The organism is Anaerolineae bacterium, assembly GCA_011176535.1.
Lineage (GTDB): Bacteria > Chloroflexota > Anaerolineae > Anaerolineales > DRMV01 > DUEP01.
This window is the reverse complement of sequence record DUEP01000005.1, coordinates 1-44,894: the sequence shown is the minus strand read 5'-3', so window position 1 is coordinate 44,894 and position 44,894 is coordinate 1. Positions and strand designations below refer to the sequence as shown.

Here is a 44,894-nt window from a genome sequence, read left to right as displayed (position 1 = left end):
CACGAACATGAATTTTTTGACGCATATTGGGCGTCAACTCTTTGTAAGGGAGAAGAAATCCATGAGTGAACTGGTGATTCGCAATTTGCATGTCGCAGTCGATGGCAAGGAGATCCTCAAAGGTGTGGATCTGGTCGTCCCTCAGGGGGAAGTGCATGCCTTGATGGGCCCCAACGGCACGGGCAAATCGACGCTGGCCTACGCCCTGATGGGGCGGCCTGGGTATGAGGTCATCGAAGGAGAAGTGTGGTTCAAAGGGCAGAACATTCTGGAACTGGCACCGGAGGAGCGGGCTCAATTAGGGCTGTTCCTGGCCTTTCAGTATCCGGTGGCGGTTCCGGGGGTCACGGTGGCGAACTTTCTCCGGGCGGCATTGAATGCCAAGCGGAAAGTGGAAAACCCCGAGGATCCGGGGATTTCCATTCCCGAGTTCCGCAAATTGCTTATGGAGCGGATGGCGATGCTCAAAATGGCCCCCGACTTTGCGGGCCGGTATCTCAACGACGGGTTCAGCGGTGGCGAGAAGAAGCGCACAGAAGTGTTGCAAATGGCGGTGCTGGAGCCGGAAATCGCCATCCTGGATGAAACCGATTCCGGGCTGGATATCGATGCCCTGCGCACCGTATCCGAGGGTGTCAATCTCTTGCGCGAAAAACTTAACTTGGGCGTGTTGGTCATCACCCACTATCAGCGCATTTTGCGCTACATTCGACCCGATTATGTGCACATCATGATGGACGGGCGCATTGTGGAGTCCGGCGGGCCTGAACTGGCCGAGCATTTGGAGCAGCATGGGTATGAGTGGGTCAGGGAACGCGCGGCGTAGCCCAAGGAGGCGAGCATGAGCACCGACGAACGACTGCTGGAAGGTCTGGACGAATATCGCTACGACTTCAAAACCCCAGAGCGCTATGTGTTCAAGGCCCGCAAGGGGTTGGATGAAGAAATCGTGCGCCAGATTTCTTACATGAAGGGTGAGCCGGAGTGGATGTTGGAGTTCCGGCTGAAGGCGCTCAAACACTTTATGGAACGGCCCATGCCCAATTGGGGTGCGGACCTTTCGAAATTGAATTTCGACGACATTTACTACTACATCAAGCCCACGGACCGGGAAGGGCGTTCGTGGGATGAGGTGCCTGAGGAGATCAAGGAGACCTTTGAGCGTTTGGGCATTCCCGAGGCCGAGCGCAAGTTCTTGGCCGGTGTGGGTGCTCAGTTCGAGTCAGAGATGGTTTACCATCGGGTGCTTGAATCCCTGGAACAGCAGGGCGTCATTTTCAAGAGCATTGAGGATGGTCTGCGCGACCACCCTGACCTGTTTCGGGAGTATTTTGGCACCGTGGTGCCTTACACCGATAACAAGTTCGCCGCGTTGAACAGCGCCGTGTGGTCCGGTGGCTCTTTCGTCTATGTGCCGCCGGGGGTGAAGGTGGATTTGCCCTTGCAGGCTTACTTCCGCCTCAACGCGGCCAATATTGGGCAATTCGAGCGCACGCTGATCATCATCGATGAGGGCGCTCAGGCTCACTATGTGGAGGGTTGTACCGCGCCTATCTACTCCACCGATTCGTTGCACACGGGCGTCATCGAGGTCATCGTCAAACGTGGGGCGCGTTTCCGCTACACCACCATCCAGAACTGGTCGCATAATGTATACAACCTGGTCACCCAGCGGGCTTTAGTGTACGAGCACGCTACCATGGAGTGGGTGGACGCCAATGTGGGCTCGAAGGTGACGATGAAGTATCCCTCCTGTGTGCTGCTGGGCGAGGGGGCCCACGGTGAGGTGCTTTCCATGGCCTTTGCCTCCAAGGGGCAGCACCAGGACGCGGGTGCCAAGATGATCCATGTGGCCCCCAACACCACGAGCAAGATCGTCTCCAAGTCCATCTCCAAGGACGGCGGTCGGGCTTCGTACCGGGGATTGCTCAAAGTGTATCCTGGGGCCACAGGCGTCAAGTCCAGCGTGGTCTGCGATGCCTTGATTCTGGACCCGCAGTCCCAGTCGGACACTTATCCCTACATGGAAATCGAAGAGGACGATGTGACCATCGGCCATGAGGCTACGGTTTCCAAGGTGAACGACGAGCAGTTGTTCTACCTGATGAGCCGTGGTCTGAGCGAAGAGGAAGCCGCGACGATGATCGTGGCGGGCTTCATCGAGCCGCTGGTCAAAGAACTGCCCATGGAATACGCCATCGAGATGAACCGTCTTATCCAGTTGCAAATGGAAGGTTCGGTAGGCTAAGGAGAGAGCATGACCGCGAAAGCCAAAGTTGTCGTTCGCAAAGCCCGCTCCCGGCACAAGGGAGCCTTGACCATCCCCTGGCACGCCGAAGACATCCGTGCGGGTGCAGAGACGGTGGCCGCTTTCCGACGAGAGGCCTGGGCGCGCTTTCAGACGCTCCCCTGGCCCACCACCAAGGACGAGCCCTGGCGGCGCACGGATATCTCGGGGCTGGAATTAAATACTTTCCGTTTCCCCGCTGCCTCGGACCTCGAAGGGGTGCCCCCGGCCCCTAAGGAATTGACCCGCCCCCTGGTGGGTGACCGCCACGGGGGACACCTGGTGCTCTCCCCGCACGGGGTGGAGCGGCACATGGACCCCGATTTGGAAGCCCAGGGGGTGCTGTTTGTGGATCTGGCCACTGCCGAGCAGAAGCACACCGAGTTGCTTATGCAGGTGTTGGGGCGGGTAGTGCGCCCCGAAGAAGGCAAATTTGCCGCTCTGGCGGCTGCCTTGGCGCGCAACGGAGTTTTCGTCTATGTGCCCAAAGGGGTAGAGGTGACGGCACCCCTGCACACCCTGGTTTGGGGGCCCGGCGCGCGAATGGCCTATATCGACCATGTGGTCATCTGGGTTGATGAAGGCGCTTCGTTGACTTATGTGCACGAAAGCGCCTCGCCCACGGAGGATGAGCCGGCCTTCCACGCGGGCATCGTGGAGATTGTTGTGGCCGACGGCGCCAGCCTGCGCTTCGTGGAACTGCAATCCTGGGGCGAGCACATGTGGCACTTTACCCACGAGCGGGCCCGCGTGGGAAGGGATGCCTCCCTGGACTGGGTGTTTGGCGCTCTGGGTAGCCATCTGACCAAGAATTTCACCGATGTGGACCTGGTGGCGCCGGGCGCTACGGCGCGCGTATCGGGTTTTTACTTCACTGATGGCGTGCAGCACCTGGACCATGATACCCAGCAGAACCACCTGGCACCCTACACCACCAGCGACCTGCTCTACAAAGGCGCGCTCAAGGACCGCAGTCGCTCCGTCTGGCAAGGGATGATCTATGTGGCTCCTGGCGCCGTAGGCACCGATGGCTATCAGGCCAATCGCAACCTGATCCTCAGCCCTCACGCGCGGGCCGACTCGATCCCCGGCTTGGAGATCAAGGCCGACGATGTGCGCTGCACCCATGGCGCCACGGTGGGCAAGGTGGACCCCGAAGAGATGTTCTACCTGCGTTCGCGGGGCATCCCGGAAGAAGAGGCCTTGCGGCTCATCGTGGAGGGCTTCTTTGACCCCATCATGCAGCGTATTCCCTTTGAAGGCGTGCGGGAGCGTTTCCAACAGGCCATCACGACCAAGATGGGGTAGAATTGGGGCGACTGCGCGGCCCGGGATGGGCTGGGTAAGCCATCCTTTGCGCGGATCCTTTTTGAGGAGGTGGCGTTTATGCCTGGCAAGGTGGTCTTCTCATCGCCCCCCGAGGAAGAGCATCTCTTCCAGGTCGGCGACAAGGTGGAAGTGTACTGCGACCATGACGACGACCAGGGACAACGCACTCGGGGCTGGCTGGAGGGGGTTGTGGTGCAGGCGGATGAAAAGATGGTGGCCGTGCAGTTTCAGCGCAATGTCTATCTGACCGACGGCTGGATGGTCCCGGATCGAGTGCTTTGGTGCCCGCAGCACTCGAAGCAAATTCGTCCGGCGCGGCGGCGCCGACGACGGAAGTGATCGTTCCCCCGCGGCCCCTGGAAAGCGCCAGGGGTCGCGGTTTTTGCGTCACGAATCCGAAGTTGAAGTAAGAAAATCCGGGAGCATGCAGAGGATGGGATCCAAGCATGCGAGCGTGCCGTAGCCCAAATCCCTCGCCATGATCCGAAAGAGGCGAAAAAATTCGCGTTTTACGGTATCATATACAGCAAACGTTTCATGTCCGGGGCTCATCCTGCAATCGAGGAGGTGGAATGATGACGCATTCATCTTCCTGGCCTGGTGTGGATTTGTTCGCCAAAGTGGCCGAGTTTACCGAGGCCAAGGAGGCCATGGCCGCCGGGTATTATCCCTACTTCATCCCCCTGGACGAAAACGAAGGCACCGAAGTGACCTACAAAGGTCATCGGCTGATCATGTGTGGCTCCAACAATTACCTGGGGTTGACCACGCACCCCAAGGTGCGCGAAGCGGCCATCGAAGCCATCCGCAAGTACGGCACCTCGAACACCGGTTCCCGCTTCCTCAACGGCACGCTGCGGTTGCATAAGGAACTGGAAGAGGAATTGGCCGATTTCGTGGGCAAAGAGGCGGCTTTGGTGTTCAGCACAGGCTACCAGACGAATTTGGGCACCATTCAGGGGCTGGTCGGACGGCACGATACCGTGATCCTGGACCGGGACGACCACGCCAGCATCGTGGATGGCTCGGTGCTCTCTCAAGGGCGGATTCTGCGCTTCAGGCACAACGACATGGCCGATCTGGAGCGGGTGCTCCAGAAAGCTAATCCAGAGCATGGGCGTCTGGTGGTGGTGGATGGCGTGTACAGCATGGGCGGCGATATTGCCCCGCTACCGGAGTTGGTGCGTCTTTGCCGCAAGTACGGCGCCCGCCTGATGGTGGACGACGCGCACAGCATGGGCGTCCTGGGCCCTCAAGGGAACGGCACCGCGGCCCATTTTGGCCTGACCGATGAGATGGACCTTATCATGAGCACCTTCAGCAAGTCCTTCGCCTCGTTGGGCGGCTTCATCGCGGGGGATGCGGATGTGGTGCATTACATCCAGCATTTTGGTCGCTCGATGATTTTCAGTGCCAGCATCCCTCCGGCCAATGTGGCGGCAGCGCGGGCGGCGTTACAGATCATGAAAGAGGAGCCGGAGCGCCGGGAGCGCTTGTGGCAGATCGCCCGCCGGATGAAGCGCGAACTTTCCGCCATGGGGTGGGATACGGGCAACAGCGAAACGCCCATCGTCCCCATCATCGTGGGCGATGACATGAAAACCATCTTCCTCTGGAAACGGCTTTTCGAGGAAGGGGTGTTCGTCAATCCGGTGCTGCCCCCGGCCGTACCGCCCAACAGGAGCCTGTTGCGCACCTCATACATGGCTACCCACACCGACGCCCAGTTGGACCGGGTGCTGGAGGTTTTCCACAAGGTGGGCTGGGAGTTGGGCCTGATTGGCTGAGGGCGAGGCTGTGTGGGCGGCTTGCTCCACCAGGAGCAGGCCGCCTCGGGCTTTCCGGAGGTGGGGGCTCGGCGGGGAGGGCTTGCTTTGCATTGTTGTGGTGGGCTTGATGGGGTTTGAGGCCAGGCGCGGCTTGTGGCTCTCGGTTGGCGTGCTTTCCCCCGGTGGGAAGGGAGGGTGCCCCTGGCGGAAAAGAACTACTTGGCCCCGGTCGGCGACTGGTTGAACTCTTCGCTGGGCGGTGGTATATTTCGTGTGGGGGATTTGTTATGAACCGCGGCAGTGTTGAGGAAAGAGGAGGAAAAAGATGGCTACCCAGATCAGGGCCTCTTCAGCTGCAGAGCGCGCAAAAGTTTTTGGAGGCTCTGTTTGCCCCTTTGTACCCGCGTCCCTTGGCCGTGCGTTTTTGGGACGGAAGCGAATGGCCCGACGAGACCGAGAGCCCGGCCTTTACATTGGTGCTCAAACATGCGGCCGCCTTGCGGCGGATGTTCAGCGATGTGTCCAGCGATTTGAGACTGAGGGAAGCGTACATCTACGACGATTTTAACATCGAAGGAGATATCTTTGCCGTGTTCCCGGTCGCCGATCGCTTGGGAGAAAAGGCTCGCCTTTTGCGCATGTTGCATCGCCGGCTCAGGCCCGAAATCCGGCGTTGGCGGATGGCCCGCTTGCGCGGCAAGCGGCACAGCATCCAACGCGACCGGGAGGCTATCCGCATATCACTACGATGTGCCCAGTGAGTTCTATGCCTTGTGGTTGGACAGGAATATGGTCTATTCGTGCGCTTACTTTCGCACCGGTGAGGAAGACATTGATACCGCTCAGGAGTAGAAACTGGATTACATTTGCCGCAAGTGGTGTTTGCAACCTGGTGAGCGATTGTTGGACATCGGTTGCGGTTGGGGAGCGCTGGTCATCCATGCGGCCAAACATTACGGTGTAGAAGCGGTGAGGATCACCTTGAGCGAGAACCAATATCGTTGGGCGCAAGAATGGATCCGCCGTGAGGGCCTGAAAGGCAAGGCACGCGTGGAACTGCGCGATTACCGCGAAATGGATGAAGTGGAAGCTTTCGACAAACTGGTCAGCGTGGGCATGTTCGAGCATGTGGGCGAGGAGGTGCTTCCCGTGTACTTCCAGCAGGCGTATCGCCTTCTCAAGCCGGGCAGCGTGTTCCTCACCATGCTATCGCCCGTAACGCTAATCGCCCCTGGCAACGAGGCACTTTCAGCGATCGCTAGGTCTTCCCCGACGGGGAGTTGGTTCCCATCTGGCTGACCCTCCAGGCGGCGCAGGAAGTGGGTTTTGAGGTCCGTGATGTGGAAAGCCTGCGGGAGCACTACGCACTTACCCTGCGCCACTGGGTGCACCGCCTAGATGCTCACCACGAAGAAGCGGTGAGCATCGCTGACGAGACGACCTACCGCATATTGCGGTTGTTCATGTCGGGGTCGGCGCACAATTTTGCGAAAGGGCGCCACGAGGTATACCAGACGCTGCTGGTAAAATCTAAGGGCGCTCCCAGCGGCCTCTCCTGGACGCGGGAAGACCGGTATTATCGGGAGGAAGATTGAGCAGCCTCGAAATTCGGATTGTGCAGGCGGATAGCCGCGTGATGCCCGAACTGGCCGATAGCAGCATTGATCTGGTGGTCACTTCGCCGCCCTATTGGCATCTCAAGGATTATGGTGTACCGGGCCAGTTGGGCTATGGGCAAAGCCTGCATGAGTATTTGCGGGACCTTTATCGTGTGTGGGCCGAGACTTTCCGTGTGTTGCGTCCAGGTCGCCGGTTATGCATCAACATCGGCGATCAATTTGCTCGTTCCGTTGTTTATGGGCGTTACAAGGTCATCCCGTTGCATGCCGAGGTGATTGCTCAATGCGAGCAAATCGGTTTCGATTACCTGGGCGCTATTATCTGGCAAAAGCGCACCACCATGAACACTACGGGTGGGGCTACGGTCATGGGGTCGTATCCCTTCCCACCGAATGGCATTGTGGAAATTGACTACGAGTACATTCTCCTTTTCAAAAAGCCTGGGCGAAGCCTGCGTGTACCTGCAGAGGTCAAGGAGGCCTCCCAATTGAGCAAAGAGGAGTGGAAAACTTACTTTAGTGCTCATTGGGCCTTTGGTGGGGCCCGCCAGGTGGAGCACGAAGCCGTGTTCCCGCCTGAATTGCCCCGGCGGTTGATTCGCATGTTCTCGTTTGTGGGCGAAACGGTGTTGGATCCCTTCGCGGGTAGTGGCACTACTTTAGAGCAGGCGGTACGCTTGGGACGAAATACTGTGGGGTATGAAATCAATCCTCGTTTTGTGGAGGTCATTCGGCAGCGTCTGGCTGCCGTGGTTTCGCCCATGTTTGGGCCGCATATGCGTTTCGAAGTCCGTCACGAAAACCCCCCTTTGCCACCGGTGGATTATACGCCTCGCATCCAGGATGCCAGACCAAAGGTCTCGCCAGATAAATTACGCTTTGGCCCCAAGGCGCTTTATCGGGTGCGCCGTGCTGAGGCGGATGGGACCCTGGTCCTCGACACGGACCTGCGGGTAAGGCTGTTGGGAGTTGAGGTCACGGATAGCGAGGGGTTTGCGGCTTATGCGCAGCGTTATTTGTATGGCAAACAGGTGTTCCTCAAGTTCGACGCCCCCGAGCACGCTGTTGAGAAATCCGAACAGGTACGAGCCTATGTGTATTTGAAGAATCGGATTTTCGTCAATGCCTATTTGTTGAAAGCGGGGCTGGCCCGACCCAGCGGCGAAGCCCACCGGTTGTCTCGTCGTTTTGCCACGCTATGGCAGGAGCGGCAACAACGAGGGAATGGAAGACATGGCTAAAGAGTGGATTCTCAACATGGCTACCAACCGTTGGGGGTTGAACAAAAAGCGCAGTGTGGGCCCGGTTTCCGAGTGGATTCGTGAGGCGGCCCCACGCACCGAAGAAGAGTGGGAACAAGCCTATTACCAGCGGCTGGCTGAAATGCTTCAACACCGAGGTGTTCCGCTTTCGCCGCAGGCCTATTTGCACTCTCTGGGTGAGCGTTTGTTCGTCAAAGTAACCGAGGTGGTTCGAGCAGAAATCGAAGAGGTGACTTTGGAGGACTGTATTGCCTACATCCACAACCTGGCACTGTGTGATGCATTCTACGGTTTCTAAAGGAGGCCCTATGCCCAAACCTGATTTCTCCGCTATCCTTGATGTGCCCCGCATTCGGCAGGATTTCCCGGTGTTGCAGCGTGAGGTGCGCCCTGGGGTGCCCTTGGTTTACCTGGATTCCACGGCCACCAGCCAGAAGCCGCGCCAGGTGGTCGAGGCCGTCGCGGATTTCTACCTTCATCACAACGCCAATATCCATCGCGGCATCCATACGCTGGCCGAAGAGGCTACCGCGGCGTATGAAGAAGCCCGGGCGAAGGTGGCGCGCTTCATCAACGCGGCTTCTCCCCGCGAGATCGTCTTTGTGCGCAACGCCACCGAGGCCATCAACCTGGTGGCCTATGCCTGGGGCCGCGCCAACCTCCAACCGGGCGATGTGGTGCTGCTCACCGAAATGGAGCATCACGCCAACCTGGTGCCTTGGCAGATCCTCGCTGCCGAGCGCGACATTCGCCTGGAGTTTATGCCCGTCACCCCGGAAGGGCTGCTCGATCTGGACGCCTTGCCCCGCCTGTTGGCCATGGAGCCCAAGATGGTGGCTTTTTCCGGCATGTCCAATGTCACGGGAGTCATCACCCCAGCGGCGGAGATCACCCGTCAGGCCCATGAGGCTGGGGCGGTGGTGTTGCTGGATGGCGCCCAGTTGGTCCCCCATGTGCCGGTGGATGTGCAGGCCTTGGGTGTAGATTTTATGGCCTTTTCGGGGCACAAGATGCTGGGGCCTACGGGCGTGGGTGTGCTCTATGGCCGTCGCGATTTGCTCGAAACCATGCCGCCTTTCCTGGGGGGCGGCGACATGATCCGGCGGGTGGAACTGCGCTCCTTCGTGGCCAATGAAGTGCCGCATAAGTTTGAGGCGGGCACGCCTCCCATCGCTGAGGCGGTGGGTCTGGGCGCGGCCATCGACTACCTGAATGCGATTGGCATGGACAAAATCGCCGCCTATGAGCACGCCATTGGCGCTTATGCTCTGGAGCGACTGCGCGAGGTGCCCGGCCTGCGCATCTTTGGTCCGGATATCGAGCACAAAGGCGCCGTGTTCGCCTTTTGGCTTGAGGAGGCCCATCCTCATGATGTGGCCCAGGTGCTGGATTACTACGGTATTGCTGTGCGGGCCGGTCATCACTGTGCCCAGCCCTTGCACGCGCAGTTCCGTGTTCTGGCCACCGCGCGCGCCAGTTTCTATCTGTACAACACGCCGGAGGAAGTAGATAAACTGATGGATGCCCTTTACAAGGTCAAAGAGATGTTTGGCTAAATTTCCCCTCGGAGGCTTTTATGGAAGACTTGTACCGCGAAGTGATCATCGACCGCTACAAAAATCCCCGGTTTCGTGGGCGCCTCGATCCCCATGACATTGTGTTTGAAGACGACAACCCCACCTGTGGGGATCATATCCATATCGAACTGCAGGTAGATGAACAGGGGCGGGTCCGGGCTGCCCGCTTCGATGGTCACGGTTGCACTATCTCCCAGGCCTCGGCCGATTTGCTCATGGAGCACATTCAAGGTAAAACCCTGGATGAGCTCAAAGCCCTGACCAAAGAGGACATCCTCGCTTTGCTGGGCATTCAGTTGGGCCCGGTGCGCTTAAAGTGTGCTTTGCTGCCCCTGAAAGTGCTCAAGGCTGGGGTGTATGGGTTGAGCAAGGAGCAAGTCAGCGACGATTTGGTGGAGTGAGCCATGGCTGAGACACGGTATACTTTTTATGAGGTAGCTTCTCTGGATGAGATCCCCCCGGGAGAGCGGTTGCTGCTCGAAATCGAGGGGTTTCTCATCACGCTTTTCAATGTGAGCGGTGAATTGTTCGCCGTGGACGACACCTGCTCCCACGAGGATTGTTCCCTGGGCGAAGGGGATCTGGAGGGGTACGAGATCATCTGCCCCTGCCACTTTGCCCGTTTTGACATTCGCACGGGCAAGGTGCTCGCGCCGCCGGCCGTGGTGGACATTGCCACCTACCCGGTGCGCGTCGAGAACGGTAAAGTGTTCGTCGGCGTTCCTGAAGAGGCAACCTGATGCCGGGAGGGGAACGAGCAACAGCCCCTGGGAGGAGTCCCCTCCCAGGGGACGGTTCGTTTCCCACGGGTTCAGTTTGCCGGACTTGGGGGTTGGATCTGAACCCTGGGGCAGGGCGCTCCCCGGGGGATCATCCCATCCCCAGGAGCCACAACACAGCGCCCCCGGACAAAAGCCCCAACCCGCTCCCGGCCAGCACATCCAGGGGGTAGTGCGCTCCCAAGGCGATGCGTCCCAGCGAGACCAGTAAGGCCAGGAGAGCGAGCAGCGGGGGCAACCAGGTTTGGCCGGGAAACGTTGCGCTGAGGGTCAGCGTCAGGAACCACACCCGCAATGCATCGCCACTGGGGAAGGATGGGTCGTGGGGCACGCGCGGCTGCTGCAGGTGGGCCTCGGGCAAAGCGCGGAAGGGGCGTGGTCGGCGCAAAGTCAACTTGACGGCCCGCTCTCCGGCGGCGGCCAGCAGGTAGATCGCCGGCGCGGCCCACCAGGGCCTCAACCGCCACGCCAGCACCAGGAGAAAGGCCAGGGTGGGTGGGGAGGTGCCCCACAGCCAGAGCACACGGAAAAAGCGAGGCCAGCGCCCTCGGCTCAGGGGGCGATGGAGGAGAACGAAGAGGCGGGTGTCGGCCTGCGCCGCCACCGGCAGACGATGGGCCAGACCCAGCACGAACAGCGTCCCGCCGAGGAGCATCCAGCCTGTTCCGTTCATGTCAGCTCCTGCAGAGCATCGGGCCAAACTGGGTAGTACATCAGCCATTGCTCCGGGTGTTGGCAGATGTGTGCTTCGACCTCGGCCAGCACCTGCTGGGCGTTGGCCCGGATATCGCGTTTGCGATCGCCTGTTTGTTCCATTTCGATGGGCTCGGAGAGGCGGAGGTGGTATTGCCCGTCAGGCGTCATCGAGATGCTGATCACCTGAATGGGTACCTGGGCGTCCATGGCCATGCGCACGTGGCCCACAGGGAGGGCCGCCGGCCGTCCGAAGAAAGTGAGCGTCTCTTTTTTGCCCGGTACCGGACGGTCCACCCCGGTGGCGACCACGCCCCCCTGGCGTAGCCGACGCAGGGCGTCCCGCAACGTGTCTGGGCCAATGGGGGTCACCTCCAGGCCGCTGCGTTGGCGAATTTCGTTTTGCCATTGGTAGCCGCTGGTGGGGGAGGCAATGGCCAGGACCAGCGCCTGCAAGCCGCTGTAGCCCATGGCCAGCATGCCCAGGTCGAAGTTGCTCAAATGGGGCGCCACCACGACCACGCCTCGTTGGGCCTTTTGGGAGCGTTGGATCAGGTCGAGAGCCTTTTCGTCGAGGTGCACTTTGGCCCGAATGGCCTGGGGGTCGGCCAGGTAATGGTAGAAGTCGTACTGGCAACGAGCCCCGTGGTGGAGCACTTGGCGCACGCGCGCTTCCAGGGCGGCACCGCGTAGTTTGCCCCTGGAAACCACATACTGGTTCACCCGTACCGCCTGCACGATGGTCGAGTGGCGGAACCGATAGATCAAATTGGCCAGTCGGCGGCCTACCCAATAGCCCGCCCAGGGCGGCAAACTGCGCGCCAGAAAGAGTGCCAAAGCAACACCGTAGCGGCTGTTGGTGAAGGCTTGCAGATCCATATGGGGCAATCCTTTGAGGGAAGATGGTGCGATGATTCCCCATGGAGGCTCAGGGCGTGGCTGCGCCGGACGTCAATGTGCCGCCCCCTGGGGAGGTTCTTTGAGCAAACTGACCCCTTCGGCCAGGACCGGAATGCCCCGGGCCAGCGACCAGAGCACGGCGGCCCAGGTGAACGCCAGCGCCAACACATGGATGGGGTGTTGCCAGGAGGTCCAGGGTGCGTTGGGGGTGTGCAAGGCCAGGTCGGCCGTGAGCAGGGCGAAAGCCATGGCTTTGATGAAGCCGAAACTGCTGCGCATGAAGCGTGAGGCCACCAGAAAGCGACTGAGGGGCGAGCGTAACTGCTCGAAAGGCGGTTTGCCGCTGCTCATGCCCACGGCACGGATAGCGTCCACCGTGGTGCCGCGCACGATGAAAATCAGGGGAACGATGACGGGGATGAGCCGCAGGTGGGCAAAAACGACCCACAACATCACTTCCAGCGTGCGATCGGTGGCGATATCCAGGGCCGAACCCAGCAGGCTGGTTTCCCCCCGGGCGCGGGCGATGATGCCGTCCACCGAGTCCATAAGGATGATCAAGAGGATGAAAGGCACGCACCAGAGGCGGACGGTGAAGTTCCCGTAGTAAAGAAGGGCGACATAGAGGAACAGCAGGGGAAAGCGAAGCAGGGTGATGGTGTTGGCCATAGGTCTCTTGCCACTCCAAGAAAGGTTTGGGTGGTTAGTTTAACACATTTTCCGGGGTTGGCTCAATCGCGAGGGGGCGTCAGGGAGACCGGGATTGCGCGCTCGATTTCGATGTGGGTGAGACTCACCCGGCAGGTGTAGGCGTGCACCGCGACGCCACAATCCGCCGCCTGTTGGAGCACGGCGGGGAATTTGGGGTCGGCTTCCGGATGCGGGGCGAAGGATTCGGCGTCGGGCCGTTGCACAAGGAAGATGACCGCCGCCCGCTGACCACGCTGTGCCAGGGCACATAGATCGGCCAGGTGGCGGCGGCCCCGGGCGGTCGGTGCATCGGGAAACAAGGCCACGCCGCGATTGACCAGGGTGACTGATTTGGTTTCGATCCACCAGGCGCTGTTTTGAGGACCGCTCAGGTACAGGTCCAGGCGGCCCTCTCCATGGGCCGGTTCGGTTTGCACCTCCCATTGGTCTCCGGGGGCTCTCAACCAGCCGTCGAACAGACCGGTGGGGAGCGCTTCGGCAAACAATTTGGGGGGCAGGCGGGCGTCGATGGACACCAACACCTGATCGGTGTATTGCACCAGGAGCAAATCGTAAGCCGTCTTGCGCCCCGGTCTGGTGGCGGGGTGCACATACACCGGCACATAGGGCCGAAGCAGATCCGTCAAGCGCCCGGAGTTGGGCACATGGGCGGCGGCATAGGAGCCATCGATGAACACCTCGGCGCGAAAACGGTTGACGCGCCGCAGGAAAGCCGCCGAGCGAAGCAAAGGAAGTTTCACGATGACCTGTCCTTGGGGATGAGGATGGCGTTGACCAGGCGCTCCAGGCGTTGGTAATGAGAGCCTTGCCAGTAAATGCGCCCGCATTGGGGGCATCGGTGGAACTCGTCGAAGTATCGTTTGGTCAGGGGCTGGAGCAGGTGCACAATCTCCGCTTTGGGCACGGGCTCCAACAGGCCGTTGCAGGCCAGGCATCGCTGGAAGGGCCGGGCATGTTCGCGCAGGGCGAATCGTTCCACCACTTCGCGGAGTTGCGCTTCGGGCTTCAGATGGCGTATCCAGTAGCCATGGCGCACAATTTTCCGTTTGAGCAGGTCCCGATCGCGGGTGAGCAGGATGCGCTCCTCTGCCGCGGCCCGTTGCGCCAGTTCGGGGTCATCCACCTGGGGTTGATACCAGGTGTCGAAACCCAGAAGGCGCAGGTAAGCGGCCAGCCGTCCCAAATGGCCGTCCAGGGCGAAGCGAATGTCCTCGGTGCCGGGATGACCGTTGGGGGTGGGGTGGGCTTCGATGTAGTCCCCTGGGCGGACCAGGTAATCCAGGGAAACGGGCTGCCCATTGGCGTACACCTGGCCGATTTCGGGGTGGGGCACGTCGAGCCCTTCCAGCAGGTGCTTCACTGATTGGGGGCCGCTAAAGGTGACGGGGATGACCTTCCCGCGCTGCTGGGCGGGGAGGAAGTCTTCCAGGATGCCGTAGAGCCGAAAGAGGGCTTGGGTCATGTTAGCAAAGGGGCAGGTGAGGCCGGTGAACAACGCAGCGATAGCCCGGACAGACCAGGATGGGACGCAACTCGGCTAGACGGCGGGTCGAGCGGCAAGCTTGCTCTTGCTCCCAGGTGTTGATCCTGTGGGAGACCACCATCTGCCCGCGCCGATGGCGGGTGGCCTCCCCGGCAAAGAGAATGCCGTGGTGGGGAAGGTAGAAGGCCATCAGGGTGAGGTCGTCTTCATCCACCAACAGGTAGGCGTTGACCCCCAGCAGTTGGATTTGGTAAAGAAAAGGGCGCACCTGAAGGATACTCATCGGTCGGTTGTCCCGGCGTTTGGGATTATTATACCGATTTTGGCGCCAGAGGAGGAAAGAAAAAGCGGAGGGAATATCTCCCTCCGCGGGGTTGGTTTTCCCGGATAGATTCAGGCCACCACTTCATCGGCCTCAGGGGACAGTTCGTAGCCCTCGCGGCGCAGGGCTTTTTTCAGGTCCACCAGCGACTTGTGGCCAAACCCTTCGATCTCCAACAGGGCCTTGGGCCCCTCGGCTAGTTTTTCGAGCACCTGGCCGGCCTTGGTGATGCCTGCCTTGGCCAGGGCGTCCACCGCCCGCTTGCTCAGGCCGAAATCGGTCAAGGGCCGCTCGGGGGAGGTGCGGGCTGCCTTGCGCGCCTCTTGCTCGGCCACATACCTCTTGTGGGCCTCCAGGCGACGCAGGAAGCGATCCACATGGCCTTCTGTATCCACGATGCGCTGCTCGCCCGTGAAGAAAGGATGACATTTGGAGCACACATCGGTGTGAATCACCGGAACCGTGGCGCCCGTGGTCCAGGTGTTGCCGCAAGCGCAGATGACCTTCGCATCAGGGTACCACTTTGGATGAATTCCCTGTTTCATATCTCTTCCTTCCCGTTGAACATCGAGGAGTTAGTTTTCCGCCAGGGGGAGCACACTGACCTGTTTGCGTCTGCCACGGATGGTTTTGTAAACCACCACGCCGTCAATCTTGGCGAACAGGGTGTAATCGCTCCCCATGCCCACATTGGCGCCTGGGTAAATCTTGGTGCCCCGCTGGCGAACCAGGATGTTGCCCGCCCGAACGAACTCACCGCCGAATTTCTTCACACCCAGGCGTTTGGATTCGCTATCTCGACCGTTGCGGCTGGAACCGCCACCTTTTTTGTGAGCCATAACTCCACTCCTTACCCTTGGGATTACCCGACCACAATATCCTGGATGCGCAAGCGGGTGTATTGCTGGCGATGGCCTTTCTTCCGGCGGTAGCGCTTGCGCGGTTTGTACTTGAAGACGATGATCTTTGGCCCTTTGATGTGGGCATCGACCATGGCTTTGACCTTGGCTCCCGCCACGACGGGGTCGCCCACGAGGATTTGCTCCCCGTCGGCCACCAGCAGCACCTGATCGAGTTCGATGGCGCTCCCTTCCTCAAGGGGAAGGCGGTCGACCTCGATGGTGCTGCCGGGGACGGCTTTGTATTGTTTGCCGCCTTGTTCGATGATAGCATATTTCATACGGATTCCTCCAGACTTCACTTCGCCGTTGCCGTCGCCAAAATGGGCCACGCAACGGGGAAGTTGGAATACAACCCCCCTGAGGCACAGCATGCCTGCGCTCAGGGCCGCCCCATTATACTGGGGAGCGGCAGGTGTGTCAATGAAAATCTCTCCTTTGTGCTTGACATGGAGGCTGAGGGTGTGGTATGCTGCCCGCGTTGCTTCATTATAATAGAGGCTGGCTCGAGGGAGGGGCGGTGGAGGACGAGCGCCTGTGTTGGGTGGGGTTTCATCTGGTCAAAGGGATTGGCCCGGCGCGATTTCGTCGCTTGCAGGAGACCTTTGGCAGCCTGCGGGCCGCCTGGGAGGCGCCTCCTGCCCGCTGGCGGGAGGCCGGTCTTTCGGCTGAGTTGGTCGCCCGCCTGGTGCGTTTACGGGCCACGGTGGATTTGCCCGGTTTGGTGGCCCGTTGGGAGGCGCAGGGCATTCGGGTGCTCACCTGGGAAGATGAGGAGTATCCCCAGCGCCTGCGGCATATCCCTCAGTCGCCCCCTGTGTTGTATATCCGCGGCGCGTTGCGCCCCGAGGACGATTGGGCCGTGGCGGTGGTGGGCACCCGCAAAGTCACGCCCTATGGCCGCCAGGTGGCTTTGGAGGTGGCCGAGACGCTGGCCCGCCACGGCGTGACGGTGGTCAGTGGGTTGGCCCGCGGGGTGGATGGCCTGGCCCACAAGGCTGCGTTGGAGGTCGGCGGACGCACCATCGCTGTGTTGGGTTCGGGGGTGGATCGGATTTATCCCCCGGAGCACCGTCGCCTGGCTGAACGTATTTTGACGCACGGGGCCTTGGTTTCCGATTATCCGCCGGGAACCCCGCCGGAAGGTGCCAACTTCCCGCCCCGCAACCGGATCATCTCCGGGCTGGCGCTGGCGGTGGTGATCGTCGAGGCCGGGATGAAAAGTGGTGCGTTGGTCACCGCTTCCTTTGCCGCCGACCAGGGCCGCGAGGTGTTTGCCGTGCCCGGAAGCATTTACGCGCCTCAGAGCCAGGGAACCAACTGGCTGATCCAGCAAGGCGCCCGCCCGCTGCTGCGCCCCCAGGAGGTGCTGGAGGCGTTGGAGTTGTCCCTACTGCCCGTGCGGCGGGAGGCCCGGCGGGTGCTGAAAGTGTCGCCCAGCGAGCAGCAGGTGCTCAAGTTCCTGGGCGCCGAACCGGTGCATGTGGATGACCTCAGCGCCCAGGCGGGCCTGCCAGTGCAGGAAGTACTGGCCACGCTGGCCCTGTTGGAACTTAAAGGTCTGGTGCGCCAGGTGGGCAGCATGAGTTATGTGCGCCTGGGCGAAGCAGGAACCTCGTACCGTGTGGAGGAGGTATGAAGCCCCACTACTACGCTGTGATCATGGCAGGTGGCGGCGGCACGCGGCTGTGGCCGCTTTCCCGCCGCGCCCGGCCAAAACAGATGCTGGCCATTTTGGGAGGGGATACTCTGTTTCAGGCCACGGTAGCCCGATTGCAGGGGCTCTTCGCGCCGGAGCAGATTTTTGTGGTCACCGTGGAAGACCAGGCCGCCGCCCTCCAGCAGCAAGCTCCTCAGGTTCCCCCGGCGAATTATTTGCTGGAACCGGCCCCGCGCGGTACGGCCTCGGTGGTAGGTTTGGCGGCCGTGGCACTGAAACAGCGCGACCCCGAGGCCGTGATGGCGGTGTTGCCTTCGGACCACTTCGTGCGGAATGTCGGACGCTTTCAGCAGTTGCTCCGGGCCGCCTACGAAGTGGCTCAGGAGGGCTTKCTGGYCACCCTGGGCATCACGCCTACTTATCCCGCCACCGGATACGGCTACATCCAACGAGGGGAGTCTCTGGGYACYTACGAGGGYCTGGAGGCGTATMGGGTCCRGCGCTTCAAAGAGAAGCCGCCGCGCGAGCAGGCCGAGGCGATGCTGGCCCAGGGCGGCCACTCCTGGAATTCGGGGATGTTCGTCTGGCGGGYGGAGACCATTTTGGCTGAGATCCARCGCCAGATGCCCRGGTTGTACSARGGATTGCTCGARATCGAGSGGGCGTGGGCCACACCYCAGCGCGAGCAGGTCATTCAAARGGTGTGGCCCGGCCTGGAGATACAGACCGTGGACTACGGGGTGATGGAGGGGGCCCGCCAGGTGGCGGTGATCCCGGCCGGGGGTGTGGGCTGGAGTGATGTGGGTAGTTGGGAGTCTCTCTTTGAGATACTGACACCGGATGAGGCAGGAAATTTGAATTTTGGCGGCAAGCACATCAGCCTGGACAGCGAGGGTGTCTTGGTGTACACCAACGATCTGGTGGGCTCTGAAGTGGAACGCCTTATTGTGACCATTGGTGTCCGTGATCTCATTGTGGTGGATACGGGTGATGTCATGCTGATCTGCTCCCGGGAGCAGGCGCAACGCGTGCGTGAAGTGGTCAGGCAGTTGCGTGACCAGGGCGAAGATCGATATCTTTAGACAGGGAGGCAACCTTGGAAGCCTATTGTGTCAAGTGCAAAACCAAGCGCGAAATGCAGGACCCCACACCGACGTTTACGGCCTCGGGCACGCCGGCCACGAAAGGGACCTGCCCGGTGTGCGGCACGACGCTTTTTCGGATGGGCCGTACGCCGGCCCATGAGGGGCTGACCCCACCACCAAAGACAAAGAAGAAGCGTCGGGAGTCGCGAGGCAAAGGAAAGTTGGTCATTGTCGAGTCGCCGGCCAAGGCCCGCACCGTGGGCCGATATTTGGGAAAAGGCTACACGGTCAAGGCCTCGGTGGGGCATGTGCGTGACTTGCTGCGTTCGCAGTTGTCCGTGGATGTGGAGCACGGCTTCAAGCCCAAGTACCGCGTGCCCAATGAGAAACGGCCGGTGGTCAAGGAAATCAAGGAATTGGCCAAGAAAGCCGAGGAGATCTACCTGGCCACAGACCCCGACCGGGAAGGCGAGGCCATCGCCTGGCATCTCATGGAAGCAGCCGAAATGGACCCCCAGCGTGTCAAGCGGGTGGTTTTCCATGAGATCACCAAACCGGCCATCGAGGAGGCCTTTGCCCATCCGCGGGGCATTGACATGCACCTGGTCAACGCTCAACAAGCCCGCCGCATTCTGGATCGCCTGGTAGGCTACAGCCTCAGCCCCCTGTTGTGGCGCAAGGTGCGAGGGCGCCTTTCGGCCGGGCGGGTGCAGTCGGTGGCGCTGCGGCTTATCGTCGAGCGCGAGCGGGAAATCGAACAGTTCGTCCCCAAGGAGTACTGGACGATTGCCGCCGAGTTCCGCCCCGAGGGGAGGGACAAGACCTTCGTCGCCCGCCTGGTGCGCCTCGATGGGCAGGAGCCGGAGTTGGGCAGCGAGGCCGAGGTGCAGCCTGTGCTGCAGAGCATGGAAAAGGCTTCGTATGTGACAACCAAGGTGCAGCCGGGGCAGCGCCGCCGCCGTCCCAGTGCTCCTTTCACCACCAGCACCATGCAGCAAGAGGCTTCCCGCCGCCTGGGCTTCACGGCACAGCGCACCATGTCCATCGCCCAACAGTTGTACGAGGGTTTGGATGTGGGCGAGGGCGGCACCACGGGTCTGATCACCTACATGCGCACCGATTCGACCAATGTCTCCACGCTGGCGCAGAAAGAAGCGCGGCGCTTCATTCGTGAGCAGCACGGCGAAAAGTTCCTGCCGGATAAACCGCCCAGATACCGCACCCGGGCCCAACGGGCACAGGAGGCTCACGAAGCCATTCGTCCCACCTCGGTGTACCGCACGCCGGAGAAGATCAAGCCTTACCTCACCCGTGACCAGTACCGGCTGTACAAACTCATCTGGGCGCGTTTTGTGGCGTCGCAGATGGCCCCGGCGCTTTACGATACGCTCACGGTGGAAATCACCGGCAAGGAGGGCGAACATACCTATTTGCTGCGGGCGACCGGGTCGGTGCTGCGCTTCCCCGGTTTTCTGGTCGTGTATGAAGAAGCCAAAGACGAGGACAGCAAGGAAGCCAATGGGGATACCGGGGACATTCCGCCGGATTTGCAGAAAGGGCAGCCTCAAACCCTGGTGCGGCTTATTCCCGAGCAGCATTTCACTCAGCCGCCGCCGCGCTACACAGATGCGACCCTGGTGCGCACCCTGGAGGAGTACGGCATCGGACGGCCCTCGACCTATGCGCCCATCCTCTCCACCCTGCAGCAGCGGGGCTATGTGCGCCGCGAGGGCAAACGGCTCATCCCCACCGAGACGGGGCGGCTGGTCAACGACCTGCTGGTGGAATGGTTCCCCGATGTGTTGGATGTGGGCTTTACGGCGCGCATGGAAGAAGATTTGGATCGGATTGCCGCTGGTGAGCGCCCCTGGGTGGAGGTGGTGCGCGAGTTCTATGAGCCATTCAGCGCCAAAGTCAAGAAAGCCGAAGAGAAAATGCCCGAAAACAAACAGGGGCCGGAGCCCATCGGGCGTAAGTGCCCCAAATGCGGCGGCGAGTTGGTGGTGCGTTGGGGCCGCTACGGCAAGTTCATCAGTTGCAGCAACTTCCCCAAGTGTCGCTACACCGAGCCGTGGTTGGAGAAAATCGGGGTTAAGTGTCCCCAATGCGGCGGCGATTTGGTGCGTCGGCGGACGCGCCGTGGGCGGGTGTTCTACGGCTGCTCCAACTATCCCAAGTGCGACTTCACTTCGTGGAAGTTACCGCTGCCCACGCCGTGCCCTGAATGTGGCGGGCTTCTGGTGCAGGCCAACAAGCGCCAGGCCCGGTGCCTCTCTTGCGAGGCCACCTTTGCCCTGGACGAACTCCCAAGCGAAACCACGCCTCAAGAGACACCGGCAACCGATTGAGTTGGCATGGATTTTGCAATGCTGAGGACGGCGTCATTTGCGTTGCCCTCTAAATTGGTCTACAATAAAGGAAGCACAGGGAAGAGCCTCGCTGTAAGCAGTCTTTCACCACACAGGAGCGTGGAGCCATGGAAAAGTTGAAAGCCCTCTTGAACCGCCCCGCGGTCGTCGCTGGTCTGGCTTTTGTGGTCGGGTTGTTTATCGGATTGGTGGTCTTGGGGTGGTGGCTATGGCCGGTGAAATGGACCAATGCTGCCCCCGCTCATTTGCGCGCGGACTACCAGGTCGATTATCTGCGTATGGCGGTGGACTCATATGTGCTGAACCAGGATGCCGACCTGGCCCGACAGCGTTACCAGGCCCTGGGAGACAAGGCCCCCCAGGTGCTGGATATGCTGCGGCAGAACCCGGGGAAGCAAAACCCGGCCCAGATAGAAAGTTTCGCGGCCATTGTCGCCGCCGGAACCCAGGGTGAACAACCGGGCGACCAGGCCACGCCCGCCGCTGCGGCGAAGAAGGGCCGGCTGGGGATTTTGGGCATTTTCCTCATCCTGGTAGGACTTCTGGTGCTGCTGGCCGTGGTGGCGGCGATAATTTTCATGGTGCGGCAACGGATCGCCTCGCCACGGGAGCCGGCCACCCCGATGGAATGGGAAAAGCAAATTGCCAACGAGTTGGAATCCACGGACTTCGCTGCGGAAGGACGTGAGCCGCCGCTGGCCCAGTTCAACTCGACTTATGTGCAAGGGGACGATTTGTTTGACGAATCCTATAGCGTGGACTCGCCTACCGGGGAATTCTTGGGCGAGTGCGGCGTGGGCATCGCCGACACCATCGGCGTGGGCGAGCCGAAGAAGGTCAGCGCCTTTGAGGTCTGGCTGTTCGATAAGAACGACATCCAGACGGTGACCAAGGTGTTGATGAGCGAACATGCCTTCAACGACGAGGCAACCCGGCAACGGCTGGCCACCAAGGGCGAACTGGTGTTGGCCGAACCGGGGCAGACCCTGGTGTTGGAGACGGCCACCTTACAGTTGGTCGCCCGCGTGGTGGATATGGCCTATGGTGAGGGGGCCTTGCCGGAGCACAGTTATTTTGAGCGCCTCTCGCTGGACCTGGCGGTTTGGCGCAAGGAATCGGCGGAGGAAGAGGAGGAAAGTTAGCCCCACTGGAGCACGAATGGCGTGGCAAAACAAAAGCGCCCCAAGGTACGGGGCGCTTTTCGCCTTTGAGACGCTGGGAGAGGCTAAAATTCCACCTGGAGGATGGTGACCCTGGAGGTGCCGGAAGCGGTGGTGATCTCCACCACATCGCCGGCTTTGTGCCCCAGCAGGGCCTTCCCGATGGGGGATTCGTGGGAAATCCGGCCCTCCACGGGGTTGGCCTCGGTGGGACCTACGATGGTGTAACTCTCCGGCGGATAGCCTTCCTGTTGAATGGTCACCGTGGCGCCCAGGTCCACGGTGTCCTTCTGTCCGTTGTTTTCGATGATGATGGCCCGCCGCAGCAGGGTTTCCAGTTCTTGAATGCGCCCTTCCAGGAAGCCTTGCTCTTCTTTGGCGGCGATGTAGTCGGCGTTCTCCGAGAGATCGCCCATTTGGATGGCCTGGCGAAGACGCTCGGCCAGTTCCTGGCGCTTCACGGTTTTGAGGTATTCCAGTTCTTCTCTGAGCTGTTGAGCCCCTTCGGGAGTCAGGTAGGGGCGCTCGTTGTTCGCGCTCATTTTCGCTCCTTGCCCAGTGTGTTGATTGACGAGGGATCTCCTATTTTACTCAAAGGCCGGGGTTTTGGGTAGATTTGGCGATGGGTTGCTCGACTTGGCTGGGTTTCTGTTTGAAATCCATGTATAATCAGAGCAACCCCATGACGCAGGGCGTTGGAGGAGCCGGACATGGCTGGAGAGCCACACATCCCTTTAGGGAAGACAGAGGTGCGCATCCCTCCTCTGGGCCTGGGGACCTGGGCCTGGGGAGATCGCCTTTTTTGGGGGTACGGACGGGCGTACACCGCGGCGGACATCGCAGAAGCCTTTCGTGTAGCCATAGAGGAGGGGGTGTTGTTCTTCGACACCGCCGAGGTCTATGGCAACGGGCGATCGGAGCGTTTTTTGGGCCAGTTTCTGGCGGATCTTCCGGAAGACGGACCGCGCCCCGTCATCGCGACGAAGTTTTTCCCATATCCCTGGCGGTGGCGCCCCCAGGCTTTGAGGCGCGCGCTGGAAGGAAGTTTGCAACGCCTAGGCCTGTCTCAGGTGGATTTGTATCAAATTCACTGGCCCTTCCCGCCGCGCTCGATGGATGTGTGGGTGCGGGCTTTGGGCGAGGCGGTGCAGGCAGGGCTAGCGCGTGCGGCCGGTGTGTCCAACTACAACCTCTCGCAAACCAAGCGCGCCCAGGCCATTTTGGAAGAGATGGGTCTGCCGTTGGCCTCCAATCAGGTGGAGTTCAGCCTGTTGCATCGCAAACCGGAGCAAGAGGGCTTGTTGGCATATTGCCGGGAACAGGGCATTACCCTGATTGCATACAGCCCGCTGGGCAAAGGGTTGCTGACCGGGAAGTACACGCCCGACAATCCGCCGCCAGGGGCGAGGCGACGGCGCTCCCCCCGGGCCTTTTTGGAGCGTCTGCAGCCTTTGATCGGCCTGCTGCGCGAAATCGGTCAGGGACACGGGAACAAGACACCCGCCCAGGTTGCCCTCAATTGGGTGATGTGCAAGGGCGCGGTGCCCATCCCTGGGGCGAAAAACGCGGCCCAGGCGCAAAGCAACGCGGGCGCCCTGGGCTGGCGATTGACCGAAGACGAGGTGGCTGCCCTGGACCGGGCCAGCGAGGCCATCCAGCGGTGAGAGAGGCCAGGGTGGGACGATTGTTAGGGCGTGTAGCCGTCATCACCGGGGGAAGCCGGGGGTTTGGGCTGGCGGTGGCGCGGGCGTTCGTGCGCGAAGGGGCGCGGGTGGTGCTGGCTTCCCGTTCCGCGGAGACCCTCCAGCGGGTGGTGGAGCAATTGGGCGGCCCGGAGACCGCTCTGGGGGTCCGGTGTGATGTGGCCCAACGGGAGCAGGTGGAAGCCCTGCTCGAGGTCGCTTTATCCACTTTTGGACGCCTGGATCTCTGGGTCAACAACGCCGGGGTGAGTTCCCCCTACGGGGGCACGGCGCATGTCCCCGTGGCGGATGGGGAGCGGATGATCCACACCAACATTCTGGGCGTGTATTACGGTGCGGTGGCGGCGCTGCGGCACTTCCTGGGCCAGGGGCGCGGCAAGTTGCTCAATATAGCCGGACGGGGCACACGCGGGCCGGTCCCTATGCTCAATTTGTACGGTGCCAGCAAGGCGTGGGTGCGCTCGTTCACCCTGGCGCTGGCCCGGGAATATCGCCAGAGTGGTGTGGGCGTATTTCTGCTCAACCCCGGCATGATGTTGACCGAGATGCTTCTGGACACGCCGGTGGTGGCCGGGTTTGAAGGGCCGTTGCAGGGCTACGGGCGGATTTTGTGCCTTTGGGCGCAACCGCCGGAGATTCCCGCTGAGCGGGCCGTTTTTCTGGCATCATCGGCCACCGATGGACGAACGGGCCTGGAAGTGCGCGTCATGACGCCGGGGTTTATGTTGCGGCAGACCGTGCGAAATTTCTGGCGTTGTTTTGTGCGTCGGCACCTCCCCACGGTGCAGTTGCGGCGTGTCCTGCCGGAGTTCGAGGCGCCCCGGTAAAATGATTTTCAAATGGAGGAGTGAACGATGGCCGAGTTTTACACGCTGGATCTGGACTTTCTGGGCCAGCCGGGCACCATTGCCAGTTACCTCATCCCCCACAAGCATGGCGTGATTCTGGTGGAATCGGGCCCGGGCTCGACCCTGGAGGGCCTCAAACGCGCTCTGGCCGAGCACGGCTACGCCCTGGACGATGTGACCGATGTGCTGCTCACCCACATCCACCTGGACCACGCCGGCGCTGCCGGGGCGTTGACCCAGCGCCATGGGGCGGTGGTGCATGTGCATCCCGTGGGCGCGCCCCACATGATCAACCCGGAGAAATTGCTGGCCTCGGCCGGCCGCATTTACGGCGATCAGATGGACACCCTCTGGGGCGAGTTCCTCCCGGTGCCCGAAGAGAAAATCCATGTAGTTCAGGACGAGGAGGAGATCGTCATCAACGGACGCAAGTTCCTGGTCCTGGATACGCCGGGACACGCCTATCATCACTATGTGTATCTTTACGAGGATGTGTGCTTCAGCGGAGACATTGGCGGCGTGCGTCTGCAGGGGCAACGGCATCTGCGCCTGCCCATGCCGCCGCCGGAGTTTCATTTGGAGAAGTGGCGCGCGAGCCTGCAACGATTGCGAGAAGCCGATTTTCGGGTGATTATCCCCACCCATTTTGGTCCTCATGAAGACGTGGACTGGCATTTGAGCGCCATCGAACGCGAGTTGAACCGGGTGGAGGCCTTCCTGGAAGAAGTCATGCCCCAGGAGCCTACGGAGACCGAGTTTCACGAGATGTTGATGGAATGGGTGCGTCGTCAGGCCCAGGCCGATGGGGTCTCCGAGGAGGTGCATCGGCTTTACGAGACGGCCAACCCCTCGTGGATGTCGGTCGCCGGGCTGATGCGCTACTGGCGTAAGTTCCGTGCGCCCAAGCAGGAGTGAGCCATGGAAGTGCATGAAGCCATCCGCACCAAGCGGGCGGTGCGCAAGTTTCGCGACGAGCCGCTGCCCGAGGAGGTCATCCGGGCTATTCTCAACGCCGGACGGCGGGCGCAATCTTCCAAGAACACCCAGCCCTGGCATTTTATCGCCATCACCGACAAAGCGGTGCTCCAAGCCCTCTCGGAGTGTGGGCACTACGCCGGGCATCTTGCTGGCGCGGCCCTGGGTGTGGCCATTCTCACCCCCGACCCGGCGCAGCGCTTCACTATCATGTTCGACGCCGGGCAGGCGGCGGCCTACATGCAACTGGCGGCCTGGGAGTTGGGGGTAGGCTCCTGCCTGGCCAGCATTTACGAGCCGGAGAAGGCCCGCGAGATTCTGGGCTTTCCGCCTGAGTGGCATTTGCGGATCGCTCTTTCCTTTGGGTACCCTGCCGATCCCAATGTGCTGCGTCGCCCCCCACGCCCTGGCGGACGGCGGCCCTTTGATGAAATCGTCCACTGGAACCATTGGTGACATCCCATCTCCCTGGAGGTTATCTCATGCCCTCAGAACTTTTCTGGCACCCGGACCTGCTCCAGGTGCTGGTGATGAAGTTTTCCGGCGCGGTGAGTCTGGATGAAGCCCTGGACCGGACGGTGGAAGAGGGAGAATTCATCAAACAGGCGGATACCAAGGTGCATACCATCATCGACCTGCGCGAGGTGACAGGGGTGCCCAACGACTTTTTGAGCGTGGTGCCGCGCATTGGCACCATGCCCGCCGCCTCACACCCCAACGCCGGTTATAAAGTGGTGGTGGGGGCGCGCGGTTTGGCCAAGGTGTTTCTGGACATCTTTTCCAATGTGGTGCGTCGGCTCATCATGGTGGACACCATGGAGGAAGCGGAGGCGTTTTTGCGCGAGAAACTTGAGGAGGGAGGGGAGCAGGCATGAGCCGTTCCTTCACTCTCCGTAAACCACAAACCCCGGCCGATTGGGCCATGGCCGTGTTTGGCGTGATGGCGTTGCTCCTGGGCGCGGTAGGGCTGATCTCCCCCGAAGCCGTGTTGCGGTTGCTTTCCTTGCCGGCCCCCTCTCCCACGCAGCGAGCCAGCGTGGATTTGACACGCGCCTTCCTCACCGCTTCTTCGATGGCCTCCTTCAACATGGGCGTGTACTACCTGCTGGCTGTCGGAGCCCGTTTTGTCCCCTTTTACCGCTGGACTGTTCCCTTTCGGATGCTGACTTTCCTCGTCTTCACTCTGGCCGTTTGGCGGGGCGTCATGCCTCCCGCTTTCTTTGGCGTGGCGGTCTGGGAATTGTTGGGCGCCCTGGTGGTTGCCTGGACGCTGCGCTATGAGCCGGAGACGCGCACGAGCGGATGATTTACTATCACGACATCTTCACCTTCCCTCTGCCTCCGGGCCATCGTTTCCCCGAGGTCAAATATCGTCTGCTGCGGGAAACATTACTGGCGCGAGGCATGGTTTCGCCGGAGGTGTTGCAGGTGCCCACGGCGGCCACGGAGGACGAACTGGCCCTGGGGCACCTGTCTGCTTATCTGGAAAAGGTGCTTCGAGGGCGATTGACCCCGGCGGAGGAACGGCGCATTGGCCTGCCCTGGTCGCCCCAGTTGGTGGAGCGCACCCGACGCAGCGTGGGCGGCACCATTGCAGCGGCCTACGCCGCGCTGGAGGGCGGCCTGGGCATCAACCTGGGCGGCGGGACCCACCACGCGGCCCCTGACCATGGGGCGGGATACTGTGTGTTCAACGATGTCGTCGTGGCCGCGCGGGTCCTGCAGCGGGCGGGCTTAGTGCGGCGCGTGCTGGTGGTGGATGGCGATGTGCATCAGGGAGACGGCACGGCGGCGGCCACCAGCAACGACCCCACCATCTTCGCCTTCAGCATCCACGCCGAGCATAACTTCCCTTTCCGCAAGGTCCCAGGCGATCTGGACATTGGGCTGCCCGATGGCACGGGCGATGAAGCCTATTTGCAGGCCCTGGACGAAGGGTTACGCCTGGCCTTCGCGCGGTTTTCCCCGGACATCGTCTTCTACATCGCGGGCGCCGACCCTTATGAGGGAGACCGGTTGGGGCGCTTGTCCCTGACCCGAGAGGGGTTGTTGGCCCGCGATCGCCTGGTGATGGAGACGGTGCGGCGGCGTCGTTTGCCTCTGGTGCTCACCATGGGCGGCGGTTACGCCCGTCCCATCCTGGATACCGTGGAGATTCACGCCCAGACGGTCGCGCTGGCCCTGGATTTGTGGGGCCAATCCCGCAAGGCCGTGCTGGGCGAGACGGCTGGGAGGTCCCCATGACCTATCGTGTGTTGGTGTTGCATGGCCCCAATCTCAACCTGTTGGGCGTTCGGGAGCCGGAGGTGTACGGCGCGTTGACCCTGGAAGAGATCGACGCCCGGCTGGTCGAACTGGGCCGGGAGTGGGACCTCGAGGTGTTCACCGAGCAGCATAACGGCGAGGGAGACCTCATCGAGGCCCTGCACCGCGCCCGGGAGGGGGCCGATGGTGTGGTCTTCAACCCTGGCGGCTATACCCACACCTCGGTGGCGCTGCGCGATGCCGTGGTCGCCATTGGCTTGCCTGTGGTGGAGGTGCACCTCTCCAACATTTTCGCCCGCGAGCCCTTTCGTCAGCGCTCGCTGATTGCGCCGGTGTGTATCGGTAGCGTGTCCGGCTTTGGCTGGATTTCTTATGTATTGGGCTTACAAGGCCTGTTGGCATACCTGCAAGGTAGGTAAAGGAGGAGAGATGGAACTGGCTATCGTCGGCCTGGGAAAAATGGGAAGTAACATGGCCCGCCGTTTGTTGCGCGGAGGGCACCGCGTGATGGGTTACAATCGCTTGCCGGAGGTCACCCGTCGCCTGGCGGCAGAGACGGAGTTGATCCCGGCCTTCAGCCTGGAGGAGACGGTGGCCAAGTTGGAAGCCCGACCGCGGGTAGTCTGGGTGATGGTGCCCGCTGGCGCGCCTACGGAAAGCGTGGTGCAGGCCCTGGGCGAGCAGTTGACAGCCGGGGATATCGTCATCGATGGCGGCAACACTTTCTACAAGGACGACCTGCGACGGGCGGCGGTGCTGGCCGAGCGCGGCATCCGCTATGTGGATGTGGGCACCAGCGGCGGGGTGTGGGGCCTGACCGAGGGATACAGCATGATGAGCGGCGGCGACAAAGAGACGGTGGAGCATCTGCGTCCCATTTTCGAGACCCTGGCCCCCGCGCCCGACCGCGGATGGGGCCATGTGGGCCCGGTGGGGGCGGGGCACTTTGTCAAGATGATGCACAACGGCATCGAATACGGGGTGATGCAGGCTTACGCCGAGGGTTTTGAAATCCTCAAGTCCAAGCAGGAGTTTGACCTGGATTTGCACCAGATTGCCGAAATCTGGCGCTTTGGCTCGGTCATTCGCTCCTGGCTGCTCGACCTCACCGCCCGTGCCCTGGCCGAGGACCCCGATCTAGCCCATATCAAGGGCTGGGTAGCCGATTCGGGCGAGGGCCGCTGGACCGTGTTCGGGGCCATTGACCTGGATGTCCCGGCGCCGGTCATCACCCTGGCGTTGCAGATGCGTTTCGTCAGCCGTCAGGAGGAGAGTTTTGCCGCCAAGGTGCTGGCGGCCATGCGGCACCAGTTCGGCGGTCATGCGGTCAAACGGGAGTGAGGGGGATGGATACCACCATCGTGATTTTTGGCGCTTCGGGGGATTTGACCTGGCGGAAGTTGATCCCGGCGTTGTACAACAACGCGCTCAAGGGGCGTCTCTCCTCAGGGACGCGCATTCTCGGCGTGGCGCGCCGCGATTACAGCCAGGAGAGTTTCCGTGAGCGGTTGCGCACCGGGGTGCAGAACTTTTCGCCGGAGACTTATGATGAGCAGGCCTGGGCGCAATTCGCCCAACGCATCGCCTATTTCCGGGATGATTTGATGGCCCAGGAGACCTACGCCGCCCTGAGCAAGGCCCTGGAGGAACTGGACGGCGGCAAGGCCCAGCGGATTTTCTACATGGCGACCGCGCCTTCGCTGTACATCCCCATCGTGCAGGCTTTGGGCGCCTGCGGATTGCCCGACCAGGCCCCCAGCAGGGTGGTGGTCGAAAAGCCCTTCGGCCACGATCTGGAATCGGCCCAGCGGCTGAGCCAGGTGCTCCATCAGGTGTTCGACGAAAGCCAGATTTACCGCATCGACCACTACATGGGCAAGGAAGACGGCGCAGAACATCTTGTTCTTCCGCTTTGCCAACGCCATCTTTGAGCCCATCTGGAACCGCAACTATGTGGATCATGTGCAGATCACCGTGGCCGAAAGCGTGGATGTGGGCCACCGGGCCGGATATTACGACAGGGCCGGGGTGCTGCGGGATATGTTCCAGAATCACCTCCTCCAACTGCTGACCCTGAGCGCCATGGAGCCCCCGGCCTCGTTCGACGCCGATGCCATTCGCAACGAAAAGGTCAAGGTGCCGACCGCCATTCCCATCCCGGATGAGGAAGAGGTGGCCCGATACAGCGTGCGGGCCCAGTATCGCACTTACTGGGACACCGAAGGTGTGGCCCCAGGCTCCCAGACGCCCACTTATGCGGCGTTACGTCTGCAAATCAACAACTGGCGCTGGCAGGGAGTGCCCTTTTACCTGCGCTCAGGCAAGGCGCTTAGGGCCAAACGGAGCGAGATTTCGGTGGTGTTCCGCCGCCCCCCGCATGTGATGTTCCGCTTTCCCCCCGGACATCAACTCACGCCAAACATTCTCTCCCTGTGCATTCAACCCAATGAGGGGATTCACCTGCGTTTCGAGGCCAAAGTCCCGGGCTCCGTACAGGAAACCCAATCGGTGGACATGGAATTTCGCTACGCCCAGGCCTTTGGCCATTATCTGCCGGATGCCTACGAGCGGTTGCTGCTGGACGCCATCGAGGGTGACGCCTCGCTCTTCACCCGAAGCGATGAGATCGAACACGCCTGGCATCTGATTGACGCCATCCTGGCCTGCTGGGAAGGTCCCCATGCGCCCCCCCTGGAGTTTTACGAAAACGGCACCTGGGGCCCCAGCGCGGCCGATGCCCTGATGGCCCGCGAGGGGCGACGCTGGCTGTTGGGTTGCGCGGATTGAGCCATGTGCCCCTTCGTACGCATTTTTCCCACCTCGGAGCGGGCGGTGCAGGCGGCGGCACGCCTGTTGCTCGCCGTGGCCTGCCGGAGCGTGCAGCGCCGGGGGCGATTCGTGGTGGCCCTTTCGGGGGGCAACACGCCGCGGGCCCTGTATCGCCTCCTGGCCACGACGCCCTGGAAGGCATGTTTCCCCTGGGCGCACACCTTCGTCTTTTGGGGCGACGAGCGCATGGTGCCGCCCGATCACCGGAGAGTAACTTTCGCATGGCCTACGAGGCGTTGTTGGCCCATGTGCCTGTGCCGCCGGGCCAGGTCTTCCGCGTGCCCACCGAATACCCGCCCGGGGAAGCAGCGCAACGCTACGAGCAGCAACTGCGGAGCCTGTTCCACGGCGAGGGGCCGGTGTTCGATATGGTGTTGTTGGGCCTGGGCACGGATGGCCATACGGCGTCTTTGTTTCCGGGCACGGCGGCGTTGCAGGAGGAGAAGCGCTGGGTCACAGTGGTTCATGTGCCGCGGCTGGCCTCCTGGCGGGTGACGCTGACCTTCCCGGCGTTGAACGCGGCGCGCCGGGCGTTGTTTCTTGTGTTGGGCGCCTCCAAGGCCGACATCGTGGCCCAGGTGCTGCGCGGACCCGAGGAGCGGTATCCGGCGCAACGGGTGCGCCCCGCGAGCGGCTGTATTGGTTTTTGGATGCGGAGGCGGCGGGGCGTTGACGGCGTTGTTTCCTGTGACATGAAGAATGGAACGCCTAAGGTGATGTTTGGGATCGTAGGGTATGGTTTCCCTCCCTGACTGTAGCCCTGCGGCGCGCGGCGGGGCGGCCCTATGCTGGACCGCCCCGCGTTGCGTATGGACTATTTCTTCTTCAAGAACCGCGACACCACCACGGCGGCGCTGGGCAGCGGCAGGGTGTCGCCCCAATCCAGTTCGGCCGGGGCTTTGGGGGCCTTCTTCAGCCGTTCGGTGCCCTGGAGGATGAAGATCGGTGTGCCTTCCTCGGCGTACTTGCGCAGCACCACAGCCTGCCCTGTCAGATAACCTTCGCTGTCAATGGCACAACTGGTCACCGCGCCGACCACCTTGCCGCGCTTGTCGAGCACCGGGTCGCCTAAGTGGGCCATGCGCACGTGCTTCTCGGTGAAGCGGAAGCGCACGATTCCCTGCTGGCGCTGCGCCTCGCGGGCCAGGAAGGCCTCACGGCCGATGAACCAGGGCTTGTAGGTCTTGACGAACCTGGCGAAACCGGCCTCGCCTACGCCCAGGTTGAGGAGGCCGCCTAACTCATGGCCGTAGAGGGGCAACCCGGCCTCGGTGCGCAGCGAATCGCGGGCGCCCAGGCCGCACGGCTTGAGGCCCAGGGGCTCACCGACCCGGAGCAGCGCCTCGAAGAGTTCGGCTGCCCGGTCGGGGTGTACGAACAACTCGAAGCCCATCTTCTCGCCCGTGTAGCCCGTGCGCGAGACGATGAGGTCGAAGCCGCCCAGCGTCACCTCGGCCAACTGGTTGCGCTTCAAACGCAAAATGCGGCGCCTGGTGGCCGGGTCCGCGCCCAGGGCCAGCAACACCTCGCGGGAGCGCGGCCCCTGCAAGGCCAGGTCCACCCGCATGTCGGCTCCCTCCTCAGGGTCGCGCAAGTTGCGCAACTCCGCGCCCCGGCCGAAAGCGCGCGCTCCAGGCCGCGCCCGGTCCACCAACACCCGGCCTTCTTTGACCGCGTTCAGCCAGGCCCAATCCTTCTCGTCGTTGGCTGCGTTGACCACCACCAGGTATTTGTCCGTATCGCGGCGGTACACATACAGGTCGTCTATCACCTTGGCGTCGGGGTCCAAAAAGTGCGCGTAGGCGGCCTCGCCCACCTTGAGTTTGCCGATGTCGTTGCCGCACACGCTGTCTAAGAAAGCCGCCGCATCAGGGCCCTCCACTTGGTACACACCCATGTGGGTGACATCGAACAGCCCGGCCGCCTGGCGCACGGCCAGGTGCTCCTCCAACACCGAGGAGTACCACACCGGCATCTCCCAGCCGGCGAAACGTACCATCTTGGCGCCCAGGCGCTTGTGCAGGTCGAACAGGGGGGTACGGCGGAGACCCTCGGGTTCGGCCTCCTCCCATTGGAATTCGGGCAACCCCTCAGGGGTCCCGCTGCTGCCGGACCCCCGGGATGCAGCCAGGCCCACAAAGTAGGGCTTATCCTGGGGTTCGGGCACCTCCCCCTGGGGCAGCGGGTCGGGTTCCCCGTCCAGCGCCTCGAGCACCCAGGCGGGGCCGGGCACCTTGCGTTTGAGGTCCAGGTCATCGAAAGCGATGTACCCGTCGGAGAGGTCGCGCAGGTAGGTCATCACCAGGGAGGTCTGCTCGCGGGGCACGGTCAGACGGAAGCGACGGGGTTCCACACAGCGCAGCGTGCCGCTCACCCAGCCCTTGGGGGTGTGCAGACGGGTGGGCTGTGTCTGGCCGGGTTCCAGGCCTTCGACATCGGAAGCCAAAGCAAAGTTGAGGAACTGCCGTACCCGCTCCCCACCGATCTCCAACACCGTGCGGTCGCCGGGGCGCTGGGGCTGGTCGTCGGGGTAGATGAAGTGGGGGTAGCCAAAGCCCTGCGGCTCGACATCACGGCCCGCGCGATCGGCCAGGTCGCGTACCCGAAGGCGGGCATCCTGCAAGGCGTCGTAATCCACCTTGGCCCGTTGCTTGCCGTCCACAGTGTAGGGCGTCACCGCCCAGAGCAGGTCGGCGATGACATCGGCCAGTTCGCGGCTCCTGGCCTCGTCGAAGCCGCGCTGGGTGATCCAGGGCGTGCCCATACGGATGCCCGAAGGGTTGCGCGCCCCTTTGTCGCCGGGGATGGTGTTGCGGTTGACCACGATGCCGGCCACATCGAGGATACGGGCCGCCAGATCCCCTGAGAGGGGCGTGCCGTCGGAGGCGCGCACGCTTTTGCAGTCCAGGTTCATCAGGTGGGTATCCGTGCCACCGTAGGGGATGCGGAAGCCCCGCTCGCGCAGCCGCTCGGTGAAGGCAATGCAGTTCTTCACCACCTGGTGGGCGTACTGGCGGAACAGCTCGGTCTGCGCCAGTTTGAAAAGCAAGGCTAAGGCGGCGAAGATGTTCACATGGGGGCCACCCTGCTCGCCGGGAAACACGGCGCGGTCGATTTTGCGCGCGATGACCGGGTCCGTGGTCAGGATGACCGCCCCGCGCGGCCCGCCCAGGGTCTTGTGGGTGGTAAAGGTAATCACATCGGCGTAACCTACAGGCGAGGGATAGGCGCCGCCTACCACCAGCCCGGCCACATGGGCGATGTCGGCCATCAAGTAAGCACCCACCTGGTCGGCGATGGCGCGGAACCTGGCCCAGTCCACCGCCCAGGGATAGGAGGAGTACCCGGCTACGATGATTTGGGGCTTGTGCTCCAGGGCCAGGGCCTCGACCTGGTCGTAGTCCAGGCGCTCGGTCTCGGGATGCACGGTGTAGTGCACCACCTGGTAGAGTTTGCCGCTGCGGTTGGCCGGCGAGCCGTGGGAGAGGTGGCCACCGTGAACCAGGTGCATGGAGAGGATGGTGTCGCCCGGTTTGATCAGCGCATGGTACACCGCGTTGTTGGCCGGTGCGCCGGAGAGGGGCTGCACGTTGACGAAGAGGTCGTCGGCGCTCACGCCGTTGGCGGCGAAGGCTTCGGCACAACGACGGCGGGCCAGGGATTCCACGATGTCGGCGTACTCCACGCCCTTGTAGTAACGCGGGTCGGCCAGCCGGCGGTACTCGGCCAGCCGGGCCTTGTAATCCAGAATCTCCTCCTCGCTCAGCCAGCGCCAGTGCTCCGGAGGATAACCTTCGGCGTAGATGTTCTGGAAGGCCGAGGCCATGGCCTCCCGCACGGCCAGAGGCGCCTGACTCTCGCTGGGGATGAGGATCAACCGCCGCACCTGCCTCTCGGCCTCAATTTGGGTGAGTTCGTACAGGGCGGGGTCTAAGTCCCTGAGCGTGCCGCGGAAGAGGTAGTCTTGGGTCATGAGGTCTCTCCAAAGGAGGGATGGGAGCGAAGAAGACGGGGTGTTGAAAGGCCTGGAAACTTCAGCATTGAGGGATTCCGGGCATCCCGCGATCTATGGTCGCAATCAAATTATAATCCATGCCATGTGATCCTTCCCCGTCCCCGCTTGTGACGATGGTTTGGGACAGGCGCCTTGGATGCCTCCTGTCCAAAATTCTGGTAAAATCGGCTTTGGTGTGATGTGGAGTTTATGCAGCGGCAGTGCCGCTTGGGGCGCTCCGGGGTGCTCCCTGGAGCGTCTCTTATGCGTGGCAACGGGCAATCCTGAGGAGTTTCTATATGGCCGGTACGGTCTCGCGAAAGTTGTCGAATGCGTTTGAAGGTGCCTTGGCAGGCGGTGGTGATCCGGCGACCTCGCCGCTGTATGTCTTTGGCCCCTTCTTCAAATTGCTGGTGATGGCCGGGGTGGCCGGGGTGGTTTACGGTGCCAGTATCTGGCTGGTGTTGCTCACCGTGGCCGTGGTCTCGCTGATGTATCGCCTGGTCATGCGCTGGGTGACCGACGGCAGCGGCGGCAGCGGCCTCACCGAAGAGGAGTTCGGCGGCTGGGCGGTCAAGATCAACGCCAGCATCACCTACATCGAATACACGCTGACCTTTCTGGTCAGCGTGGCGGCGCTGGTGACTTTTGTGGCGGACCGGTTCCCCGCCCTCAACCACCCCCTGGTGTTGGGCGTCACGGGCCGCTTGCTCCTGGCCATCCTGCTCAGCGTGATTACCGGCTGGCTGGTGAATTTGGGCCCCAAAGTGGCGGCGCGCATTTTTGGCCCGGCGACGCTGGCCGTGCTTTTTCTGTTGTGGGCCATGATCATCGCCACGGTGGTCAAGTTGGGGGTCCATTTGCCTCCCCTGCACCTCTCGGCCTTTTCTTTCAAGTACCTGCCGTTCACCCTGGGGGGCTATGCCCGTATTCTGGCCTTGATGACGGGCATCGAGGTATTCGCCAACCTGGTGGCGGCTTACGAGGGCCGGCCGGAGGAGAAGGCCCGCAAAGCCTTTGGTAGCCTGCTCATCATCATGGGCAGTACGGGCATGACCATGCTCATCGTCGGCCCGGCGATTTATCGCCTGGCCGACCCGCTCAACGAGCATGTTTCGGTGTTCACCCAGACGATGGATGCGTTGCTCCCCGCCCCCTTGCCCTACATCGGAACGCTGATCGGGGTGGTGGTGTTGCTTTCGGCCTCAGCGGCCAGCGCCCAGGGCATCCAGAACCTCTCGCTGGGGCTGGCCAACCGGCATTATGTGCCGCCCAGTTTCGGTCGGCGCAACCAGTACGGCGTTCCCCCGGCGCCGGTGTGGGCCGAGGTGAGCGTGGTTTCCCTGGCTTTCCTGCTTTTCGGCACGCTGGAGGAGACCTACCTTTCGCTCTATGCGGCGGGGGTGTTCATCTTGCTCAGCATGACGGCGTGGGCGGTGGTCAAACGGCTGCGAAGAGAAGTGTTGCAGGAGATGCAATGGGGCCACCTGGTGACCATGTTCGGTAGCGTGCTGGCGGCCATTTTGACCACCATCGCTACGGTGATCCTCTTCGGGGAGCGTTTGCGCGAGGGGGCGTGGATATACTTTGTGCTCATCCCCGCCCTCTACGGCGTGTTGACTTATTTCCGCAACCGTTTGGGCAGCCCCTCGGCCCTGCGGGAGCAACTGGGCCGGCTGGAGGAAGCCATGTGGACCACGGCTTCGGGGCGCACCCAGGCGCCGGCCCCTGCTCCGGTGACCGAACCGGGGGAGGGTGCCAAGGTGACATGGGCCGCCACGCCGGAACGGATCGCTTTGTGGCGTAGCCGCAAAGAGGTGCCTCATCGGATTCTGGTACCCCTGGACGGCACACGGGCGGCAGAGCGGGGCGTGGCCTTCGGCCAGGTGGTGGCGGCGGCTTACGGCGCACACCTGATTTTGGCTTCGGTGATCCCGCCCAAGAAGAACGGGGCCCGCGAAGCGCGCCTGCGCCAGTACCTGACGAGGTGGATGCAGCAGTTGGCCCAGGCCGAGGTTTCGGCCAGCGTGGTGGTCGAGCGCGGCGATGTGCCCGCCACGCTGGCGGCCATTGCCCGGCAGAGCCGTGCCGATTGGCTCATTCTCACCTCGCGGGGGCAGTCGTGGTCGCGCCGCTTCTTGCTGGGGCAGAAGGCGGGCAAGATCTTCGAGGCGGTCAACCTGCCCACGCTGTTCGTGCGGCCCATTGTCAGTCGCCCGCCGCGTCCGCGCTTCCGCCGGGTGTTGGTGCCGTTGGACGGTACGCCTTTCTCCGAGCGCATTTTGCCTTATGTGCGCGCCGTGGATCCCTCTTTCAACAACGAAATCATTTTGCTGTCGGTGCCCGAAGTCCCCGAGCCGGAGTTGTACGGTCTGGAAGCCGATGTGGTGTTGCCCCTGCGGCGGCAGGCCGAGGCGCGGGCCAGGGAGTACCTCTCCCGCGTGGCCGAGGTCCTGCGCGAGGATGGGTTGCAGGTCAAGATGGTGGTGGCCGGTTCGGACCCGGACCGCACCATTGTGCGCGTGGCCAAGGAGTTGGATGTCGATCTCATCATGCTGGCCACCAGGGGGCACATGGGCTTCGACCGCCTGCTGGTCGGCTCCACGGCCGATTGGATCGTGCGGCACACGCTGACGCCGGTCTTCATCCTGCCGCCTTGGAACAACGGGCACGAGGATCAGGGGTAGGAGGCCCCGGACCCAAAAAATACCCAGGCCGGAGGGTTTTCTGCGCCCTCTGGCCTGGTGCCGTTTTTGGGGAAGAGCAGGATTTGGGGGGCGGCCCCTGCCCGGGGTGCGGTTCGCTCCCCTGGGTCCGGGCTCAGGAGATCACGCCCAGAGCACGCCCGACCTTGGTAAAGGCCTCCAGCCCGGCGTCTAGGTCTTCCTTCTCGTGGGCGGCGGAGATCATCACCCGGATGCGAGCCTTGCCCCTGGGTACAGTGGGGTAGCCGATGGCTGTGGCGAAGACCCCGTTTTCGAAGAGTTGGCGGCTGAATTCCTGGGCCAGTTTGGCCTCGCCCAGCATGATGGGGGTGATGGGCGTTACGCTTTGGCCGGTGTCGAAGCCCAGGCGCTTCATCTCGCTCTTGAAGTAACGGGTGTTCTCCCAGAGTTTGTCCACCAGGTCGGTGGATTCTTCCAGTAGGTCTAAGGCGGCCAGGCAGGCGGCGGTGTCGGGCACGGTCATGGCCGAGGAGAACAGGAAGGGGCGTCCGCGCTGGCGCAGCCACTCGATGATTTTGGCGTTTCCGGCCACCACGCCGCCCACCACGCCAAAGGCTTTGGAAAGGGTGCCGACCTCGATGTCCACCTTGCCGTGCAGGTCGAAGTGGTCCACGATGCCGCGACCGCCGCGCCCCAACACCCCTTCACCGTGGGCGTCGTCCACCATAAGGATGGCATCGAAGTGTTGCGTGACCTCGTAGATTTTGTCCAGGGGGGCGATATCGCCGTCCATGCTGAACACGCCGTCGGTGACCACCAGGGCCCGGCGGTACTGGTGACGATGCTCTTTGAGTTTAGCCTCCAGGTCGGCCACATCGCAGTGCGTGTAGCGGATGATTTCGGCTCGGGAGAGGCGGCAGCCGTCGATGATGCTGGCGTGGTTCAGTTCGTCGGAGAAAATTGCATCCCCGCGCCCCACCAGCGCCGGAATGGTGCCCAGGTTGGCGTTGAAGCCCGATTGGAAGGTGATGGCGGCTTCCACGCCTTTGAAGGCGGCCAGGCGGCGTTCCAGTTCCACATGCAGGTCCATCGTGCCGGCGATGGTGCGCACGGCAGCCGGCCCCACGCCGTACCTGTCGATGGCCTCCTTGGCGGCCTGAACCAGACGCGGGTGATTGGCCAGGCCCAGGTAGTTGTTGGAGCAGAAGTTGAGCACCTGTTTGCCATCGACCACCAGCCAGGCGCCCTGAGGCGAACTCAGGGTACGAATGTGGTTGTACAACCCGCTCTCGTGGAGGGCTTGCCATTCGTCTTCGATCCACTGCAGTTTGGGAGGAAGGCTTACGCTCATCGTCTCACCCTCGTTGGCAGGATGCGGCGCAAGGGTGCGCCTGGGTTGAGTATAGCATAAAACCGCCGAGGAAAATCTTGTCAGTCCCCGGCCCTTGTGGTAAAATCAGGCCCGCTCCGGGAGGGATGGCCGAGTGGACGAAGGCAGCGGTCTTGAAAACCGCCGTGGGTGAAGACCCACCGAGGGTTCGAATCCCTCTCCCTCCGCCTGAACGCCAGGCGGGCTCGGCACCCCCGCGAGCGACGAAGTGGAATTGAGGGGAGGTGCCAGAGTCTGGCTGAATGGGGCCGCCTGCTAAGCGGTTGTCGGGGCTAAAACCTCGACCGCGGGTTCAAATCCCGCCCTCCCCGCCTGGTAAGTCCCTTGCGCCCTCGTAGCTCAGCGGATAGAGCGCTTGCTTGCGGAGCAAGAGGTCGCGTGTTCGAATCACGCCGAGGGCGCCATTCACTCAAGGAGCGGGAACCTCCCGCTCCTTTTTCCTTGCCCGCTCTTGCAGGAGGTTCATGCGATGCCCCCCACGATTCTGGTGACCAACGACGATGGAGTGCGTTCGCCTGGTCTGCTGGCCGCGGCCGAGGCGTTGCTTCCCCTGGGGGAGGTGGTCATTGTGGCGCCCCGCCAGCAGGTTTCCGGTACCGGGCGCAGCCTGCCCTCAGATTCCGATGGGCTGATCACCACCTGCACCCTGACCGTGGGCGGCAAGCCTCACACCGCCTACGCCGTGGGCGGCACCCCGGCCCAGGTGGTGCTCCATGCCATGTTGGAGATTCTGGAGACGCCGCCCGGCCTGGTGGTTTCGGGGATCAACTACGGCGAGAACCTGGCGACGGGGGTGACGGTATCGGGCACGGTGGGCGCGGCTTTGGAGGCGGCTACCTTGGGTATCCCTGCCCTGGCCATCTCTTTGGAGACGCCGAAAGAGTACCATCTGTCGCACTCTGATGAGGTGGATTTCTCGGTGGCCGCTCATTTCACCCGGCTGTTTGCCCGGCGTCTGCTGGAAGGCGGCGATGGGTTGCCCCCCGATGTAGATGTGCTGAAAGTGGATGTGCCGGCGAACGCGACGCCGGAGACGCCCTGGCAGTTGTGCCGCCAGGCCCGCAGGCGGTACTATCGTCCGCTGCGCCCCCGCCGTCGCTCGTGGGAGGAACCGGGCACCGTGGGATACACCTATGGCGATCCTCCGGAGACCTTTCCTCCGGATACGGATGTGTATGTCTTGCGCGTGGAGCGCAAGGTGGCCGTGGTTCCGCTGAGCGTGGATTGCACCTCGCGGGTGCCCTTTGAACAACTGGCGCGCTGGCTGCGGGAAGAAAAGTAAAAAAAGCGCGGAGTCACCGCGCTTTTTTGTCTTGCGTCACGCGCGAAGTCAGGCTGTGGGAGGGGCGTCGTTGCCTGCCGCAGGGGGTTCCACCCGCTCCAACATGCCCTGGCGCAGGTACCAGCGGGTGGCCTGCTGCACGAAGGGCAGCGCGAACAGACGCAAATCGGTCGTGGTGAGGATGGTCTGTTCGGTCTCTTGCAGAAAGCGCAGGATGTCAGCGCGGCGTCGGTTGTCCAGTTCGGCCAGCACCTCGTCCAGCAGCAGCACGGGGGCCTCGCCGGTACGCTCGGTGATCCATTGCGCCTCGGCCAGTTTAAGGCTGAGCATGGCCGTCCGCACCTGGCCGCGGGAGCCGTAAACTCCTAAGTCGATGCCGTTGGCCAGCACCCGCCATTCGTCCCGGTGGGGGCCCAGGGTGGTCATGCCGCGGGCCAGGTCCTCGCGGCGGGCCTTTTGCAGGGCCTGGCGGAAGCCCTGGGCGATGTCTTCGACGGTCAGACGGGTGCGGTCCACCGGAACATCCAGCGGAAGGGCGGTTTGCCCGGGAGGGGGAGGGTGCGGCTCAAAAGCAGGCCGATACACCAACCGAAGCACTTCCTGCCCACCGGTCCATTGCCGGTGAAAGCGCAGCGCCTGCCGGTCCAGTTCGGCCAGGGCGTGGATGCGGGCGTGGATGATTTGCGCCCCCAGTCGGCTGAGTTGTTGGTCCCATACCTCTAACGCGCCTGCGGCGCTCTTGGGCAGGTGTTCCTGCCATTGTTTGAGCAGGGCGTTGCGCTGGGCCAGGACTTTATTGTATTCCGAGAGCAGGGAAGCGTAGCCCGGCTGGGCCTGCGAGAGGGTGAGGTTGAGGTAGCGACGGCGCCGCTCCGGCGCGCCGGTGATGATATCCAGCATTTGAGGGAGAAAAAGCACGGCGTTGAAACGCCCCAGGGCTTCCAACAGCCGCACTTTGACCCCGTTGAGGAGCACTTCTTTGCGGGTGCGTCCCCCGTTGAAGCCGTTGGCCTCGCGGATGATGCGCACTTCCAAGGTGTGCCGGCGGCCTTCGCGCACGAATTCCCCCACAATGCGGGCCACGGCCAGCGACCCCTGGGCGGCGGCAAAGTGAATCAATTCGCGGTCGCTGGCGCTCTGGTAAGAGGTAAAGGTGGCCAGAAAGAAAAGGGCTTCCAGGATGCTGGTTTTGCCCTGCGCGTTTGGGCCGACCACGATGATGGCCCCGGGCGGCACCTCGGCTTCCAGCCGGGCGAAGTTGCGAAAAGAGGACAGGGAAAGTCGGGTTAAACGCATCGTCGGGGGCTAAGCGAACGGGCAGCGCATGGGGCCGAAAGTGGTCTCGTGTTCCTTGTCATGACCATCACCGGCAAGCGAATGCCACGGGAAGTCCTCCCGTGGCATGGGGCGGGGTGGGCGACTGTGAGGCCTCACACCAAATCGGGGACAGTTTCCCCTTGGGGGACCCGCCACACTTTCACGGCACGATCGGTAAAGAGCACGCCGTTGAGATGGTCGATTTCGTGTTGAAAGATCCGCGCCACCCAGCCGCGCAGTTTGTATTTGACGGGCTGGCCGTGGCGATTTTGCCCGCGAACGGTAATGGCGACGGGACGCTCCACATCGCCCAGAATCCCCGGAATGGAGAGGCACCCCTCGGTACCGATTTCCGTTTCGCGGGACTGGCGGACGATCTCGGGGTTGACCATAGCCCACAGGCGCGGCGGGACGCTTTCGTCTTCCTCGTCGCCAAACTCTACGACGATCACCCGCAGCGGCACATTGACCTGCGGGGCAGCCAGCCCCACACCGGGGGCGGCGTGCATGGTCTCGATCATGTCGTCAATCAGTTGTTGGAGTTCGGGGCCAAAGTCCTTAACGGGCCGCGCCTTGCGGCGCAGCACCGGATGGGGCACGGTCACAATCGGTCGAATGCTCATGAAATACCTCCATGGCCAGGAAATGAACACTTGGACGGGAGAATTATACCCCATTCTGCCTGGCGGGCGCTTGCGTGAGGGTGTTCACGATTTACTTGTCATCCCTACCGTTTTCGAGTAAGATAGAAAGGCCTAGATAGGCGAAAAACTCTTTCGTTGGTCCTCAAAGGAGGAGAAGATGCGCAAGATTCGTGTGTTGTTTGTGGTTGCCGCTGTGTTGGTGGCCGCGCTGGCGCTGAGCGCCTGCGCCAAGGCCACGCCGACCCCGGCGCCGAAGGGGGAAGTCACCGAGGCGCCCGCGGCTACGGAAGCGCCTGCGGAGACCGAGGCGCCTGTGGCTACAGAAGCGCCTGCAGAGACCGAGATGCCCTCTGAGCCGGCGTTGGGGATGGCTGACAATCCCATCATCTGAGTCCTGACCCCGTCCCAGGACACCGCCACCGTGTTGGCCGGTGCTGAGCCCATCGCCCAGTATGTCGAAGAGAAGACCGGCATTGTGATTAAACCGGTCATCCCCACCGACTACACGGCGCAGCAAGAGGCGCTGTGCTCCGGCGAAGCCCAGATGGCCGCGCTGAACACCTTCGGGTATGTGCGCGCCAGCGCCAAGGGCTGCGCCGATGTAGCGTTGGTCTCGGTGCGCTACGGCTCCACTTCGTATCAGGGCCAGATCATCACCCAGGCCGGATCGGGCATTGAAAAGGTGGAAGATGTGGCGGGCAAGAAGTTCTGCCGGCCTGACCCCGAATCCACCTCAGGTTGGATCATCCCCAGCCTGACCATGAAGGCGGCGGGCATCGACCCCGAGACCGATCTGGCCGAGATCGTGGACACTGGCGGCCATGATGCTGTGGTCATTGCGGTGTACAACGGTGACTGCGATGCCGGGGCGACTTTCTTGGATGCCCGGAAACTGGTGGCGAAAGACTTCCCCGATGTGATGGACAAGGTGGCGGTCATCGCTACTTCGGCGCCCATCCCCAACGACAACATTTCCTTCCGCCCCGACTTCCCCAAGGACCTACGAGACAAGATCGTCCAGGCGCTGCTCAGCCTGAACGATTCTGACGAGGGCAAGGAGATGCTCAAGGGCCTGTTCTCCTGGCAGGGTCTTGAGGCGGCCGATGACGCCTTCTACGATGGCTTCCGCCAGCAACTCGAGGCCGCTGGCGTGACCATCGAGGAGTTGAGCAAATAACTCCCCTCAGGGCGAGGGAGGCCTTGGGCTTCCCTCGCCCTTTTTTGTTGGCGACGGCGGTCGCCGGCCCTCGGCTGCGGAGAAGCCGGCTTCTCTTTAGCCGAGGGGTTTCCTTATCACTCTTTTTGCGAGGTTAGCGGCCTATGTTGGTTGTCGAGCATCTCACCAAAGTGTACGAAGATGGCACCGTGGCGTTGAAGGATGTCAGTTTCACGGTGGAGGACGGGGAGTTTCTGGTCATCATCGGGTTGAGCGGTTCGGGCAAATCCACTCTGTTGCGCTGCATCAACCGCCTCATCGAGCCTACCGAGGGGCGCATCCTGTGGAACGGGGTGGACATTACCCAGGCTTCGGACGCCGAAATGCGCCGCATTCGTCGGGAAATCGGCATGATTTTCCAGCATTTCAACCTGGTGGACCGCCTCTCGGTGCTGACCAATGTGCTCACCGGACGTAGCGGGTATGTCAACCCCTGGTGGAGTCTGATCAACTTTTGGCCGGAGAGCGAGAAACAGCGCGCTTTGCAGGCGTTGGAGTTGGTGGGGATCGCCGACAAAGCCTACAATCGTGCCGACGCCCTGTCGGGTGGACAGAAACAGCGGGTGGGCATCGCCCGGGCGTTGATGCAGGACCCCAAGATGATCCTGGCCGATGAGCCGGTGGCCAGCCTGGACCCGGTGTTGGCGCACTCCATCCTGGGGTATCTGGAGAAACTGAATCGAGAGCGGGGCATCACGGTGTTGTGTTCCCTGCATTACCTGGACCTGGTGCAGCGTTACGCCACCCGCGTCATTGGTCTGCGGGATGGGCGTCTGGTGTACGAGGGCACCAGCGAGGATATTCGCAACATCACCGACGAAGAGTTCAAACACATTTACGGCGAAGAAGCCCAACGTTTGAACGTGGCTGGCTGATTCACCCAACCTGTTTTGTGAGGTGCTCCCGTGGGTACTGAGGTTGCACGCCGCAAGCCGTTTTCTTTCTTCCGCGCGTTGTTGTCGCTGATGGTGCCGGGACTGGGCCAGGCGGTCGCCGGGGCCTACTCTCGCGGCCTGTTCGCCTTTTTGGGCGTGGTGGTGATGGGGGGGCTGACGGTGTACACGGCGGCCCAACGCCCCCGTTATCCCGATTATGGCTTCTCTTTCAAGACGACCCTGGTCTTTTTGGGCGAGACGGCGGCCTTGTGGATCTTCCTGCTGGCGTTGTTCAGCCTGGCCCGCCGGTATGTGCTCCGAGATGAGTTCGTGCGCACTTTTTCGGGGGTGCTTTTCGCCCTTTTAGGGGTGGTGGCTTTTGGTGGGAGCGTGGGCCCCATGCTGTCGATGACCATCCCTGCGGATATGGTGCGCCAGATCTACGGCTTCACTGCTCTGGCCGGGGCCGCGGTGACCTCGGCGATCTGGCTGTGGGCCATTTTTGACGCCGGGGGGCTGGACCCCCAAGAACCTGGCCCCGTGACGCCCTTCCTGTTGTTGATCATCGTGGGCGTGCTGATTTTGGGGTCGCGGCTGACCCAGATCGATCTCCCCAAGGCCATCCGGGAGTATCGCGATACCGAGAAGGTGCTCAGCAGCATCTTTTGGCCCTGGCAGGCGGCCTTTGATTACGAGGCCAGTGCTCTGGAAGCCACGGCGAAACTGGAAGCCCCCTGTGTGGACGAGCAGGCCGCGCCTCCGGTCAACCAGCCCAAGGAAGGCGAACCCTGGATTGTGGTCACACCCACCTGTGGCGAATTGAGCACCCGGGATACCAAAGGACACCTGACCTACGGCACATTGTTGACCATCAAGGGCGGCGGGTTCAAGCCGGGTCTGCCTGTGAAACTGGAATGGGAAGACCCCATCGGCAACCGCTTCACCCCGCGAGGGGTGGGGGATACGGAAATCCCCGTGGGCGACGA

At 62.2% G+C, this 44,894-nt stretch carries 42 protein-coding genes, 3 tRNA genes and 4 pseudogenes; 35 read left to right on the top strand and 14 right to left on the bottom strand.

All coding sequences use genetic code 11. The features are described from left to right. Positions 1-61: 61 nt before the first annotated feature. The 11 genes and pseudogenes from sufC to G4O04_01230 all read left to right on the top strand — a co-directional run bounded on the left by sufC (position 62) and on the right by G4O04_01230 (position 10,583). On the top strand, positions 62-826 hold the full coding sequence (gene sufC / locus G4O04_01280) for a Fe-S cluster assembly ATPase SufC (GenBank protein ID HEY57173.1): 765 nt from the start codon (positions 62-64) through the stop codon (positions 824-826). A 15-nt stretch (positions 827-841) separates the two neighbouring features. After that, positions 842-2,248: a Fe-S cluster assembly protein SufB gene (sufB, locus tag G4O04_01275; GenBank protein ID HEY57172.1), complete on the top strand. Its 1,407-nt coding sequence runs from the start codon at positions 842-844 to the stop codon at positions 2,246-2,248. 9 nt (positions 2,249-2,257) lie between these two features. Further along, the gene (gene sufD, locus G4O04_01270; protein HEY57171.1) at positions 2,258-3,595 is read left to right on the top strand and encodes a Fe-S cluster assembly protein SufD; all 1,338 of its coding nucleotides are present in this window, start codon (positions 2,258-2,260) and stop codon (positions 3,593-3,595) included. A gap of 78 nt (positions 3,596-3,673) precedes the next feature. Further along, positions 3,674-3,955: a hypothetical protein gene (locus G4O04_01265; protein HEY57170.1), complete on the top strand. Its 282-nt coding sequence runs from the start codon at positions 3,674-3,676 to the stop codon at positions 3,953-3,955. Between the two features lie 263 nt (positions 3,956-4,218). Further along, positions 4,219-5,403 (top strand): aminotransferase class I/II-fold pyridoxal phosphate-dependent enzyme, encoded by a 1,185-nt coding sequence (locus G4O04_01260; GenBank protein HEY57169.1) that lies wholly within the window; start codon positions 4,219-4,221, stop codon positions 5,401-5,403. A gap of 269 nt (positions 5,404-5,672) precedes the next feature. Continuing rightward, positions 5,673-6,980, top strand: a pseudogene (locus tag G4O04_01255) (class I SAM-dependent methyltransferase). After that, on the top strand, positions 6,977-8,245 hold the full coding sequence (locus tag G4O04_01250; GenBank protein ID HEY57168.1) for a site-specific DNA-methyltransferase: 1,269 nt from the start codon (positions 6,977-6,979) through the stop codon (positions 8,243-8,245). Before G4O04_01255 ends, G4O04_01250 begins: the two are co-directional and overlap by 4 nt. Beyond that, the gene (locus G4O04_01245; protein ID HEY57167.1) at positions 8,238-8,564 is read left to right on the top strand and encodes an MjaI family restriction endonuclease; all 327 of its coding nucleotides are present in this window, start codon (positions 8,238-8,240) and stop codon (positions 8,562-8,564) included. The genes G4O04_01250 and G4O04_01245 overlap by 8 nt, the downstream gene beginning before the upstream one ends. A gap of 10 nt (positions 8,565-8,574) precedes the next feature. Continuing rightward, positions 8,575-9,822 carry a cysteine desulfurase gene (locus G4O04_01240; protein HEY57166.1) on the top strand — a complete coding sequence of 416 codons (1,248 nt, stop codon included), beginning with the start codon at positions 8,575-8,577 and terminating at the stop codon, positions 9,820-9,822. A gap of 20 nt (positions 9,823-9,842) precedes the next feature. Beyond that, positions 9,843-10,244, top strand: coding sequence for an SUF system NifU family Fe-S cluster assembly protein (locus tag G4O04_01235; protein ID HEY57165.1), 402 nt, complete (start codon positions 9,843-9,845; stop codon positions 10,242-10,244). Positions 10,245-10,247: 3 nt separating this feature from the next. Beyond that, the gene (locus tag G4O04_01230) at positions 10,248-10,583 is read left to right on the top strand and encodes a non-heme iron oxygenase ferredoxin subunit (protein ID HEY57164.1); all 336 of its coding nucleotides are present in this window, start codon (positions 10,248-10,250) and stop codon (positions 10,581-10,583) included. 130 nt (positions 10,584-10,713) lie between these two features. Here G4O04_01230 and G4O04_01225 read toward each other — a convergent pair whose 3' ends face one another. The 9 genes from G4O04_01225 to rplU all read right to left on the bottom strand — a co-directional run bounded on the left by G4O04_01225 (position 10,714) and on the right by rplU (position 15,911). Further along, complete coding sequence (locus G4O04_01225) at positions 10,714-11,295, bottom strand: phosphatase PAP2 family protein (protein HEY57163.1); 582 nt, start codon at positions 11,293-11,295, stop codon at positions 10,714-10,716. Beyond that, complete coding sequence (locus tag G4O04_01220) at positions 11,292-12,194, bottom strand: lysophospholipid acyltransferase family protein (GenBank protein HEY57162.1); 903 nt, start codon at positions 12,192-12,194, stop codon at positions 11,292-11,294. Before G4O04_01220 ends, G4O04_01225 begins: the two co-directional genes overlap by 4 nt. Before the next feature lie 72 nt (positions 12,195-12,266). Beyond that, positions 12,267-12,884: a CDP-alcohol phosphatidyltransferase family protein gene (locus tag G4O04_01215; protein HEY57161.1), complete on the bottom strand. Its 618-nt coding sequence runs from the start codon at positions 12,882-12,884 to the stop codon at positions 12,267-12,269. A gap of 62 nt (positions 12,885-12,946) precedes the next feature. Further along, the gene (gene sfsA / locus G4O04_01210) at positions 12,947-13,666 is read right to left on the bottom strand and encodes a DNA/RNA nuclease SfsA (protein ID HEY57160.1); all 720 of its coding nucleotides are present in this window, start codon (positions 13,664-13,666) and stop codon (positions 12,947-12,949) included. Further along, positions 13,663-14,388: a twitching motility protein PilT gene (locus G4O04_01205; GenBank protein ID HEY57159.1), complete on the bottom strand. Its 726-nt coding sequence runs from the start codon at positions 14,386-14,388 to the stop codon at positions 13,663-13,665. Before G4O04_01205 ends, sfsA begins: the two co-directional genes overlap by 4 nt. A 1-nt stretch (position 14,389) precedes the next feature. Next, positions 14,390-14,692 (bottom strand): hypothetical protein, encoded by a 303-nt coding sequence (locus G4O04_01200; GenBank protein ID HEY57158.1) that lies wholly within the window; start codon positions 14,690-14,692, stop codon positions 14,390-14,392. Positions 14,693-14,802: 110 nt separating this feature from the next. Continuing rightward, complete coding sequence (rpmE, locus tag G4O04_01195; GenBank protein ID HEY57157.1) at positions 14,803-15,276, bottom strand: 50S ribosomal protein L31; 474 nt, start codon at positions 15,274-15,276, stop codon at positions 14,803-14,805. 30 nt (positions 15,277-15,306) lie between these two features. Next, on the bottom strand, positions 15,307-15,570 hold the full coding sequence (gene rpmA, locus G4O04_01190; protein HEY57156.1) for a 50S ribosomal protein L27: 264 nt from the start codon (positions 15,568-15,570) through the stop codon (positions 15,307-15,309). Between the two features lie 23 nt (positions 15,571-15,593). Beyond that, on the bottom strand, positions 15,594-15,911 hold the full coding sequence (gene rplU / locus G4O04_01185) for a 50S ribosomal protein L21 (GenBank protein ID HEY57155.1): 318 nt from the start codon (positions 15,909-15,911) through the stop codon (positions 15,594-15,596). 188 nt (positions 15,912-16,099) lie between these two features. Here rplU and dprA point away from each other — a divergent pair, with 188 nt between their 5' ends. The 4 genes from dprA to G4O04_01165 all read left to right on the top strand — a co-directional run bounded on the left by dprA (position 16,100) and on the right by G4O04_01165 (position 21,886). Further along, positions 16,100-17,269: a DNA-protecting protein DprA gene (gene dprA / locus G4O04_01180; GenBank protein ID HEY57154.1), complete on the top strand. Its 1,170-nt coding sequence runs from the start codon at positions 16,100-16,102 to the stop codon at positions 17,267-17,269. After that, entirely contained in the window at positions 17,266-18,372 is a 1,107-nt protein-coding gene (locus tag G4O04_01175) for an NTP transferase domain-containing protein (GenBank protein ID HEY57153.1), read from the top strand. The genes dprA and G4O04_01175 overlap by 4 nt, the downstream gene beginning before the upstream one ends. Before the next feature lie 53 nt (positions 18,373-18,425). Next, the gene (gene topA / locus G4O04_01170) at positions 18,426-20,723 is read left to right on the top strand and encodes a type I DNA topoisomerase (protein HEY57152.1); all 2,298 of its coding nucleotides are present in this window, start codon (positions 18,426-18,428) and stop codon (positions 20,721-20,723) included. Between the two features lie 128 nt (positions 20,724-20,851). Then, positions 20,852-21,886: a hypothetical protein gene (locus G4O04_01165; protein HEY57151.1), complete on the top strand. Its 1,035-nt coding sequence runs from the start codon at positions 20,852-20,854 to the stop codon at positions 21,884-21,886. A gap of 83 nt (positions 21,887-21,969) precedes the next feature. Here the strand turns inward: G4O04_01165 and greA are convergent, their stop codons facing one another. Then, a complete protein-coding gene (gene greA / locus G4O04_01160; GenBank protein HEY57150.1) occupies positions 21,970-22,446 on the bottom strand; it encodes a transcription elongation factor GreA in 477 nt (158 codons plus the stop codon). Positions 22,447-22,614: 168 nt separating this feature from the next. Between greA and G4O04_01155 the strand changes: the two genes are divergently transcribed. The 11 genes and pseudogenes from G4O04_01155 to pgl all read left to right on the top strand — a co-directional run bounded on the left by G4O04_01155 (position 22,615) and on the right by pgl (position 31,276). Then, positions 22,615-23,568, top strand: coding sequence for an aldo/keto reductase (locus tag G4O04_01155; protein HEY57149.1), 954 nt, complete (start codon positions 22,615-22,617; stop codon positions 23,566-23,568). 11 nt (positions 23,569-23,579) lie between these two features. Then, positions 23,580-24,434 carry an SDR family oxidoreductase gene (locus G4O04_01150; GenBank protein ID HEY57148.1) on the top strand — a complete coding sequence of 285 codons (855 nt, stop codon included), beginning with the start codon at positions 23,580-23,582 and terminating at the stop codon, positions 24,432-24,434. A gap of 27 nt (positions 24,435-24,461) precedes the next feature. Beyond that, positions 24,462-25,370, top strand: a complete 909-nt coding sequence (locus G4O04_01145; GenBank protein ID HEY57147.1) for an MBL fold metallo-hydrolase — start codon at positions 24,462-24,464, stop codon at positions 25,368-25,370. A 3-nt stretch (positions 25,371-25,373) separates the two neighbouring features. After that, positions 25,374-25,886, top strand: a complete 513-nt coding sequence (locus G4O04_01140; GenBank protein ID HEY57146.1) for a nitroreductase — start codon at positions 25,374-25,376, stop codon at positions 25,884-25,886. A gap of 26 nt (positions 25,887-25,912) precedes the next feature. Further along, entirely contained in the window at positions 25,913-26,305 is a 393-nt protein-coding gene (locus G4O04_01135) for a hypothetical protein (protein HEY57145.1), read from the top strand. Next, positions 26,302-26,736: a hypothetical protein gene (locus G4O04_01130; GenBank protein HEY57144.1), complete on the top strand. Its 435-nt coding sequence runs from the start codon at positions 26,302-26,304 to the stop codon at positions 26,734-26,736. Before G4O04_01135 ends, G4O04_01130 begins: the two co-directional genes overlap by 4 nt. After that, the gene (locus tag G4O04_01125; GenBank protein ID HEY57143.1) at positions 26,733-27,674 is read left to right on the top strand and encodes a histone deacetylase; all 942 of its coding nucleotides are present in this window, start codon (positions 26,733-26,735) and stop codon (positions 27,672-27,674) included. Before G4O04_01130 ends, G4O04_01125 begins: the two co-directional genes overlap by 4 nt. Then, positions 27,671-28,114, top strand: a complete 444-nt coding sequence (aroQ, locus tag G4O04_01120) for a type II 3-dehydroquinate dehydratase (GenBank protein HEY57142.1) — start codon at positions 27,671-27,673, stop codon at positions 28,112-28,114. The genes G4O04_01125 and aroQ overlap by 4 nt, the downstream gene beginning before the upstream one ends. Positions 28,115-28,124: 10 nt before the next feature. Next, entirely contained in the window at positions 28,125-29,036 is a 912-nt protein-coding gene (gnd, locus tag G4O04_01115) for a decarboxylating 6-phosphogluconate dehydrogenase (protein HEY57141.1), read from the top strand. Between the two features lie 5 nt (positions 29,037-29,041). After that, a pseudogene (zwf, locus tag G4O04_01110) lies at positions 29,042-30,482 on the top strand (glucose-6-phosphate dehydrogenase). A 3-nt stretch (positions 30,483-30,485) separates the two neighbouring features. Beyond that, a pseudogene (pgl, locus tag G4O04_01105) lies at positions 30,486-31,276 on the top strand (6-phosphogluconolactonase). Positions 31,277-31,338: 62 nt separating this feature from the next. Here the strand turns inward: pgl and gcvT are convergent. After that, entirely contained in the window at positions 31,339-34,497 is a 3,159-nt protein-coding gene (gcvT, locus tag G4O04_01100) for a glycine cleavage system aminomethyltransferase GcvT (GenBank protein HEY57140.1), read from the bottom strand. Between the two features lie 368 nt (positions 34,498-34,865). Here gcvT and G4O04_01095 point away from each other — a divergent pair, with 368 nt between their 5' ends. Further along, positions 34,866-37,205, top strand: coding sequence for a universal stress protein (locus G4O04_01095; protein ID HEY57139.1), 2,340 nt, complete (start codon positions 34,866-34,868; stop codon positions 37,203-37,205). A gap of 133 nt (positions 37,206-37,338) precedes the next feature. Here G4O04_01095 and G4O04_01090 read toward each other — a convergent pair whose 3' ends face one another. Further along, on the bottom strand, positions 37,339-38,535 hold the full coding sequence (locus tag G4O04_01090; protein ID HEY57138.1) for a glycine C-acetyltransferase: 1,197 nt from the start codon (positions 38,533-38,535) through the stop codon (positions 37,339-37,341). 119 nt (positions 38,536-38,654) lie between these two features. Here G4O04_01090 and G4O04_01085 point away from each other — a divergent pair. The 4 genes from G4O04_01085 (at position 38,655) to surE (ending at position 39,856) form a co-directional block, all read left to right on the top strand. Then, positions 38,655-38,741 (top strand) — tRNA-Ser (locus tag G4O04_01085). Between the two features lie 51 nt (positions 38,742-38,792). Next, positions 38,793-38,885 (top strand) — tRNA-Ser (locus G4O04_01080). Positions 38,886-38,902: 17 nt separating this feature from the next. Beyond that, positions 38,903-38,978 (top strand) — tRNA-Arg (locus G4O04_01075). A gap of 65 nt (positions 38,979-39,043) precedes the next feature. Beyond that, complete coding sequence (surE, locus tag G4O04_01070) at positions 39,044-39,856, top strand: 5'/3'-nucleotidase SurE (protein HEY57137.1); 813 nt, start codon at positions 39,044-39,046, stop codon at positions 39,854-39,856. A gap of 48 nt (positions 39,857-39,904) precedes the next feature. On the opposite strand, the gene recF is transcribed toward surE, so the two are convergent. Together recF and def are read right to left on the bottom strand one after the other, a co-directional pair. Continuing rightward, the gene (gene recF / locus G4O04_01065; protein ID HEY57136.1) at positions 39,905-41,152 is read right to left on the bottom strand and encodes a DNA replication/repair protein RecF; all 1,248 of its coding nucleotides are present in this window, start codon (positions 41,150-41,152) and stop codon (positions 39,905-39,907) included. 134 nt (positions 41,153-41,286) lie between these two features. Then, positions 41,287-41,796 (bottom strand): peptide deformylase, encoded by a 510-nt coding sequence (gene def, locus G4O04_01060; protein HEY57135.1) that lies wholly within the window; start codon positions 41,794-41,796, stop codon positions 41,287-41,289. Positions 41,797-42,082: 286 nt separating this feature from the next. Here def and G4O04_01055 point away from each other — a divergent pair. The 4 genes and pseudogenes from G4O04_01055 to G4O04_01040 form a co-directional block, all read left to right on the top strand. Further along, a pseudogene (locus G4O04_01055) lies at positions 42,083-42,172 on the top strand (sulfurtransferase). 66 nt (positions 42,173-42,238) lie between these two features. Next, on the top strand, positions 42,239-42,994 hold the full coding sequence (locus tag G4O04_01050) for a phosphate/phosphite/phosphonate ABC transporter substrate-binding protein (protein ID HEY57134.1): 756 nt from the start codon (positions 42,239-42,241) through the stop codon (positions 42,992-42,994). 143 nt (positions 42,995-43,137) lie between these two features. Further along, positions 43,138-43,908 (top strand): phosphonate ABC transporter ATP-binding protein, encoded by a 771-nt coding sequence (gene phnC / locus G4O04_01045; GenBank protein HEY57133.1) that lies wholly within the window; start codon positions 43,138-43,140, stop codon positions 43,906-43,908. A gap of 30 nt (positions 43,909-43,938) precedes the next feature. Further along, on the top strand, positions 43,939-44,894 hold a 956-nt coding region (locus G4O04_01040; protein HEY57132.1), incomplete at its 3' end, for a DUF2339 domain-containing protein.

Excerpts from the sequence above, each read along its gene's own strand:
- sufC (HEY57173.1), top strand. The coding sequence starts at position 62 with ATGAGTGAACTGGTGATTCGCAATTTGCATGTCGCAGTCGATGGCAAG.
- sufB (HEY57172.1), top strand. The coding sequence starts at position 842 with ATGAGCACCGACGAACGACTGCTGGAAGGTCTGGACGAATATCGCTAC.
- sufD (HEY57171.1), top strand. The coding sequence starts at position 2,258 with ATGACCGCGAAAGCCAAAGTTGTCGTTCGCAAAGCCCGCTCCCGGCAC.
- G4O04_01265 (HEY57170.1), top strand. The coding sequence starts at position 3,674 with ATGCCTGGCAAGGTGGTCTTCTCATCGCCCCCCGAGGAAGAGCATCTC.
- G4O04_01245 (HEY57167.1), top strand. The coding sequence starts at position 8,238 with ATGGCTAAAGAGTGGATTCTCAACATGGCTACCAACCGTTGGGGGTTG.
- G4O04_01240 (HEY57166.1), top strand. The coding sequence starts at position 8,575 with ATGCCCAAACCTGATTTCTCCGCTATCCTTGATGTGCCCCGCATTCGG.
- G4O04_01235 (HEY57165.1), top strand. The coding sequence starts at position 9,843 with ATGGAAGACTTGTACCGCGAAGTGATCATCGACCGCTACAAAAATCCC.
- G4O04_01230 (HEY57164.1), top strand. The coding sequence starts at position 10,248 with ATGGCTGAGACACGGTATACTTTTTATGAGGTAGCTTCTCTGGATGAG.
- G4O04_01225 (HEY57163.1), bottom strand. The coding sequence starts at position 11,295 with ATGAACGGAACAGGCTGGATGCTCCTCGGCGGGACGCTGTTCGTGCTG.
- G4O04_01220 (HEY57162.1), bottom strand. The coding sequence starts at position 12,194 with ATGGATCTGCAAGCCTTCACCAACAGCCGCTACGGTGTTGCTTTGGCA.
- G4O04_01215 (HEY57161.1), bottom strand. The coding sequence starts at position 12,884 with ATGGCCAACACCATCACCCTGCTTCGCTTTCCCCTGCTGTTCCTCTAT.
- G4O04_01205 (HEY57159.1), bottom strand. The coding sequence starts at position 14,388 with ATGACCCAAGCCCTCTTTCGGCTCTACGGCATCCTGGAAGACTTCCTC.
- G4O04_01200 (HEY57158.1), bottom strand. The coding sequence starts at position 14,692 with ATGAGTATCCTTCAGGTGCGCCCTTTTCTTTACCAAATCCAACTGCTG.
- rpmE (HEY57157.1), bottom strand. The coding sequence starts at position 15,276 with ATGAAACAGGGAATTCATCCAAAGTGGTACCCTGATGCGAAGGTCATC.
- rpmA (HEY57156.1), bottom strand. The coding sequence starts at position 15,570 with ATGGCTCACAAAAAAGGTGGCGGTTCCAGCCGCAACGGTCGAGATAGC.
- rplU (HEY57155.1), bottom strand. The coding sequence starts at position 15,911 with ATGAAATATGCTATCATCGAACAAGGCGGCAAACAATACAAAGCCGTC.
- dprA (HEY57154.1), top strand. The coding sequence starts at position 16,100 with ATGCTGCCCGCGTTGCTTCATTATAATAGAGGCTGGCTCGAGGGAGGG.
- topA (HEY57152.1), top strand. The coding sequence starts at position 18,426 with ATGCAGGACCCCACACCGACGTTTACGGCCTCGGGCACGCCGGCCACG.
- G4O04_01165 (HEY57151.1), top strand. The coding sequence starts at position 20,852 with ATGGAAAAGTTGAAAGCCCTCTTGAACCGCCCCGCGGTCGTCGCTGGT.
- greA (HEY57150.1), bottom strand. The coding sequence starts at position 22,446 with ATGAGCGCGAACAACGAGCGCCCCTACCTGACTCCCGAAGGGGCTCAA.
- G4O04_01155 (HEY57149.1), top strand. The coding sequence starts at position 22,615 with ATGGCTGGAGAGCCACACATCCCTTTAGGGAAGACAGAGGTGCGCATC.
- G4O04_01145 (HEY57147.1), top strand. The coding sequence starts at position 24,462 with ATGGCCGAGTTTTACACGCTGGATCTGGACTTTCTGGGCCAGCCGGGC.
- G4O04_01140 (HEY57146.1), top strand. The coding sequence starts at position 25,374 with ATGGAAGTGCATGAAGCCATCCGCACCAAGCGGGCGGTGCGCAAGTTT.
- G4O04_01135 (HEY57145.1), top strand. The coding sequence starts at position 25,913 with ATGCCCTCAGAACTTTTCTGGCACCCGGACCTGCTCCAGGTGCTGGTG.
- G4O04_01130 (HEY57144.1), top strand. The coding sequence starts at position 26,302 with ATGAGCCGTTCCTTCACTCTCCGTAAACCACAAACCCCGGCCGATTGG.
- G4O04_01125 (HEY57143.1), top strand. The coding sequence starts at position 26,733 with ATGATTTACTATCACGACATCTTCACCTTCCCTCTGCCTCCGGGCCAT.
- aroQ (HEY57142.1), top strand. The coding sequence starts at position 27,671 with ATGACCTATCGTGTGTTGGTGTTGCATGGCCCCAATCTCAACCTGTTG.
- gnd (HEY57141.1), top strand. The coding sequence starts at position 28,125 with ATGGAACTGGCTATCGTCGGCCTGGGAAAAATGGGAAGTAACATGGCC.
- gcvT (HEY57140.1), bottom strand. The coding sequence starts at position 34,497 with ATGACCCAAGACTACCTCTTCCGCGGCACGCTCAGGGACTTAGACCCC.
- G4O04_01090 (HEY57138.1), bottom strand. The coding sequence starts at position 38,535 with ATGAGCGTAAGCCTTCCTCCCAAACTGCAGTGGATCGAAGACGAATGG.
- surE (HEY57137.1), top strand. The coding sequence starts at position 39,044 with ATGCCCCCCACGATTCTGGTGACCAACGACGATGGAGTGCGTTCGCCT.
- recF (HEY57136.1), bottom strand. The coding sequence starts at position 41,152 with ATGCGTTTAACCCGACTTTCCCTGTCCTCTTTTCGCAACTTCGCCCGG.
- def (HEY57135.1), bottom strand. The coding sequence starts at position 41,796 with ATGAGCATTCGACCGATTGTGACCGTGCCCCATCCGGTGCTGCGCCGC.
- phnC (HEY57133.1), top strand. The coding sequence starts at position 43,138 with ATGTTGGTTGTCGAGCATCTCACCAAAGTGTACGAAGATGGCACCGTG.